General features: G+C 71.1%; 36 protein-coding genes. 23 read left to right on the top strand and 13 right to left on the bottom strand.

Going from position 1 to position 41,838, the window contains the following annotated elements; all coding sequences use genetic code 11:
• Positions 1-132: 132 nt before the first annotated feature.
• Positions 133-1,182 (bottom strand): LacI family DNA-binding transcriptional regulator, encoded by a 1,050-nt coding sequence (locus tag PIJ49_RS13840; protein WP_066655657.1) that lies wholly within the window; start codon positions 1,180-1,182, stop codon positions 133-135.
• A gap of 181 nt (positions 1,183-1,363) precedes the next feature.
• Between PIJ49_RS13840 and chvE the strand changes: the two genes are divergently transcribed.
• From chvE to mmsB, 3 genes are all read left to right on the top strand, one after another.
• Positions 1,364-2,497 carry a multiple monosaccharide ABC transporter substrate-binding protein gene (chvE, locus tag PIJ49_RS13835; RefSeq protein WP_066655659.1) on the top strand — a complete coding sequence of 378 codons (1,134 nt, stop codon included), beginning with the start codon at positions 1,364-1,366 and terminating at the stop codon, positions 2,495-2,497.
• Positions 2,498-2,599: 102 nt separating this feature from the next.
• Positions 2,600-4,150 carry a multiple monosaccharide ABC transporter ATP-binding protein gene (gene mmsA / locus PIJ49_RS13830; RefSeq protein WP_066655660.1) on the top strand — a complete coding sequence of 517 codons (1,551 nt, stop codon included), beginning with the start codon at positions 2,600-2,602 and terminating at the stop codon, positions 4,148-4,150.
• Positions 4,137-5,318 carry a multiple monosaccharide ABC transporter permease gene (gene mmsB / locus PIJ49_RS13825; RefSeq protein WP_066655663.1) on the top strand — a complete coding sequence of 394 codons (1,182 nt, stop codon included), beginning with the start codon at positions 4,137-4,139 and terminating at the stop codon, positions 5,316-5,318. The genes mmsA and mmsB overlap by 14 nt, the downstream gene beginning before the upstream one ends.
• A gap of 103 nt (positions 5,319-5,421) precedes the next feature.
• On the opposite strand, the gene PIJ49_RS13820 is transcribed toward mmsB, so the two are convergent.
• Positions 5,422-6,702, bottom strand: coding sequence for an alpha-amylase family glycosyl hydrolase (locus tag PIJ49_RS13820; RefSeq protein WP_271826863.1), 1,281 nt, complete (start codon positions 6,700-6,702; stop codon positions 5,422-5,424).
• A gap of 124 nt (positions 6,703-6,826) precedes the next feature.
• Here PIJ49_RS13820 and PIJ49_RS13815 point away from each other — a divergent pair, with 124 nt between their 5' ends.
• The 3 genes from PIJ49_RS13815 to PIJ49_RS13805 all read left to right on the top strand — a co-directional run bounded on the left by PIJ49_RS13815 (position 6,827) and on the right by PIJ49_RS13805 (position 8,662).
• A complete protein-coding gene (locus PIJ49_RS13815) occupies positions 6,827-7,225 on the top strand; it encodes a DUF3253 domain-containing protein (protein WP_066658549.1) in 399 nt (132 codons plus the stop codon).
• A 35-nt stretch (positions 7,226-7,260) separates the two neighbouring features.
• On the top strand, positions 7,261-8,355 hold the full coding sequence (locus PIJ49_RS13810; protein ID WP_271826862.1) for an SDR family oxidoreductase: 1,095 nt from the start codon (positions 7,261-7,263) through the stop codon (positions 8,353-8,355).
• A gap of 130 nt (positions 8,356-8,485) precedes the next feature.
• Positions 8,486-8,662, top strand: coding sequence for a CsbD family protein (locus tag PIJ49_RS13805; RefSeq protein ID WP_126891475.1), 177 nt, complete (start codon positions 8,486-8,488; stop codon positions 8,660-8,662).
• A 65-nt stretch (positions 8,663-8,727) separates the two neighbouring features.
• Here the strand turns inward: PIJ49_RS13805 and PIJ49_RS13800 are convergent, their stop codons facing one another.
• Positions 8,728-9,801, bottom strand: coding sequence for a spore photoproduct lyase family protein (locus tag PIJ49_RS13800; RefSeq protein ID WP_271826861.1), 1,074 nt, complete (start codon positions 9,799-9,801; stop codon positions 8,728-8,730).
• A gap of 45 nt (positions 9,802-9,846) precedes the next feature.
• Between PIJ49_RS13800 and PIJ49_RS13795 the strand changes: the two genes are divergently transcribed.
• Complete coding sequence (locus PIJ49_RS13795; RefSeq protein ID WP_271826860.1) at positions 9,847-10,149, top strand: biopolymer transporter Tol; 303 nt, start codon at positions 9,847-9,849, stop codon at positions 10,147-10,149.
• A 9-nt stretch (positions 10,150-10,158) separates the two neighbouring features.
• Here PIJ49_RS13795 and PIJ49_RS13790 read toward each other — a convergent pair whose 3' ends face one another.
• The 4 genes from PIJ49_RS13790 to PIJ49_RS13775 form a co-directional block, all read right to left on the bottom strand.
• On the bottom strand, positions 10,159-11,985 hold the full coding sequence (locus tag PIJ49_RS13790) for a glycoside hydrolase family 35 protein (RefSeq protein WP_271826859.1): 1,827 nt from the start codon (positions 11,983-11,985) through the stop codon (positions 10,159-10,161).
• Positions 11,986-12,060: 75 nt separating this feature from the next.
• Positions 12,061-13,392, bottom strand: a complete 1,332-nt coding sequence (locus PIJ49_RS13785; protein WP_251154530.1) for an ABC transporter substrate-binding protein — start codon at positions 13,390-13,392, stop codon at positions 12,061-12,063.
• Between the two features lie 102 nt (positions 13,393-13,494).
• A complete protein-coding gene (locus tag PIJ49_RS13780; protein ID WP_066655680.1) occupies positions 13,495-14,478 on the bottom strand; it encodes a carbohydrate ABC transporter permease in 984 nt (327 codons plus the stop codon).
• Positions 14,475-15,410 carry a carbohydrate ABC transporter permease gene (locus PIJ49_RS13775; protein WP_066655681.1) on the bottom strand — a complete coding sequence of 312 codons (936 nt, stop codon included), beginning with the start codon at positions 15,408-15,410 and terminating at the stop codon, positions 14,475-14,477. The genes PIJ49_RS13780 and PIJ49_RS13775 overlap by 4 nt, the downstream gene beginning before the upstream one ends.
• 188 nt (positions 15,411-15,598) lie before the next feature.
• Between PIJ49_RS13775 and PIJ49_RS13770 the strand changes: the two genes are divergently transcribed.
• The 3 genes from PIJ49_RS13770 to PIJ49_RS13760 all read left to right on the top strand — a co-directional run bounded on the left by PIJ49_RS13770 (position 15,599) and on the right by PIJ49_RS13760 (position 19,142).
• Positions 15,599-16,627, top strand: a complete 1,029-nt coding sequence (locus tag PIJ49_RS13770; protein WP_271826858.1) for a LacI family DNA-binding transcriptional regulator — start codon at positions 15,599-15,601, stop codon at positions 16,625-16,627.
• Between the two features lie 63 nt (positions 16,628-16,690).
• The gene (locus PIJ49_RS13765; protein WP_271826857.1) at positions 16,691-17,548 is read left to right on the top strand and encodes a 3-hydroxyacyl-CoA dehydrogenase; all 858 of its coding nucleotides are present in this window, start codon (positions 16,691-16,693) and stop codon (positions 17,546-17,548) included.
• A gap of 85 nt (positions 17,549-17,633) precedes the next feature.
• On the top strand, positions 17,634-19,142 hold the full coding sequence (locus PIJ49_RS13760) for a GNAT family N-acetyltransferase (RefSeq protein ID WP_271826856.1): 1,509 nt from the start codon (positions 17,634-17,636) through the stop codon (positions 19,140-19,142).
• 259 nt (positions 19,143-19,401) lie between these two features.
• Here the strand turns inward: PIJ49_RS13760 and arfA are convergent, their stop codons facing one another.
• Positions 19,402-20,904 carry an arabinosylfuranosidase ArfA gene (gene arfA / locus PIJ49_RS13755; protein WP_271826855.1) on the bottom strand — a complete coding sequence of 501 codons (1,503 nt, stop codon included), beginning with the start codon at positions 20,902-20,904 and terminating at the stop codon, positions 19,402-19,404.
• Between the two features lie 231 nt (positions 20,905-21,135).
• Between arfA and PIJ49_RS13750 the strand changes: the two genes are divergently transcribed.
• The 3 genes from PIJ49_RS13750 to PIJ49_RS13740 all read left to right on the top strand — a co-directional run bounded on the left by PIJ49_RS13750 (position 21,136) and on the right by PIJ49_RS13740 (position 24,442).
• Positions 21,136-22,503 (top strand): extracellular solute-binding protein, encoded by a 1,368-nt coding sequence (locus PIJ49_RS13750; RefSeq protein ID WP_209685680.1) that lies wholly within the window; start codon positions 21,136-21,138, stop codon positions 22,501-22,503.
• A gap of 123 nt (positions 22,504-22,626) precedes the next feature.
• The gene (locus PIJ49_RS13745) at positions 22,627-23,523 is read left to right on the top strand and encodes a carbohydrate ABC transporter permease (protein WP_066655692.1); all 897 of its coding nucleotides are present in this window, start codon (positions 22,627-22,629) and stop codon (positions 23,521-23,523) included.
• 1 nt (position 23,524) lies between these two features.
• The gene (locus PIJ49_RS13740) at positions 23,525-24,442 is read left to right on the top strand and encodes a carbohydrate ABC transporter permease (RefSeq protein ID WP_066655694.1); all 918 of its coding nucleotides are present in this window, start codon (positions 23,525-23,527) and stop codon (positions 24,440-24,442) included.
• Positions 24,443-24,668: 226 nt separating this feature from the next.
• On the opposite strand, the gene PIJ49_RS13735 is transcribed toward PIJ49_RS13740, so the two are convergent.
• Together PIJ49_RS13735 and PIJ49_RS13730 are read right to left on the bottom strand one after the other, a co-directional pair.
• Positions 24,669-25,046, bottom strand: coding sequence for a VOC family protein (locus tag PIJ49_RS13735; protein WP_066655697.1), 378 nt, complete (start codon positions 25,044-25,046; stop codon positions 24,669-24,671).
• Between the two features lie 23 nt (positions 25,047-25,069).
• A complete protein-coding gene (locus tag PIJ49_RS13730) occupies positions 25,070-25,897 on the bottom strand; it encodes a siderophore-interacting protein (RefSeq protein WP_066655700.1) in 828 nt (275 codons plus the stop codon).
• Between the two features lie 29 nt (positions 25,898-25,926).
• Between PIJ49_RS13730 and PIJ49_RS13725 the strand changes: the two genes are divergently transcribed.
• The 4 genes from PIJ49_RS13725 (at position 25,927) to PIJ49_RS13710 (ending at position 30,140) form a co-directional block, all read left to right on the top strand.
• Positions 25,927-27,006, top strand: a complete 1,080-nt coding sequence (locus PIJ49_RS13725; protein WP_235426357.1) for a FecCD family ABC transporter permease — start codon at positions 25,927-25,929, stop codon at positions 27,004-27,006.
• On the top strand, positions 27,003-28,124 hold the full coding sequence (locus tag PIJ49_RS13720) for a FecCD family ABC transporter permease (protein ID WP_081985013.1): 1,122 nt from the start codon (positions 27,003-27,005) through the stop codon (positions 28,122-28,124). Before PIJ49_RS13725 ends, PIJ49_RS13720 begins: the two co-directional genes overlap by 4 nt.
• A complete protein-coding gene (locus PIJ49_RS13715) occupies positions 28,121-29,041 on the top strand; it encodes an ABC transporter ATP-binding protein (RefSeq protein WP_271826854.1) in 921 nt (306 codons plus the stop codon). Before PIJ49_RS13720 ends, PIJ49_RS13715 begins: the two co-directional genes overlap by 4 nt.
• Before the next feature lie 73 nt (positions 29,042-29,114).
• Positions 29,115-30,140, top strand: a complete 1,026-nt coding sequence (locus tag PIJ49_RS13710) for an ABC transporter substrate-binding protein (RefSeq protein WP_271826853.1) — start codon at positions 29,115-29,117, stop codon at positions 30,138-30,140.
• Between the two features lie 81 nt (positions 30,141-30,221).
• On the opposite strand, the gene PIJ49_RS13705 is transcribed toward PIJ49_RS13710, so the two are convergent.
• Positions 30,222-32,282 (bottom strand): transglycosylase domain-containing protein, encoded by a 2,061-nt coding sequence (locus PIJ49_RS13705; protein WP_271826852.1) that lies wholly within the window; start codon positions 32,280-32,282, stop codon positions 30,222-30,224.
• 219 nt (positions 32,283-32,501) lie between these two features.
• On the opposite strand from PIJ49_RS13705, the gene PIJ49_RS13700 reads away from it, so the two are divergent.
• Entirely contained in the window at positions 32,502-33,494 is a 993-nt protein-coding gene (locus PIJ49_RS13700; RefSeq protein WP_271826851.1) for an alpha/beta hydrolase, read from the top strand.
• A 21-nt stretch (positions 33,495-33,515) separates the two neighbouring features.
• On the opposite strand, the gene bla is transcribed toward PIJ49_RS13700, so the two are convergent.
• Together bla and PIJ49_RS13690 are read right to left on the bottom strand one after the other, a co-directional pair.
• Complete coding sequence (gene bla / locus PIJ49_RS13695; protein WP_442874646.1) at positions 33,516-34,475, bottom strand: class A beta-lactamase; 960 nt, start codon at positions 34,473-34,475, stop codon at positions 33,516-33,518.
• A 171-nt stretch (positions 34,476-34,646) separates the two neighbouring features.
• Entirely contained in the window at positions 34,647-36,128 is a 1,482-nt protein-coding gene (locus tag PIJ49_RS13690; protein WP_066655718.1) for a mannitol dehydrogenase family protein, read from the bottom strand.
• Between the two features lie 182 nt (positions 36,129-36,310).
• On the opposite strand from PIJ49_RS13690, the gene PIJ49_RS13685 reads away from it, so the two are divergent.
• The 5 genes from PIJ49_RS13685 to PIJ49_RS13665 all read left to right on the top strand — a co-directional run bounded on the left by PIJ49_RS13685 (position 36,311) and on the right by PIJ49_RS13665 (position 41,736).
• Positions 36,311-36,946 carry a TetR/AcrR family transcriptional regulator gene (locus PIJ49_RS13685; RefSeq protein WP_209685666.1) on the top strand — a complete coding sequence of 212 codons (636 nt, stop codon included), beginning with the start codon at positions 36,311-36,313 and terminating at the stop codon, positions 36,944-36,946.
• 72 nt (positions 36,947-37,018) lie between these two features.
• Positions 37,019-39,727 carry an MMPL family transporter gene (locus PIJ49_RS13680; protein WP_271826849.1) on the top strand — a complete coding sequence of 903 codons (2,709 nt, stop codon included), beginning with the start codon at positions 37,019-37,021 and terminating at the stop codon, positions 39,725-39,727.
• A 152-nt stretch (positions 39,728-39,879) separates the two neighbouring features.
• A complete protein-coding gene (locus PIJ49_RS13675; RefSeq protein ID WP_066658556.1) occupies positions 39,880-40,326 on the top strand; it encodes a MarR family winged helix-turn-helix transcriptional regulator in 447 nt (148 codons plus the stop codon).
• 49 nt (positions 40,327-40,375) lie between these two features.
• Positions 40,376-40,588 (top strand): hypothetical protein, encoded by a 213-nt coding sequence (locus tag PIJ49_RS13670; protein WP_251154519.1) that lies wholly within the window; start codon positions 40,376-40,378, stop codon positions 40,586-40,588.
• A 53-nt stretch (positions 40,589-40,641) separates the two neighbouring features.
• Positions 40,642-41,736, top strand: coding sequence for an alkene reductase (locus PIJ49_RS13665; RefSeq protein WP_271826848.1), 1,095 nt, complete (start codon positions 40,642-40,644; stop codon positions 41,734-41,736).
• The last annotated feature ends 102 nt before the right edge of the window (positions 41,737-41,838 follow it).

The raw sequence follows: 41,838 nt of genomic DNA, 5'->3' as shown, positions 1-41,838 counted from the left end.
CCCCCCCCCCCCCCCCCCCCCCCCCCCCCCCCCCCCCCCCCCCCCCCCCCGCCCCGCCCCGCCCCGCCCCGCCGCCCCCCCGGGACGACCGCTGGCGGCACGTCGTGCGACCGGGACGACCGGCGCCGCCGCTCAGGCGGAGCGCCGCACCACGAGCTCGGGCAGCAGCAGCGTCTCGTCGAGGGGCTCCCCCTCGACGACGGCCCGGACCGCCTCGAGCACCCGCTGCCCCATCGCCATGAAGTCCTGGCGCACGGTGGTGAGCGGCGGGGTGAAGTGCGCGGCCTCGGGGATGTCGTCGAACCCCACCACGGCGATGTCGTCCGGCACGCGGAGTCCCTCGTCGGCGAAGGCGTGCAGCACCCCGAGCGCCATCTGGTCGTTGCCGGCGAAGACCGCGTCGACCGCGTGCACGTCGATCGTCCGCGCCGCCGCGAAGCCGCTCGCCGGGGTCCAGTCGCCGTCGAGCACGACCGGTTCGAGTCCGGCGTCGCGCATGATCCGCCCGTAGGTCTCCCGGCGGACCTCGGACTCCTGGGACACCGCGGGTCCGGCGATGTGCACGACGCGGCGGTGCCCTCGGGCGAACAGGTGCTCCATCACGAGCGTGGTGCCCGCGGCCTGGTCGATCGCGACGGCGGCGACACTGCGTGCCGCCGGGGTCCGGACGGCGTCGCGCTGCACGGCGTTCGCGACGACGACCGGCACGGTGACCGGGATCGTCAGCGACGCGAGCGCGTCGAGCACGCGGTTGTCGGCAGCGACCAGCACGATCGCGGCGACGTCCTGCGCGAGCAGCGTGGTGAGCGCCCCGGACAGGTCCACGGGGCGCGGGTCGTCCGGCAGCGTCGAGAGCAGCACGTGGTACCCGGCCGACCGCGCGGCACGCTCGAAGCCGACCGCGGTGCTCGACGGTCCGTACAGCGCGTCGCCCGCGGTGATGATGCCGAGCGCGCGACTGCGTCCGCCGGCGAGGGCGCGGGCGGCGGCACGCGGCCGGTAGCCGAGCTCGGCGACGGCGTCGGTGACCTGCGACCGGTAGGCGTCGCGGACGGTCGGATCGCCGTTGATCACGCGGGAGACGGTCTGGTGGGAGACCCCGGCGCGCTCGGCGACGTCGAAGATCGTCGGGGCCTTCCGGCGTCTGCCGCCGGGACCCCCGAGCGCGGTCGTTGTCGTCACGTGGCCGAGCGTAGCGTCCGGTCCGCTCGGCGCAACAACATCTCGGAACGGTCACGACGAGTTGACACCCCGGTACGGAACCCTCAGTATGTGAGCGCTCACACGAGCACATCCCACGGGGCACAGCAGCCCCAGCACCCGAGCGCGTCGAGGACGACGCGAGAGGAACAGAGGTACTTCGATGATGAAGCGCAGGATCATCGCGGGGGTCGCGGCCCTCGGCATCGCGTTCTCCCTGGCAGCATGCTCGGCCGGCGGCCGTGCGTCCACCGAGGGCGGCGGCGACACCGCGGACGGCAACAAGGGCGCCCTCGTCGGCGTCGCGATGCCGACCAAGGTCTCCGAGCGGTGGATCAAGGACGGCAACGCCGTCAAGAGCGACCTCGAGAAGGCCGGCTACAAGGTCGACCTCGAGTACGGCGACAACAAGGTCCAGCAGCAGGCCCAGCAGGTCAGCAACATGATCACCAAGGGCGCGAAGGTCCTGATCATCGCGTCGATCGACGGTGGTGCACTCTCCGACCAGCTCGACGCCGCCGCCAAGGCCGGCATCAAGGTCATCTCGTACGACCGCCTGCTCACCGGCAACAAGAACGTCGACTACTACGTGTCGTTCGACAACTACAAGGTCGGCGTCGACCAGGCCACCTCGCTCCTCACGGGGCTCGGCGTGCTGGACGACAAGGGCGAGAAGACCGGCAAGAAGGGCCCCTTCAACATCGAGGTCTTCGCCGGCTCGCTCGACGACAACAACGCCGGGTTCTTCTTCAACGGCGCGATGGACACCCTCAAGCCGTACCTCGAGGACGGCACGCTGAAGATCGGCTCCGGCCAGGACCAGCTCTCGCAGGCCGCCACGCAGCAGTGGGACCCGGCGACCGCCAAGGCCCGCATGCAGAACCTCGTCGCGTCGACGTACTCCGGCGGCACGAAGCTCGACGGCGTGCTCTCGCCCTACGACGGCATGTCGATCGGCATCATCTCGGCCCTCCAGGGCGCCGGCTACGGCTCGGGTGACCGTCCGCTGCCGATCGTGACCGGCCAGGACGCCGAGGCCGCCTCGGTCAAGTCGATCATCGCGGGCCAGCAGTACTCCACCATCTACAAGGACACCCGCAAGCTCGCGAAGCAGTCCGTGACGATGGCCGAGGACCTGCTCTCCGGCAAGACCCCCGAGGTCAACGACACCAAGAGCTACGACAACAAGGTCAAGGTCGTCCCGACCTACCTGTTCCAGCCCACGGTGGTGACGAAGGCCAACTACAAGGAGGTCCTCGTCGACAGCGGGTACTACACCGAAGCCGACCTCAAGTAGGACGCAACCATCCACAGGACTGGAGGCGCGGTGCACCCCCGCACCGCGCCTCCAGTCCGTCTCCACCCGCGCCCAGGCGCGGACGACGGAAAGGCGGTCCACATGGCGGACACCATCCTCGAGATGCGGGACATCACCAAGACCTTCCCCGGTGTGAAGGCGCTCCAGGGCGTCTCGATCGAGGTCGAGCGCGGTCAGGTCCACGCGATCTGCGGCGAGAACGGCGCCGGCAAGTCGACCCTGATGAAGGTGCTGTCGGGCGTCTACCCGCACGGCTCCTTCGACGGCGAGATCCTGCTCGACGGCAAGCCGGTGCAGTTCGGTGACATCAACGGCTCCGAGAAGGCGGGCGTGGTGATCATCCACCAGGAGCTCGCCCTCAGCCCGTTCCTGTCGATCGCCGAGAACATCTTCCTCGGCAACGAGCGCGTCAAGGGCGGGCTCATCGACTGGAACCAGACGAACCTCGAGGCGGCGGCGCTGCTCAAGCGCGTCGGACTCAGGGACAACCCGGTCACCAAGGTCACGGACATCGGTGTCGGCAAGCAGCAGCTCGTCGAGATCGCGAAGGCGCTCTCGAAGGAGGTCCGGCTCCTCATCCTCGACGAGCCGACCGCCGCGCTGAACGACGACGACTCGGAGCACCTGCTCGAGCTCATCCGCTCACTGCAGGCCGAGGGCATGACGGCGATCATCATCAGCCACAAGCTCAACGAGATCAAGGCGATCGCGGACAAGGTCACGATCATCCGCGACGGCAAGACCATCGAGACGCTCGACATGCACGCCGACGACGTCTCCGAGGACCGGATCATCCGCGGCATGGTCGGTCGCGACCTGTCCAGCCGCTACCCGGAGCGCGAGCCGAAGATCGGCGAGGAGCTCCTGCGCATCGAGGACTGGACCGTCCACCACCCGCTCGACGGCTCCCGCGAGATCATCCACCAGGTGAACCTGAACGTCCGCGCGGGCGAGGTCGTCGGCATCGCCGGCCTCATGGGCGCCGGCCGCACCGAGCTCGCGATGAGCGTCTTCGGGCACTCGTACGGCACCGGCATCTCCGGCACCGTCTACAAGCGCGGGGTGCCGATCAAGACGAACACGGTGACCCGGGCGATCGACAACGGCATCGCCTACGCCACCGAGGACCGCAAGCGGTACGGCCTCAACCTCATCGACGACATCAAGCGGAACATCTCCGGCTCGGCACTGGGCAAGCTCGCCGACTGGGGTTTCGTGAACGCCTCGAAGGAGACCACCGTCGCCGGCGGCTTCCTGAAGAGCATGAACATCAAGGCGCCGAACGTCGACGCCGTGACGGGCAAGCTCTCCGGCGGCAACCAGCAGAAGGTCGTCCTGTCGAAGTGGATGTACGCCGACCCGGACGTGCTCATCCTCGACGAACCGACCCGCGGCATCGACGTCGGCGCGAAGTACGAGATCTACACGCTCATCAACGACCTGGCCGACCAGGGCAAGGGCGTCATCGTGATCTCGTCCGAGCTGCCCGAGCTGCTCGGGATCTGCGACCGCATCTACACACTCTCCGAGGGCACGATCACCGCTGACGTGCCCCGCTCCGAGGCCACGCCAGAGGTCCTCATGCAGTACATGACCCAGGAACGGGAGACCCCAGTCAATGAACGCGCTTAAGTCCGCCGCCGGCTACCTCACCGGGCAGCTCCGACAGATCGGCCTGTTCATCGCGCTGATCGTCATCGTCATCTTCTTCCAGGTGGCGACGAACGGCATCACGCTGGCCCCGATCAACGTCTCGAACATCATCGTCCAGAACAGCTACATCCTGATCCTGGCGATCGGCATGGTGATGGTGATCATCGCCGGCCACATCGACCTGTCCGTCGGGTCGGTCGTCGCCTTCAGCGGTGCGATGGCGGGCGTCATGATCACCCAGTGGGGCCTCCCCTGGCCGGTCGCGGCGCTCCTCTGCCTGGTCGTCGGCGCCCTCGTCGGTGCCTGGCAGGGCTTCTGGATCGCGTACTTCGGCATCCCGGCGTTCATCGTGACGCTCGCCGGCATGCTCGCGTTCCGTGGCGCCACCCAGATCGTGCTGCAGAACCAGCAGATCTCGCCGTTCCCGGAGGGCTTCCGCTCGCTCGGCTCCGGCTTCCTGCCGTCGTTCGGCACCACGGGCTACGAGCCGCTCACGATGATCCTCGGCATCGCGGCCGCCGCCGTCATGGTGATCTCGGCCTTCCGGGGCCGCATCACGCGTCGCAAGTACCAGCTCGAGAGCGAGCCGTTCGCCTGGTTCATCGTGAAGACGGCCTTCGGCGCCGCGCTCGTGATCTACGTGGCGCTGCTCCTCGCCAGCTACAACGGCACCCCGATCGTGCTCGTCGTCCTCGGTCTGCTCGTGGTCGTCTACTCGGTCGTCATGCGCAGCTCGGTGTTCGGTCGCCACGTGTACGCGATCGGTGGCAACGCCCTCGCCGCGCAGCTGTCCGGCGTCAAGACGAAGCGCGTCACGTTCCTGCTCTTCGTGAACATGGGCGTCATCGCGGCCCTGGCGGGCGTGGTCTTCACGGGCCAGCTCAACCTGGCCGCCCCGGGTGCCGGCAACGGCTTCGAGCTCGACGCCATCGCGGCCGTGTTCATCGGTGGCGCCGCCGTCACCGGCGGCATCGGCACGGTGCCGGGTGCGATCGTCGGTGGTCTCATCATCGGCATCCTGAACAACGGCATGTCGATCCTCGGTGTCGGCACCGAGTTCCAGTCGCTCATCAAGGGCCTGGTACTGCTCGCCGCCGTCGCGTTCGACGTGTTCAACAAGCGCCGGGCGGCGTCCGCGCGCAAGTAGCGGTCGATCCCCCTTCGCCGAGGCTCGGGTCGGCGGACAGTTCCGTGGTCGTGGGACCGCGGAACCGTCCGCCGGCCCGAGTCTCGTTCTGTACGCGGAAGCGTCAGGCGGTGAGGACGGCCCAGGCGGCGGCCGGGAGGCGCAGGGTGCCGTCCCGCAGGTCGCCACCGCCCGCCTCGACCCGTGTCGCGTCGGCCGCGGGCACCTCCACCGGCTCGTCGGCCAGGTTCAGGGCGGTCACCACCGCGGCGTCGGCCGTCGCGGTGCGCAGGACCACGGCCGTGTTGGTCAGGTGGACGACGTCGGTGTGCGCCCGGTGCAGCCAGGGGTTCCGCCGACGCAGGGCGACGAGGGCCTCGTGCGCGTGGGTCAGGTCGTCCGGCTCGGGCGGCGTCGCGGGCAGCTCCGGACGGACGGCGTCGTCGCCACCCTCGCGTTCCTCCTTGACCCCGGTCCAGCCGTACTCGTCCCCCGCGTAGACCACGGGGGTGCCGGCCACGGTGAACAGCACCGCGGCGGCGTGCCCGGCGAACCGCTCCCCCACCGCGCTCGCGATCCGCGTCACGTCGTGGTTGCCGACGAACGTGGTGGGGACGAACGTCGCGAGCAGGGCATCGTGCCGCTCCACGGCGTGTGCCAGCTCGAAGCAGTTCCGGTCGGCGATCCCGTGCCAGACCGCCTGCCACAGCTCGTACTGCGTGGTGGAGTCCATCGTCGACGCCGCGACGATCGCAGCTGCGTCACCGTGGATGACCTCGCCGCTGAACCAGGCGGCGGGGTACTGCTCGCGCACCCGCGGCAGCACCCGTGCCCAGAACGACGGCGGCACGGCGTACGCGGCGTCGAGCCGCCAACCGTCGACCCCGCGGGCGAGCCAGTAGGTCATCACCTCGACCACCAGGTCCTCGGCGGCGCGGCCCTCGTGGTCGAGCGCGACGAGGATGTCGTGCCCCTCGAAGTCGCGGACCGGCACGGGGTCCCCTGCCTGCCAACCGGACCGTTCGACCGCGAAGAGCTCCGCGGTCGGGGCGTCCGGGCCCTGTTCCTCGAGCGCACGGAAGGCGGGGTGCTCGCGCCCGACGTGGTTGAACACGCCGTCGAGCACGACCCGGACACCGCGCTCGTGGGCGGCCCCGACCAGCGCGACGAGGTCGGCCTCGTCGCCGAGTCGGGGGTCGACCCGGAAGTGGTCGACGGTGTCGTACCCGTGCGTCGAGCTCGCGAAGACCGGCCCGAGCAGCAGGCCGTTCAGCCCGAGGGCGACGACGTGGTCGAGCCAGGGCACGAGCCGCTGGAGCCGGTGCTCGACCGGTCGGTCGTCGACGGGTGTCGTCGGACGGACCTCGGCGCCGACCGCGCCGAGCGGGTAGACGTGCCACCACATCGCGTGCTCGACCCAGGCGGGTCCGTGCGGGCGGGGGTCGTTCGGTTCGGGCTCCACCGGTCCGATCGTGCCAGCCGAGCCTGTGCTGTGGGTCGTGTCGGACCGCAGGACCAGGATGGTGCGCATGGGACGAGCGATCAGGACCGCTGCGGACGCCTCGGCATCGCAGGAGGCGCACGCGGAACGGACCTGCGCGTCGTGCGGTCGGCGGATGCCGTCGTCCGCCTCCCCCGACGCGAAGTGGTGCTCGGCTGCGTGCCGGAAGCACGGCGTCGACGCCACCGACCGTGCCCTGGAGCAGCGGATCGACGAGCTGCTCGCCGCCCGTGCACGGACGTCGAGCATCTGCCCGTCCGAGGTCGCGCGGTCCCTCGAGCCCGACGACTGGCGACCCCTGATGGAGCCCGCTCGACGGGCAGCACGCCGCATGGTCGCGCGGGGTGAGGTCGAGATCACCCAGCACGGCAGCGTGGTCGACCCGTCCACGGCGAAGGGTCCGATCCGGATCCGACGCCCCCGGTAGGGAACACCTGTCGTCGGCGCGCGTTGCACCCGACGATGACGACCACCACAGAACCGACCCCCGCCCGCCCCGAAGCCCTCGTCGTGGGTGCCAGCGGCATCACCGGCTCCGCCCTCGTCGACCACCTGCTCGGTCTCGGGTGGGACGTGACCGCACTCTCCCGCCGCCCGCTCGCGCGCGACGGTGTCCGGACCGTCGCCGCCGACCTCCGCGACCCGGACTCGCTGACGGCAGCCCTCGCCGACGAGCGGCCCACGCACGTGTTCTTCACCGCGTGGCAGCGCCAGGAGACCGAGGCCGAGAACATCCGAGTGAACGGTGGCATGGTCCGCGACCTGCTCGCCGCGCTGTCCCACGCGCCGCTCGCCCACGTCGCCCTGGTGACCGGGCTGAAGCACTACCTCGGCCCGTTCGAGGCGTACGCGGCGGGCGAGATGCCGGACACGCCCTTCCACGAGGAGGAGCCGCGGCTCGACACCCCGAACTTCTACTACGCGCAGGAGGACGAGCTCTTCGCCGCAGCCGAGCGCCAGGGGTTCACGTGGTCGGTGCACCGCTCGCACACCGTCATCGGGTACGCCGTCGGCAACGCCATGAACATGGGCCTGACCATCGCCGTGCAGGCCACCCTCGCGAAGGAGCTCGGCCTGGACTTCGTGTTCCCGGGCAGCGAGGCGCAGTGGAACGGGCTGACCGACATGACCGACGCCGGCATCCTCGCCGAGCACATGGTCTGGGCAGCCACCAGCCCCGAGGGTGCGGACGAGCCGTTCAACGTCGTGAACGGTGACGTGTTCCGGTGGCGGTGGATGTGGCCGCGTCTCGCCGCACACCTCGGCGTCGACCCGGATCGGGTCGTCGGCTACCAGGACCGTCCTCGACCGCTCGAGGAACAGATGGCTCCGCACGAGGGTGCATGGGCCGGCATCGCCGAGCGGTACGGACTGGTCGAGTCGGACATCACCCGGCTGGCCTCGTGGTGGCACACCGACGCCGACCTCGGCCGGGCGATGGAGGCCGTGACCGACATGGGCAAGAGCCGCGAGGCGGGCTTCACCGCCTTCCGCCGGACCGAGCGGGCCTTCACCGACCTGTTCGACCGCTACCGCGCCGAGCGGCTCGTCCCGTAGGCGTACCCCGGCCGACCCGGTCGGGGTACACGAACCTCCGACCGGGCCGCGAGTCGGCGCCGACGCCCTGGTTGTCTCGGTTCCACAGACGCCGGGAGCCCTCGGCGGTTCCCGGAGGAAGGAAGACAACATGTCGCTCGGAGACAAGGCCAAGGACGTCACCCAGAAGGTCGCCGGCAAGGTCGAGGAGGCCGTCGGCAAGAAGACCGACGACGCCGAGCTCACGCACCAGGGCCAGAAGGACCAGGTCATGGGAGAGGGTCGCCTCGACAAGGAGAAGGCCAAGGACGCGTTCGACGGCAAGTGAGCCTCGCGCTCTGACGCCCGTACCGCTCGAGCGGTGCGGGCGTTCGTCGTTCCGGGGCGAGGTGCCTAGAAGGCGTACCGGATGCGGCAGGACGGCAGGTGTTCCGCCACCAGCTCACGGAAACGCTGGACGAGCTGCCCCTTCATGCCTGACCGGTAGCGCACGTTGACCGCACCGTTCTGCGACACCTTCTGCTCCTGCAGGTCGGGACGCCAGAGCAGGTCCTCGGCCTTCGGGTGCCACCCGAGGTTGACCTCGTGCAGGGGCTGGTTGTGCGTCAGGAAGATCACCTCGGCCGCGAGCTGCGCCTTGGCCGAGGGAGACAGCACGTCGTCGACCTGGCGCAGCAGCTCGGCCCAGTCCGACTCCCACGTCGGCGTCAGGATCACGGGCGAGAAGTTGAGGTGCACCTCGTACCCGGCGTCCACGAAGTCGTTGACCGCGGCGATCCGCTCGGCGATCGGGCTCGTGCGGATGTCGGTGACCTTCGCGGTCTCGTGCGGCATGAGCGAGAACCGGATGCGCGTGCGGCCCATCGGGTCCCAGTCGAGCAGCTCGCGGTTGACGTACTTCGTCGCGAAGGACGCCTTCGCGGTGGGCGTCATCCGGAAGAGGTCGCAGAGGTCGCGCACGTTGTCGCTGATCAGCGCGTCGACCGAGCAGTCGCTGTTCTCGCCGATGTCGTAGACCCACGCGTCCGGGTCGCACTGGTTCGGCTCGGTCTTCGGCCCCTGCTTCGCGATGTTGCGCGCCACGTGCTTCGTGATCTGCTCGATGTTCGCGAACACCGTCACCGGGTTCGAGTACCCCTTGCGCCGCGGCACGTAGCAGTAGGCGCACGCCATCGCGCACCCGTTCGCCGTCGACGGGGCGATGAAGTCGGCGGAGCGCCCGTTCGGCCGGGTGACGAGCGACTTCTTCACGCCGAGCACGAGCGCCTCGGTCTTGATCCGCACCCAGCGCTGCACGTTGCGCTCGTCGCCGTGGACCTCGGGGATGTTCCAGTGCGAGGCGACCGGCACGATCTCGGCGTCCGGCCAGCGCCCGAGGACCTCCTGCCCGCGCGGGAGCTCGAGGGCAGCATCCTCGGCGTAGATCCGCTTGACGTCGAGCATGGGTCGCACGCGTGGTTCCGTCATCGACACCTGTCTACCGCCGACCACCGACGGTGCAGACTCGGGAGCATGACCGCCGAGCCCGACGACCACTTCTTCGTCGTCGACGGCCGCCGGTGGCGTCGCACCGACCCCGCGTTGCCCGAGGAGGTCGCCGCGGCACTGCGCTCGCACCTCGGCCGCGGGCGCAATGCCGTGCGGCAGGCGAAGCGCGCCGGCGACGAGGACGCCCTCGCCGCAGCCCGGCAGCGGAACGGCCTGGCGAAGCACGGGCTCGGCGAGCGCGGCCCCGAGTGGTGGACGCGACCCGAAGCCGACCGGATCGCCGACGCCGAGCGCGCCCTGGCCGACCTCGAGGCCCTCGACGCCTGACCCTGCCCGCTACGCCTCGGTGTGTCCCAGGTCGGGCTCGAGCAGCATGCAGACCGTGCGGGACGCCGAGGCGTGCAGCTCGAACACGACGACCTCGTTCCGACCGGCACGGAGCACCGGCCCCGGCACGGCCAGCGTCTGCTGCGGCCCGCGCGACCAGTACCGCCCGAGGCAGAACCCGTTCACCCAAGCGACACCCTTGCGGAAGCCGTCGAGCGACAGGTAGCGGTCCTCGGTGGACGTCAGGTCGAACGACCCGGCGGCGAGCACGGGCCCGGCCAGCACGTCACCGTCGGTGGGTACCAGCGCCGCGAGCTGGTCGACGGCCGCCGGTGCGATCGGGTCGAGCGCGAGCGGTGACGCCGACCACCGGGCGAGCGGCACACCGTCGACGGCCACGCCGCCGATCAGGCCCTTCGGCTCGCCGATGCGGGGGCCGTAGTCGACGCGCCCCTGGTCCTCGACGAGGAGCTCGAGCGTACCGGTGACCGGCGGGAGCGCGATCGCCCGGTCGTGGTGCTCGCGCTCGAGGACGCCGACGACGACCCCGTCCACCGAGACGACCGCACGGTCGCGGACCTCGGTGCCGACGGTCAGGACGCCGCCGTCGGGCAGGTCGACCTCGGTGCGGTACAGCACGAAGCCGCTCGCGGCGCCGAGGGCGTCGAAGGTCGGCGGCTCGTCGTGCGTCGACCAGTCGGTGAGCGTGGGCAGCAGGGAGCGGAGCGACGCGACGCGGTCCAGGCGGACCGCGAGGTCCGTGGCGGGGGTGACCCGCGCCTCCCGGCCGCTCGAACGATCATACGATTCAAGGCGGCCCGACCCACCCTCCCGCATCGACTCGGGCAGCGGCGGGACGGGTGCGTAGCGCTCGATGACCGCGCGGAACGCGTGGAACTTCGCCGTCGGGCGACCGGCCTCGTCGAGCGGAGCGTCGTAGTCGTACGACGTCGCGATCGGCCGGTACACGCCCTTGTCGTTCGCGCCGTTGGTGAAGCCGAAGTTCGAGCCGCCGTGGAACATGTAGATGTTGACGGAGCCGCCGGCGGCGAGCAGGTCGTCGAGGTCCGCCGCCGACGCGGACGCCGGGGTGGTGTGGTGGTGCTCGCCCCAGCTGTCGAACCAGCCGTCCCAGAACTCGGAGCACATGAGCGGGCCGGTCGGCTGCGCCTGGCGGAGGCGCGCGAGACGCTCCGTGGAGCGGGACCCGAACGAGCCGGTCTTGTGCAGCGAGGGCAGCGAGCCGTCCTCGAGCATCGAGTCCATCGGCTGGTCGACGCTCGTGAACGGGACGGTCAGACCGATGGCCCGGTGCATCTCCTCGAGCGCCCGCAGGTAGGACGCGTCCGAGCCGTAGGCGCCGTACTCGTTCTCGACCTGCACGAGCACGATCGGGCCGCCCTGGTCGATCTGGCGCGGGACGAGCACCGGCGCGAGGTGCTCGAGGTACTCCCGCACGGCGGCGAGGAAGCCCGGCTCGTTCCGGCGGACGCCGACGGTGCCGTCGGCGAAGAGCCAGTAGGGCAGGCCGCCGTTCGACCACTCGGCGCAGATGTAGGGCCCGGGGCGGACGATGGCGTGCATGCCCTCGGCGGCGACCAGGTCGAGGAACCGGCCCAGGTCGAGGCCGCCGGTCAGGTCGAACACACCGGGACGCGGCGCGTGGGCGTTCCAGGCGACGTAGGTCTCGATGGTGTTGAGGCCCATCAGCTTCGCCTTGCGGATCCGGTCCTGCCAGAGGTCCGGGTGCACGCGGAAGTAGTGGATCGCGCCGGACAGGACCCGGTGCGGCTCGCCGTCGAGCAGGAAGTCTAAGTCGCCGATGGCGAAGCGCATGGTGTGTCTCTCTCGTACGACGGGGCCGTGCGGACGTGGTGTCCGCACGGCCCCGGGGTGTGGGGAACGCGGGTGTTACTTGCTCTCGACCGTGAAGCCCTGGTCCTTGCCGTACTTCACGAGCGCCTTCTGCCAGGCCTCCAGACCGCCCTCGAGCGAGGTGCCGTTCTGGTAGGACTGCCCGACGGTGTCGGCGTAGACGCTGTTCGCGTAGACCTGGTACGGCAGGTAGGTGAAGTCGTTCGCCGAGGACTTCGAGGCGTCGACGAGGACCTTGTTGATCTCCTGGCCACCGAAGTACTCCGGCTTCTCGTCCAGGAACGAGCTCGAGTTCAGGTCAGCGGTCGTCGACGGGAAGCCGCCGGACTGCATGAAGACCTTCGTGGACTCCTCCGACGAGTTCAGCCACTTCAGGAAGCCGGCGGCGAGGGCCGGGTTCTTCGACTGCTTCATGACGACCTGCGAGCTGCCGCCGTTGCTGGCGGTCTGGGCCTGGCCGCCGTCGTAGGTCGGCATCGGGGCGACGCGCCAGTCACCCTTTGCGTCCGGCACGCTGGCCATCAGGTTGCCGGGCATCCAGGCGCCGGTCACCATCGTGGCGATCTGGCCGTTGCCGAGCTGCTTGTACCAGTCGTCGGTCCAGCCGGTGGTCTTCGACAGCAGGCCCTGCTCGACGAGCTGGTCCCAGGTCTTCGCCCACTTCTGCGTGCCGGCGTCGTGCAGGTCGATGGTGATCTTGTCGCCGTCGGTCGTGAACGGGGTGCCACCGGCCTGGGCGATCATGCTCGTGGTGAAGCCGGCGTCGCCGGAGTCCGCCGCGATGTACTTCGACGAGTCCGCCTCGTGCAGCTTCTTGCCCGCGGCGATGTACTCGTCCCACGTCTTCGGCACCTCGATGCCGTACTCGTCGAAGACCTTCTTGTTGTAGAACAGCGCCATGGGGCCGGAGTCCTGGGGCAGGCCGTAGACCTTGCCGTCCATGGCGACGTTGCTCCAGGTGCCCTTCGAGAACTTGCTCTCGAGGTCGCCGAAGCCGTACGACGACAGGTCGACGAGCGAGTCGGACAGGGCGAACTGCGGCAGCGCGTAGTACTCGACCTGCGCGACGTCGGGAGCACCCGAGCCGGCCTTGATCGTGTTCTGCAGCTTGGTGTACTGGTCGGCACCGGTGCCGGCGTTGACCAGCTTGACCTTGACCTTCGGGTACTGCTTCTCGAACGCGGCGACCTGGTCCTTGGCCGAGGGGGTCCAGGACCAGTAGGTCAGCGTGCCGCCGTCCTTGAGGGCCTTGTCGATGTCGTCCGCCGAGCCGCCGGCGGAGCTGCCGGAGGCGCAGGCGGTCATCGCGATGGCGGCGGTGACGCCGATGGCGAGGGCGCTGAGCCCGCGCCGGAGACGCTTGTTCATGGGTTGCCTTCCACTTCTTCGTGATCTGGGGCTGGGGTGGTGCTGCTGTGTCCCGGTCGGGAGGCGCGTGGCGGGCTGCCGGCGCGCCTCCCGTCCGGTGGGTCAGGCCTTGACGGACCCGGCCGCGAGGCCGGACTGCCAGAAGCGCTGGAGGAAGAGGAACGCGACCACGATCGGGATGATCGTGAGGAGCGATCCGGTGACGACGAGGTTGTAGATCGGCTGCGCGCCGGAGCCGGTGGCCTGGGCGTTCCACTGGTTGAGGCCGACCGTGAGCGGGTACCACTTCGGGTCGCTCAGCATGATGAGCGGCAGGAAGTAGTTGTTCCAGGTGGCGACGACCGCGAAGAGCAGGACCGTGACGACACCGGGCGTGAGGAGCTTCAGCGCGATGGTGAAGAAGATCCGGAACTCGCCGGCGCCGTCCATGCGGGCGGCCTCGATGAGCTCGGTCGGGATCGCGTCGATCGCGTAGGTCCAGATGAGGTACATGCCGAACGGGCTGATGAGCGACGGCAGGATGATCGCCCAGGGGGTGTTCGTCAGGCCGAACTGCGAGAAGAGCAGGAAGGTCGGGACGGCGAGGGCGGTGCCCGGGACGGCGATCGCCCCGAGGACGACGGCGAAGACCGCGCGACGGCCGGGGAACTGGAACTTCGCCATGCCGTAGCCGGCGACCGTGGCGAGCAGGGTCGCGCCACCGGCACCGACGACCACGTACAGCAGCGTGTTGCCGAGCCACTGCAGGAAGATGCCGTCGTTGTAGGTCAGGGTGTCGACGATGTTCTGCCAGAGGTTGAAGTCGCCGCCGAACCACAGGCCGAACGTCGACAGCAGGGACGCCTGGGTCTTGGTGCTGTTCACCAGCAGGTAGAACAGCGGTGCGAACGAGTAGACGACGAAGACGACCATCACGGCGGTCAGGAGACCGGAGCGCTTCACCTTGCGTCCGTCGACCGGCTTGCCGGCGCGGCGCGACCGGGAGGCGCGGGTCGCCCGGTCCCCCGGGTCGCGCTGGGTGGTGGTCGCCTCGGTGACCGTGGCCGGGCTGGTCGCGCCGGCGGCGGGCTGCTGCAGGGTGCTCATCGGTTCTCCTGGCGGGTTCCGCGGACCTGGACGACGTAGGCGATCACGGCGGTGATGACACCCATGACGATGGCGACGGTGGCGGAGTAGTTGAACTGCTGGCCGCTGAAGGACAGCGAGTAGGCGTACATGTTCGGGGTGAAGGCGCTGCCGATGACGTTCGGCGCGAGCGTCTTCAGCAGGTTCGGCTCGTTGAAGAGCTGGAAGCTGCCGATGATCGAGAAGATCGTCGCGATGACCATCGGGCCGCGAAGGGCGGGCAGCTTGATCGAGAAGACGGTGCGCAGCGGGCCGGCGCCGTCGAGCTCGGCAGCCTCGTAGAGCTCACCGGGCACGACGCGCAGGGCGGCGTAGAAGATCAGCATGTTGTAGCCGAGGAACTCCCACGTGACCACGTTGCCGATCGACGTGAGGACCCAGGTCGGGCTGAACGGCTGGAGCAGGTCGATGCCGAGCGCGCTGTTCGCGGCGCCCGTGAGGCCGAACTGGTTGCCGTAGATGAAGCCCCAGATGAGGGCGGCGACCACGCCGGGCACGGCGTACGGCAGGAACACGGCGATGCGGAAGAACCCGGTGCCCCAGAGCCGTGCGCTGTCGAGCGCGAGGGCCGCCACGAGCGCGAGGCCGAGCATGATCGGGACCTGCACGACCAGGAAGAGTGCCACGCGACCGAGGCCCTCCCAGAACTGGGCGTCCTGGAACAGCTGCACGTAGTTGGCGAACCACACGAACTGGTTGCCGCCGATGAGCTGGTCGCGGAACAGGCTGAGCCAGAGCGCGTAGCCGATCGGCACGATGAGCATCGCCACGAGGACGACGACGAAGGGGCCGACGAACAGCCAGCCGGTGTACCGCCCCCGGACCTTCGGGCGGCGAGCGGTCGGCCGCGCCGGCGGTGCCGCCTCGGCCGGGCGCGCTGCGAGCGTGCTCATGTGACTCCCTTGTCTGCTGCGTTCGGGTTCCGGACCGGACACCTGACGGCGCCCACGGGTCGTGCCCTGCCTGCGCTGGCACGGATCCGGAGGACGTCGATGTTGACGTCAACATCGAACGACGTCACCGTAGCATGGCAACGTCAACATGCACTAGCGTTCGGGGAAGTCGAACGGAGGGAACAGCGTTGTCGACCGATCTGACCGCACCGCGCCGTGCGCCGTCGCTGGCCGCCGTGGCCGACGCCGCCGGCGTCTCGATGCAGACCGTGTCGCGCGTCGCCCGTGGCTTCGACAACGTCAGCCCGGACACCCGGGACCGGGTCCAGCGCGCCATGGACGACCTCGGCTACCGGCCGAACCGTGCGGCGCGTGCGCTGCGGTCCGGGCGCTTCCGGACCATCGGCGTGATCATGTTCACGCTCGCGTCGTTCGGCAACATGCGCACGCTCGAGGCCATCTCGGCCGCTGCGGCCGCCGCAGACTTCACCATCACCCTGCTGCCCATGGCGTCGCGCACCGGCGAGGGCGTCCGCACCGCGCTCTCCCGGCTGCACGAGCAGGCGGTCGACGGCGTCGTGATCGTCATCGAGTCGCACATCATCGACACCGCCGAGGTCGTGCTGCCGAGCGGTGTCCCGCTCGTGGTCGTCGACTCCGCGGGCACGACCGACCGGCCCTCCATCGACATCGACCAGGCCGAGGGCGCACGGCTCGCCACGCAGCACCTGCTCGACCTCGGGCACGAGACCGTCTGGCACGTCGCCGGACCCACCGCCTCGTACTCCGCGGAACGCCGCCTCGTCGCGTGGCGCGAGACGCTCGAGCACGCGGGCCGCAGGGTCCCCCGGGTCCTCCCCGCAGGGTGGTCGACGGCCGACGGGCACCGCGCCGGGCAGGAGATCGCTGCGCGGCCCGAGATCACCGCCGTCTTCGCGGTGAACGACCAGACCGCGCTCGGGGTCCTCCGGGCGGCGCACGAGGCCGGTCGGTCGGTGCCGGAGAGCCTCAGCGTGGTCGGCTTCGACGACTTCCCCGAGTCGGAGTCGTTCTGGCCGCCGTTGACCACCGTGCACCAGTCCTTCGACGAGGTCGGGCGGCGGGCGGTCGCGACGCTGCTGGCGCAGATCGAGGGCACCCCCGTCCGCACGTCGACCGACCTCGTGCCGGTGCGCCTGGTCGAACGGGCGAGCACGGCACCGCCGCCGCGGACCTAGGCGCCCGCGTCGGGTCAGGCGCGCGCCCGCGCACTCCCACGGGTCGGGAGCACACTGGGCAGCATGACCACCTTCAGCTCCGTCACCGTGCTCGGCGCCGGCGTCCTCGGCACCCAGATCGCCCTCCAGACCGCCCGACACGCCATCCCCGTCGTCGTGTACGACATCAGCGAGGACGCGGTCGCCGCCGGTCGTGAGCGACTCGCGGGCATCGTCGAGCAGTACCTCGGCGACGTCGGGCAGGACGCCCGACCGGACGCCGACGCCGCCGTCGCGCGGATCACCTTCGACACCGACCTCGCCCGGGCCGTCGGTGGGGCCGAGCTCGTCGTCGAGGCGGTCCCCGAGCGACTCGAGACCAAGCGCGAGGTCTACGGCCGGCTCGCCGAGGTGGCGCCGGCGGAGACCGTCTTCGCGACGAACTCGTCGACCCTGCTGCCGAGCGCGATCGCGGACGCGACCGGCCGCCCTGACCGCTTCCTCGCGCTGCACTTCGCCAACCACGTCTGGCGGCAGAACACCGCCGAGGTGATGGGGACCGAGCAGACCGACCCCGAGGTGTTCGAGCGCGTCGCGACGTTCGCCGAGGAGATCGGCATGGTCCCGATCCGCCTGCACAAGGAGCAGCCGGGCTACGTGCTCAACTCCCTGCTCGTGCCGCTCCTCGACGCCGCCGCGGGCCTGGTGCTCCGCGGGGTGGCCGACCCCGCCACGATCGACACCACGTGGCAGATCGGGACCGGCAGCCCGGTCGGGCCGTTCCGCATGTACGACGTCATCGGGCTCCGCACCGCGCACGCGGTCGCGAGCGCATCCCCCGAGCCCGGCGCGCAGGCCTGGGCGGCGTACCTGCAGTCGGAGTACCTCGACCAGGGCAAGTACGGCGTCGAGTCGGGTGAGGGGTTCTACCGCTACCGCTGACGCGAGCAGACCTGACGCCAGCAGGCCCGACGCGAGCAGGCCTGCCGTTGCGCACGCCGGACGTGAGCACCCCTAGGATCTCCGGATGGAACTCGTCGCCCCCTCCCCCGAGTACTACCCGTCCTTCCGCCGCGCCCTGCAGGAGTGGGACGGTGCCCACCAGGACGGCGCCGGGATCCGGGACGCCGCGGCGCTGCAGGACCGAGCGGGCTTCGAGCGCTGGGTCGACCAGCTCCTGGCCGAGGAGACGACCCCGGCCAGCCCCGACCACGTGACGTGCACCTACCGCTGGATGGTCCAGGGTGACGAGTACCTCGGCAGCATCGCGCTGCGGCACGAGCTCAACGACTTCCTCCGCTCGTACGGCGGGCACGTCGGGTACGGCGTCCGGCCCTCCGCCCGGGGCCGGGGCCTGGCGTCCGCGGCGCTCGCCGAGGTCGTCCGCGCGGCTGCCGAGCGCGGGCTGCCCGAGGTCATGCTGACGTGCGACGCGACGAACCCCGCGTCCCGCCGGGTCATCGAGCACGCCGGCGGCCGGTACGAGCGCAGCGTGGTCGACCCGGACGGGCACACCCTGCTCCACCACTGGATCCGCACGGGTGCGCACGCGCACCCCGACGTCACCGAGGTGGACATCGTCGGCGGCCCCGAGCCGCTGACCGTCGGGCTCCAGGACCACGATCCCGCCTGGTCCGCCCGCTACGAGGAGCACCGCGCACGGATCGCCCACGCCCTGGACGGCCAGCACGTCACGATCGAGCACATCGGCTCGACGTCCGTGCCGGGACTCGCCGCGAAGCCGATCGTCGACGTCGCGGTCGCCGTGCCGGACGTCACCGACGAGGCCGCGTACCTCACCCCGCTGCTCGCCGCCGGGTACGAGCTCCGGGTACGCGAGCCCGGGCACCGCCTCGTCCGCACGCCCGAGCGCGACGCGCACGTGCACGTGTACGAGCACGGCGCTGCCGAGCTCGACGACTACCTGCTGCTCCGCGACCAGCTCCGCCGCGACGACACCGACCGGCAGCGGTACGAGGACACCAAGCGTGCGCTGATGGAGCGGTCGTGGGACGACACGAACGCCTACGCCGACGCGAAGACCGCCGTGATCACGGACATCCGGTCCCGAGCGCGCGCCGCGGTCGTGCGCATCCGTCCGGTGCGGTCGACGGACGCCGCTGCGTGGCAGGCCCTGTACGCCGGCTACCGCGCGTTCTACCGGCTGCCGGAGGACACCGAGGCCGTCCGGACCACCTGGCAGTGGGTGTCGACGGGTGCACACGGGCTGACCGGCCTGGTCGCCGAGGACGCCGACGGCCACCTGCTCGGGTTCGCCGACCTCCGACGGTTCGCCCGCCCGTCGTCGGCGACGACCGGCCTGTACCTCGACGACCTGTTCACGGCTCCCGACGCCAGGGGGCGCGGCGTCGCGACGGCACTGCTGCACGAGGCGGCGGCCACCGCCGCTGCCGAGGGCGCGAGCGTCGTCCGCTGGATCACCGCCGAGGACAACGCGACCGCGCGGGCGGTCTACGACCGCGTCGCCGCGGCGACCCCGTGGGTCACCTACGACATGCGGCCGTCCGCGGACTGACCGAGCGGCGGACGGGAGGCTCACGGCCGGACCGCGCCGCGCCTGACGTCCGGCACGTCCCGGGTCGGGAGGTCCGTGGCGGTACCGCACCGCGCCTCCCGTCCGGCCCGCTCCAGCCCGCTCCAGCCCGCTCCGGCACGCTCCGGCACGAGCGAAGGGCACCGGTCCGCTCGCGCGGGCCGGTGCCCTCCGTGCTCACTCGACGCTCACCGGAGCGCTCGCCGAGGCGTTCGTGCGCCGACCGTGGTCGGCGGTCGGGTCAGCCGATCGACACCGCGGTCCAGGAGACCGGGGGCAGCTCGATCGTGATCGTGTCGCCCTCGCGACGGACGGTCTCGTTCGTGCGGAGTCCGACGCGCTCGCGGCCCTCGAGGTCGTTGACGGCGTGCACGTCGTCGTCCCAGATGCCCTCCGCGCGGACGTCACCGTCGGCGCCGATGCCGGCCAGGTCGATCGTGACGGTCGTCGACTCGGTCTGGTGACGGTTCACCAGGAAGACCGCTGCCCTGCCGTCCTCGACCGTCGCGGCGGAGTCGACCACGGGGACCTCGCCGTACTTGCCGCCGTCGACCGTGTCACCCGAGGCCTTGACCTGCAGCGACGTGCCGTTCGCGAGCTTCGAGGTGAGCGAGAACGGGAAGAACGTCGTCTGGCGCCAGGCCGGGCCGCCGGGCTCGGTCATGATCGGGCCGATGACGTTGACGAGCTGCGCGAGGCTCGCCGACGCGACGCGGTCGGCGTGCCGGAGCAGCGAGATGAGGAGCCCACCGACGACGACGGCGTCCGCGACGGTGTAGACGTCCTCGAGCAGGCGCGGCGCGACCGGCCAGTCCTGCAGCTCGAAGGTCTTCTGCTGCTCGTTCCACTTGCTGATCGACCAGACGTTCCACTCGTCGAACGAGATGTCGATGCGCTTGTCCGACTTCTTGTGCGCCTTGACGTGGTCCGCCGCGGTGGTGACGGTGTCGATGAAGTGGTCCATGTTGACGCCCGAGGCGAGGAACGTCGACATGTCGCCGTCCTCCTCGTAGTAGGCGTGCGCCGAGATGTAGTCGACGTCGTCGTAGGTGTGCTCGAGGACCGTGCGCTCCCACTCGCCGAACGTCGGCATCGAGGCGCCGGACGAACCGCAGGCGACCAGCTCGAGGTCGGGCTGGATCTGTCGCATGGCCTTCGCGGTCATGGCGGCGAGCTTGCCGTAGTCCTCGGCGTTCTTGTGGCCGAGCTGCCACGGGCCGTCCATCTCGTTGCCGAGGCACCACATCGTGATGGCGAAGGGCTCCTGGCGGCCGTTCGAGCGGCGGTACTCGCTGAGCGCGGTGCCGGCGTCGATGTTCGCGTACTCGAGGAGCTCGATGGCCTCCTGCGTGCCGCGGGTGCCGAGGTTCACGGCGAGCATGAGCTCGGAGTCGACCGCGTCGAGCCAGTGCTGGAACTCGTGCAGGCCGACCTCGTTGGTCTCGGTCGAGTGCCAGGCGAGGTCGAGGCGACGGGGGCGCTGCTCGACGGGCCCGACGCCGTCCTCCCACTTGTAGCCGGAGACGAAGTTGCCACCGGGGTAGCGGATCGCGGAGACGTTCAGCTCCTTGACGAGGTCGATGACGTCCTTGCGGAAGCCGTGCTCGTCGGCGGTCTCGTGTGCCGGCTCGTGGATGCCGTCGTAGACGTGGCGCCCGAGGTGCTCGACGAACCCACCGAACAGGCGACGGCGCACCGGCCCCACGGTGAACGCGGCGTCGAGGACGAGGTGTGTGCGAGGCATGGATCTCCTTTGATCAGCGTGGGGGCTCGTGGTGCGACGTGATCGGCCCGGAACGAAAGTGAGCGCTCACGTCCCCATGAACGCTAGCGGGTTCCGGGCGGATGGGGAAGCGGGGACGCGCCCCGGTCGTGACCTTCACGAAAGGGGTGGCGCACCCCCGGACCTGCCGCTACTGTGAGCGCTCACGGAGCAACGACCGCTCCGCTCGGCCCGTCCCGATGGAGTGATGCCATGCCGATCCGACCAGCCGTACCCACCCCGCAGTCCCGCGGCGGTGCCTTCACCCGCAGGACCCTGCTCGCCGGTGCAGCCGCCGGCGCCGCGGTCCTCCCCCTCGCCGCGTGCTCGAGCCCGCTCGCCGCCGGCGTCGCCGGTGCCCCGCTGAACCCCGAGACCCTCGTCTTCTGGAACCTCTTCGGCGGTGGCGACGGTGTCCGTATGCAGACGATGGAGGCCGGCTACGCGAAGCAGCACGGCGGGCCGTCCTCGCTGCAGGCGACGACGTTCGCCTGGGGCAACCCGTACTACTCGAAGGTCACACTGGCCACCGTCGGGAACAAGCCGCCGGACGTCGCGATCGCCCACCTGACCCGTGCGAAGCCGCTCTGGGACGGCGGGCTGCTCGACCCGATCACCGAGGACGACCTGGCGAGCGTCGGCCTGAGCGCCAGCGACTTCAACCAGAAGGCCTGGACCGCGCAGAAGACCGACGGCAAGAACATCTGCGTGCCGCTCGACACGCACCCCTTCGTGCTCTTCTACAACGTTGACGTGTGCCAGAAGGCCGGGCTCATCGACTCCGACGGCAACCTGAAGGACCTCAACGGGCTCGAGAACTTCGAGGCCGCGCTGGCCGCCGTCGCGAAGGTCACCGGCGGCACCGCGCTCAACGTCGCGAACGTCAGCGAGGTCGCGACCCCGTGGCGCTTCTTCTGGTCGATGTACAACCAGATCGACGGCGCGACGCCGTTCATCAGCGACGGGGGCGCGAAGCTCACCGTCAACGAGGACGCGTACACGAAGGTCACCGACATGACCCAGAAGTGGGTGAAGGAGGGCTGGCTGAACAAGGGGCTCGACTACGCCACCGCCCAGACGCTGATGTTCACCGGCAAGGCGGGCTTCTTCATGCAGGGCGAGTGGGAGATCAGCACCGCGCAGTCCATCAAGGGGCTGAAGTTCGGCATGGTCCCCGTCCCGCAGCTGTTCGACAAGCCGGCGACGCAGGCCGACTCGCACACGTTCATCCTGCCGCGGAAGGACCGGACGCCCGAGCAGCGCAAGGCGCACATGCTCTTCATCAAGCAGATGCTCGAGCAGAGCCTGACCTGGGCCGAGGGCGGGCACGTCCCCGCGTACATGCCCACGTTCGACAGCACCGCGTTCAAGGACCTGAAGCCGCAGTCCAACTACGCCTCGGCAGCCGAGTCCGCCGTCTTCGACGACCCCGCCTGGTACGGCGGATCGGGCTCGACCTTCGAGAACACCGTCGGCGCCCAGCTCGCACTGGTGCAGCAGGGCAGCAGCTCCCCCGCCCAGGCGCTCGCGGCCATCAAGGACCAGCTCGCCACCTACCTCAACACCCCGAGCCCGCTGTGACCGGGCACGCCTCCCCGACGACCGACGTGAACACCGCGCGAAAGGCACGATGACGTGACCGCTGCACCAGTTCTCACCCGACCCACGGACGCCGCCGCGGTCACCCGTGGCACGCGCCCCCGCGTGAACTCCACCAACCGGGGACAGGGCCGCACCGGCTGGCTCTTCCTCGCGCCCTTCGGCCTGTTCTACCTGGCCTTCCTGCTCGGTCCGACGGTCTGGATGATCGTCACGAGCTTCTTCAACACCTCGACCGTCCGCACCGGGCTCGGCAGCTTCGCGGGCTTCGCGAACTACGCCGAGATGCTCGGTCGCGCCGACTTCTGGTCGTCGCTCTGGCACACCCTGCAGTTCACGCTCTACACGACGCCGCCGCTGGTGATCCTGGCCTTCGTCTTCGCCGTGCTGACGAACCGGATGAACCGCGGGCAGTGGTTCTTCCGCCTGGCGTTCTTCCTGCCGTTCATCCTGCCGTCGGCGACGATCTCGCTCATCTGGGTGTTCATCTTCACCCCGGCGACGGGCCTCTTCGCCTCGATCCAGCAGGCGATCGGCCTGACCCCGGGTGCGGGTGTGCTCGCGAGCCCGAACACGGCCATGATCGGCGTCGCGATCGCCACCGTGTGGTGGACCCTCGGCTTCAACTTCGTGCTGTACCTGGCCGGCCTGCAGGAGATCCCCCGCGAGCTGTACGAGGCCGCCGCGGTCGACGGTGCGTCCAGCTGGCAGCAGATCAAGTCGATCACGCTGCCGCTGCTCGGCCGCACGACGACGCTGGTCATCCTGCTGCAGATCATCGCGAGCCTGAAGATCTTCGACCAGGTGTACCTGATGACGAACGGCGGCCCGGGCATCTCGACCCAGGTCTCGCTGCAGCTCATCACCGGCGTCGGCTTCACCGACAACCGTCTCGGCGCCGCGTCCGCCGCGTCGGTGCTCCTGTTCATCGTGATCGTCGCGATCGCGGTCATCCGGCAGCTCGTCGAGCGCGCTGCCGCCAAGCGAGAGATCGGGGCCTGACATGACCGCCACCGAGAGCATCACCACGTCGCGTCCGCGGAAGCTGCGCTCCGGCGTCTCGGCAGCCGCTCCCGCGAACGCGGCGAAGATCGGCGTCTCCGGCAAGGGCTTCAACACCGCCGCCGCGATCATCCTGACGGTGTTCGCGATCATCTGGCTCATCCCGAGCCTGTTCGCCCTGAAGACGTCACTGTCCGACAACGGGGTCGCGGCCCTGGGCGCGAACGCGATCCTGTCGAACTGGAACCCGACGCTGCACTCCTACGCGTCGCTGTTCCGGTCCGGCGACATCTGGAACTGGTACCTCGCCAGCGGCGTGACGAGCCTCGTCACCACGGCACTGACGGTGCTGTTCGCCTCGATGGCGGCCTTCGCGCTGTCCCGTCTGGCGTTCCGCGGCCGGAACGTCGCGTTCCTGCTCATCATCCTGGGCATCATGATCCCGACGCAGGTCCTGATCATCCCGATCTTCCAGGAGCTCAACGCGGTCAACCTGCTCAACACGTACTGGTCGGTGATCTTCCCGCAGGTGCCGGCCGTGATCGCGGTCTTCATCTTCAAGCAGTTCTTCGACGGCATCCCGAAGGAGCTCGAGGAGGCGGCGCGCATCGACGGTGCGGGCATGTGGAAGATCTACTGGTCGGTGATCATGCCGCTGTCCCGTCCGGTGATCGCCGCGGTCGCGATCCTGACCTTCGTCGGGGTGTGGAACAACCTGCTCCTGCCGCTGTTCGTCCTGTCGAACCCGGACCTCATGACGATCCCGGTCGGGCTCGCCACGGTGCAGGGCAGCTTCGGGCAGCGCTACGCCGACATCCAGGCCGGCGCGATCCTCGCGGCACTGCCGCTGATCATCCTCTACCTGGTCTTCCAGCGGCAGATCGTGGAGGGCGTGACGGGCTCGGGCCTCAAGGGCTAGACGCTCCGCGTCGACGGACGGGAGGCACGGTGCCAGCTGGCACCGTGCCTCCCGTCCGTCGTGCGCCTGGTCGGACCGTGCGTCCCTGGTGGACGCGGGCGTGCCTGGTCGAAGCGGGCGTCCCTGGTCGAAGCGGGCGTGCCTGGTGCTCCTGAACGACCAGGTACGCCCGAGATCGCATTGCATCGCGCCTGTCTTGGGAAGGAACGGGCGGCGCGAGGGCAGGTCAGAGCGGGTCGAGCCGCGTCCGCAGCAGGCAGAACTCGTTCCCCTCGGGGTCCTGCAGCACGTGCCAGGACTCCTCGCCGGTCTGTCCGACGTCTGCGGGTCGGGCACCGAGCGCGAGCAGCCGCTCGAGTTCGGCCTCCTGGTCGCGATCGACCGGCGAGAGGTCGAGGTGGAGCCGCAGGGTCTGGGTCGGCGCGTGCTCGACCCGGTTGAGGATGATCGTCGGGGTCGCGCCGCCGAAGCCCGATGCGGGCCCGATCTCGATGCCGTCGTCGTCCTTCCCGAGTTCGACGTAGTCCAGGACCGCGCACCAGAAGCGCGACAACGCCTCGGGGTCGCGGCAGTTCAGCACGAGTTCGCTCAGTCGACTGCTCATGCCCGCACGCTACGCGGGGACGGTCAGGCGGGGACGACCTGGCGCGCGTCGTGCTTCCAGAACCCGGAGAAGGTGATCCGGGTCTTCGGCAGACCGGCACGGTGCAGGTGTCGCCGGCCCTCGGTCGCGAGCCGCGACTCCCCGACCACGAAGGCGTACCCACGGTCGTCGGCGGGCACGTACCGCTGCAGTTCGGCGAGCGCCGCGCGTCCGGGGACGTCGTGCTCGGTGTCCGCCCGGACGATCCACGTCACCGTGACACCGACCGGGGCGTCGAGCACGCGGACGTCGGCGGCGGTCGGGACCTCCTGGATGATGCGGCCGACGGCGTCGCGCGGCAGCGACGCCGCGATGCCGACGACGGCGGGCAGGCCGGTCTCCTCGGCGGCGACGACGACCTCGCCGGCGTCGTCCGGGCAGTCGAAGATGCAGCCCTGGTCGAGCATCGCGAGCTCGTCGCCGGGACGGGCACCGCAGGCCCAGATCGCCGCGCGGCCCTCGGGCTCGCCGTCGGCGTCGCAGTGCACGACGAAGTCGACGTCGAGCTCGCCGACCTCGGGACGGAAGGCCGCGACCGTGTAGTTCGCGCAGTGGGGACGGACGTCCTCGGGGATGGCGAGGAACGACGGCCACCAGCGGCGACCGTCCAGGTCGGGCATCCGGAAGGCGTCCTGGTCGGGGCGCGGCACGAACAGGCGGAACCAGTGGTCGAACCCGAGGAACGGGAACTCGTGCAGGTCGTCGCCCGTCACGGTGACCCGCTGCACCGACGGGGTGTGCCGGACGGAGCGGAGCACCCGAGCACGGAAGAGCCGGGGTGCCTCGGGCATGAGCCGCGGGATCTTCGCCATGAAGGGAAGGCTACCCTAAGCTGGCCTGCGTGCCATCCCCCGAAACCGTCCTGACGCCCGACCGGGCTGCCCGGAGCGAGGCCCCGCCGCGTGCCGACGGCGTGCACCGCCGGGCCGTCCGTCGTCGGCTGCTGGTGGTCGTGGCCCTGGTCGTCGCGCTCGTCGTCGCCGCGGTCGCGAGCATGCTCCTCGGGAGCAACCGGCTCGGCGTCGACCAGGTGCTCGCGGGGCTGACGCGCAGCGGGTCGAGCACCGCCGAGGCCGTCGTCTGGGGTTCCCGCATCCCGCGCACCCTGATCGGGGCCGCCGTCGGCGCAGCGCTCGGCATCGCCGGGCTCCTCATGCAGGGCCACACCCGGAACCCGCTCGCCGACCCCGGGCTGTTCGGCGTCTCCTCCGGCGCCGGGCTCGCGGTCGTGCTCGGCGTGTACGTCTTCGGGGTGACGAGCACCGGGGCCACCGTCTGGTTCGCCCTCGTCGGGGCCGTCGTCGCGAGCGTCGTCGTGTTCTCGGTGACCGTCGCCGGCAGCGGCACCGCGAGCCCCGTGCCCCTCGCCCTGGCCGGGGCCGCCGTCTCCGCCCTGCTCGGGGCGATCACGTCGTTCATCGTCCTGACCGACCAGGACTCCCTCGACGCCTACCGCCTGTGGGTGGTCGGGTCGCTCGCCTCCCGGCAGCTCGACGTACTCGTGGCCGCGGCACCGTTCCTGCTCGTCGGCGCCGTGCTCGCGGTCTGGAACACCCGCGCCCTCGACGCCCTGGGGCTCGGCGCCGAGCTGGCGAAGGGCCTCGGCGAGAACGTGCTCGTCGCCCGGCTCGTCGGGCTCGGCGGCATCACGCTCCTGGCGGCCGGTGCCACCGCCGCCGCCGGACCGATCGGCTTCGTCGGCCTCACGGTGCCGCACGTCGCCCGCGCCCTGGTCGGGACCGGGCACCGCTGGACGCTCCCCGTGTCGGCACTCGTCGGCGCTGCACTCGTGCTCGTCGCCGACGTGGTGGGCCGACTGGTCGGCGGGTTCTCCGAGGTCGAGGTCGGCATCGTGCTCGCCGTGCTCGGCGGTCCGGTCTTCGTCGCCGTCGCCCGTCGCCGATCGCTGGTGTCCCTGTGAGCGCCGCCACGGACGGACGGCTCGAGGCCGAGCGCGCGGTACCGTCCGGCACGGGCCGTCCGCCCGCCGGTCGCCGTGGTGTCCGGATCGGCCCGGTCGGACTCGCCTGGCGTCCGCGGGTGCTCGGCTGGACGGTCGGTTCGCTCGCCGTCGCCCTGGCCCTGGTGGTGCTCGGCGTCGCGGTCGGCAGCACGTTCATCGCGCCGGGCACCGTCGTCCGCGCACTGCTCGGCGCCGAGGACGGCCCCGAGGGCTTCATCGTCACCACGCTCCGGCTCCCCCGCGTGCTCACCGGCGCCCTGGTCGGCCTGGTGCTCGGGACGGCCGGCGCGCTGACCCAGACGGTGACCCGGAACCCGCTCGGCACGCCGGACATCATCGGCGTGACCTCGGGAGCGAGCGTCGGCGCGGTCGCCGCGATCGTGCTCGGTGGTGGCACCTACTCGGTGTCGGCGGTCGTCCTGAGCGGCGGCATCCCGGTGGCGGCGACGATCGGGGCGCTCGTCGCCGCGGCCGCCGTGTACGGCCTCGGCTGGCGGGGCGGCGTGCAGAGCTACCGGTTGGTGCTCGTCGGCATCGGGGTGAGCGCGACGCTCGACGCCGTGACCAGCTACCTGCTCGTCCGCGCGAAGATCACCGTCGCCACGGCGGCGTCGCAGTGGCTCGTCGGCAGCCTGTCGAGCACCTCGTGGACGACGGTCTGGCCGCTCCTGCTCGTCGCAGCGGTCTGCGTCCCGATCGCCCTCGCCACCAGCGCCGCGCTCGGCATCGGGCAGCTCGGCGACGAGGTCGCGACCGGCGTCGGACTCGGCGTGCAGCGCCACCGGCTGCTCGTCCTCGCCCTCGCGGTCGTCCTCACCGCCGCCGCCGTCGCCGCCGCCGGACCGATCGGCTTCGTCGCGTTCGTCGTCCCCCAGGTGGCCCTGCGGCTGGCCGGGACGAACCGTCCGCCACTGCTGCTCGCGGGGGCGCTCGGGACGGTCCTCGTCCTCGGCGCCGACCTGCTCGCGCGCTCCGCCTTCCCGTGGCAGGTGCCCGTCGGCATCGTGACCACCGTCGTCGGGGCCCCGTACCTGATCTGGCTCCTCGTCCGCCACCGCAAGGAGATGTCCCGATGACCGCCACCACGACCGACGGCAGGACCGCGGGCGCACCGGACGCGACCACCGACCGGAGCGCGGGCGGCGCCTCGACCGGCACCGTACCTCCCGTCCTCGAGGCCCGCGGACTGTCCGTCGGCTACGACCGCGACCCCGTCCTCCGCGACCTGGACCTGCGGATCGAGCGCGGGACGGTGACGACGTTCCTCGGCGCGAACGGGTGCGGGAAGTCGACGCTCCTCAAGGCGTTCGGCCGCGTGCTGAAGCCACGGTCGGGCGAGGTGCTGCTGGACGGCTCCCCCATCCGCCGGGAGCCGAACCGCGCCGTCGCCCGGCGGCTCGCGATCCTGCCGCAGACGCCGGTGGCTCCCGCCGGCACGAGTGTCCTCGACCTCGTGATGCGCGGACGGAACCCGCACCAGTCGTGGGCGAAGCCGTGGACGGCCGACGACGCCGACGTCGCCGAGCAGGCCATCGCGGCGACCGGGCTGACCGAGGTCGCGCACCGCGACGTCGCGAGCCTGTCCGGCGGCCAGCGGCAGCGCGCCTGGATCGCGCTCGTGGTGGCGCAGCAGGCGGAGACCCTGCTGCTCGACGAACCGACGACGTACCTCGACCTCGCGCACCAGCTCGACGTGCTCCGGCTCGTGCGGCGCCTGAACCGCGAGCAGGGGTCGACCGTCGTGATGGTGCTGCACGACCTGACGCTCGCGGCGCGGTACTCGGACCGGCTCGTCGTGCTGCACGACGGCGGTGTCGTCGCCGACGGCACGCCGCAGGACGTCCTGACACCCGCCGTGCTGCAGACCGCCTTCGGGCTGCACGCCCGCGTCGTGCCGGACCCGGTCACCGGCGCGCCGATGATCGTGCCCGAAGCGGACGAGCACGAAGCGGACGAGCACGAGGCGGACGAGCACGAGGCACCACGCGCCTGACCGCCGCCGGTCCGGGTCCGTGTTCGCGTCCGATGCTGGCGGGTCTCTCAGAGTTAGGTTAGGCTCTCCTAACGTGAAGATCCCCCGCCGCGGCTCCCTGCGCGCCGCCCTCGTGACCTCCGTGGCCGTCTCGGCCCTCCTCCTCACCGGCTGCTCCGGTGCGAACGACGAAGCCGGCTCCGGCGACACCGCCGGCACAGGTTCGGCCGCCTCGGGCCCCTGGTCGTACGAGGACGCCACCGGCACGACCGTCAAGACCGACAGCACGCCGAAGCGCGTCGTCGTCCTCAACGACGTCGCCATCTCGTTCATCGAGTACGGGCTGCGCCCGGTCGGCACCTTCGGCCAGCTGACGATGGCGAAGGACAAGCGGTTCGCCGACCTCGACACCGACGGCATCACCCAGCTCGGCGAGGCGTACGGCGACATCGACCTCGAGGAGCTCGCGGCCCTGAAGCCCGATCTCGTCGTCACGTCGGTGTACCCGAAGGACGAGCAGGGCACGCTCGACACGACCCAGCCCGGCTACGGCTTCAAGGACAAGGAGCAGCAGCAGCAGGTCGAGGCGATCGCACCCGTCGTCCAGGTGAAGTGGGGCGGCAAGGGCGAGGACGTCATCGAGACCATCGCCGACCTGGCCGAGTCGCTCGGCGCCCCCGAGGCGAAGGTCCAGGCCGCCGAGGACCGCTTCGACGCGGCCGAGGACGAGCTCGAGCAGGCCGCGAAGTCGAGCGACGTCTCCGTGGTGTCGATGTTCGCCGACGGCTCCGGCGCGTACGTCACCCGCCCGAGCGACGAGCCGAGCCTGCAGATGTACTCGTCGTTCGGTGTCGACTTCGTGGACCCGAAGCCGAAGGGCTTCTACTGGGGCGTCTACTCGTGGGAGAACGCGGGGCAGATCACCGGTGACGTGCTCCTGCTGTCGCAGCAGGGCTACCAGGTCGCGGACCTCGAGAAGCAGCCGACCTTCGCCGTCAACGCCGCGCTCGAGGCGGGCCAGGTCCACAGCTGGACCTTCCCGGCGCTCGACTACGCGTCGCAGGCGGACTACATGACGAAGCTCGCGGGCTGGCTCGAGGACAGCAAGAAGGTCTCGTAGCGACCCGCGTGCGGACGGAAGGCGCGGTGCCGGCTGGCACCGCGCCTTCCGTCCGTCACGGGGTCGCTCCGCAGCGGACGATCAGCCGGCGGGCAGCGCCGCGTTCACCGCCGTCTGTGCCTGCCGCCACACGTCCGCCCGGGACCCGGCGTAGGTGCCGCCCTGGCCGCTCCCCACGTACCGCAGGTTCGTCTTCCCGCCGTCGGTGTTGCCCTGCCAGTACGCGGTCACCGCCCGCGAGGTCCCGCCGACGAGCCAGATCTGGTCCGCCGCGTCGGTCGTGCCCGTCTTGCCGAACAGCGTCGCCCCGTCGAGGGTCTGCCCACCCGACGCCGTGCCGCCGCGGAACGCACCCTGCATCACCGCGAACGCCTCGGCCGCGACCGACGCCGACACCGCCTGCGTGCAGGACCGCGGCTGCCCGCCGAGGGCCGTCCCGTCCGGCCCGGTGACCTGGTCGACGACGACCGGGGCGCAGTACACGCCGCCGTTCGCGATCCCGGCGTAGGCGGCCGCCATCGTCAGCGGGGCGATGCTCGTCGTCCCGAGGATCGCCGCCGGGTTCGCCGGTAGCTCCCCACCCGTCGCCGGGTGGACGCCCAGTCGCGCGGCGGTGTCGCGGATGTCGCAGAGATCGAGCTGCGACGCCATGTCCGCGTAGGCCGCGTTCACCGACTGGGCCGTCGCCGCGCGGACCGAGTACGGCCCGGTCTGCCCCGGCGAGTCGTTCTTCGGGTCGTACGGGGTGTCCAGCGTGACCCGCTGCCCGCACTGCGTCCACGTGGCCCGGGCCTTCCGCGTCCCGTCCACCACCGTGTCGGGGCTCCGGCCGGACTCGAGCCACTGCAGCAGCGTGAACATCTTGTAGGTCGAGCCGACCTGGAACCCCTTCGAGCCGCCGTTCGACTCGTCGGTGGCGTAGTTGAGCGAGGTCGCCGTCGCCGGTGCGTCGGCCGACCGGTCGAAGTCCTTGTTCTGCGCCATCGTCAGCACGCGACCGGTGCCCGCCTCGACGGTGTCGAGCGTCGCACCGAGGGCGAGCCGGCTCTCGGTCGCCGGGTCGTGCAGGGCGAGCAGGTCCTTCTGCTGGGTGTTGAGGTCGAGGTCGAGGGTGGTCTGCACCCGGTACCCGCCCGTGCGCCACGCGGCGGCGCGGGCACCGGGGTCGGCGCCGAGCTGCGGCAGCTCCTTCGCCACCTGTTCGGCGTACGCGCAGAAGAACTCCGCGCCGCGCACCGCCGACTCGCACCCCTGCTGCGGCGCCGTGAGGCGGACGTAGTCGGCCGGACGGGACGCGAGCGCCGTCGCGAGGTCCGCGTCGCCCAGGTGCCCCTGCTCGTGCATCGAGCGGAGGATGACGTCCCGCCGCGCCTGGTTGTCGGCGTGGTGCTCGGGCGTCGACAGGTCGCGGCGCTCGGGCCACTGCACGATGGCGATCAGCGACGCGGCCTCGGCCGGGGTCAGGTCGGAGGCGTCCTTGCCGTAGTACCGCTGCGCGGCTGCCTGCACACCGTAGGTCTGGTCGCCGAAGTACGCGATGTTCAGGTAGGCGGCGAGGATCTCGTCCTTCGAGTACTCCTTCGCGAGTCCGATCGCCAGCTTCACCTCGGCGAGCTTGCGCTCCGGGCTCTTCTTCGTCGCGTCGCGGTAGCCGGCCTCGCGCTCCTCGGCGGTCGGCAGTTCGCTCGCCTGCTGGATCTTGATGTTCCGCACGAGCTGCATCGTGATGGTCGAGCCACCGGACCCGCCCTGCCCGCCGGAGGCGATGACGCTCGCGACCGACCGCACCAGGCTCGTCGGGTCGACGCCGCCCGTCTCGCGGAAGCGCTTGTCCTCGCCGTCGATCGCGGCGTGCTCGAGGGTGTCGCTGATCTGGTCGAGCGACAGCTCCTGGCGGTTCTGGTCCCACACGTCGACCAGGTGCACGGGCTGTCCGCCCTGGTACGCCCAGATCTCGTTGCGCTCGGGCAGGTCACCGATCTCGATGTACTCCGGCATCGAGTCGAACAGGTCGATCGCCGAGGTCGTCCCCACGCCGGCCACCGCGAGCACCGGTGTCACCCCGACCCCGACCAGCAGCCCCGCCAGCACGCTGCCGCCGACGAAGCCCAGGGCTGCCCCGGTCGCACGTCGCATCGTCATGTCTCCCCCTCGTCGTCCCGCCCCCGTCGTCCGGAGGCGTCGGGTGACCCTCCCAACGCTGTTCGGACGTCTGCCCGGGGTTCCCCGGGCAGAACCGGCACGACCGCTGGGAAAGGACCGAGTCGGTACGGATCGTTACCGCAGGGGCTCCCGCCGTCACCGTCCCGTGACCCGACCGTGACCGCGTCGTGACCGTGCGCTCGTCGGTACGCTCGGGGGATGGGGACCGGACGGTGGCACGAGGACGTGCTGGGGGCCTCCTTCGAGCGCCTCGAGCTCCCGCTCGGCGAGGACGGTGAGGGACCGGTCGTCGCGACCCTGGTGCGGCGCCGGCGGTCACCGAACGACCTGCTGCTGCACGCCCGCGGCCCCCTGCACGGCGTGGACGTGCTGTACGTGCACGGCTGGTCCGACTACTTCTTCCAGGTGGAGCTGGCGGAGCACCTCGAGCGGCTCGGAGCGCGCTTCCACGCCCTCGACCTGCGGAAGTACGGCCGGAGCCTCCGCCCACACCAGACGCCCGGGTTCGTCGACGACCTGGCCGTGTACGACGAGGACATCGGTGCCGCCCTCGACGCGATCGCCGCCGAGCACCACGGCGGTCCGCGCCGACGACTCGTCCCGATGGGGCACTCCACCGGCGGGCTGACCCTGGCGCTCTGGGCCGCGCGGCACCCCGACCTCGTCGACGGCCTGGTGCTGAACAGCCCGTGGCTCGAGTTCCAGGCGAGTGCACTCGGCCGGGCGCTCGTCACGCCGGTGATCAAGCTCGGAGCGAAGCGGAACCCGCTCGCGCCGATGCCCGCGGTCGACCCGGGCTTCGCGACGCGGACGGTGTCCGCCACGGGCGAGGGGTCGTGGACCTACGACCAGCGCTGGCGGCCCGAACGGGGCTTCGCCCTGCACCCCGGGTGGCTCGCCGCGGTGTTCGCCGGGCAGGAACGGGTCGCGCAGGGGCTCGGCATCGCGGTGCCGACCCTCGTGCTGCTCAGCGACAAGAGCATGCTGCAGCCGCGGTGGGACGACGCGATGACGCGCGCCGACGTCGCGCTCAACGTGGACGTGGTCGCGCACCGGGCCCTGTCGCTCGGCGCCGAGGTGACCGTCCGGCGCCTGCACGGGGCCCTGCACGACGTGGTGCTCTCCGCGCCCGAGGTCCGCGACCAGGTGTGGGACGTGCTCGGGCGCTGGGCCACGACGCTCCCGCGCTGAGCAACGCCCTGCGGGTGTCCGTCAGACGATCCGCTGCACCGCCAGTCGGGTCGCCGCGGCCACCAGGGCGTCGGACGGCTCCGCGTCCGCCCGCTCGTGCGCCGTGAACACGACGAGCACGACGGGATCCCGGCCCGGCGGCCGGACGACGGCGATGTCGTTGCGCACCCCGTACGAGGCGGTCCCGGTCTTGTCCGCGACCGACCAGCCCCCGGGGACGCCCGCCCGGATCGTGCCGTCACCGGTGGTCGTCCCCGACATCGACGACCGCAGCAGCTCGCGGTCCCCGGCGTCCAGCGCGTCGCCCACGAGCACCGCCCGCAGGTCGCTCGCCGACTGCGCCGGGGTCGTCGTGTCCCGCGGGTCACCCGGGACCGCCGTGTTGAGGTCGGGCTCGACGCGGTCCACCCGGGTCACGTCGTCCCCGATCCCCCGCAGCCACCGCGACACACCGCCCACCCCGCCGAGCCGCTCCACGAGCAGGTTCGCAGCCGTGTTGTCACTCTCGCGCACCGCCGCGTCGACGAGCGCCCGGACCGTCATGCCCTCGTCGACGTGCCGGCTCGTGACGGGTGCGTACTCGAGCAGGTCGCCCCGTCCGTAGTGCACGACCTCGTCGAGGTCCTCGCCGCTCGACGCGTCGAGGACCGCCGCGGCGATGAACGCCTTGTTCGTCGAGGCGAAGGCGAACCGCTCGTCCGCCCGGTACCCGACGCTGCTGCCGTCCGCCGTGTCGATCGCGACGACGCCGATCCGGGCGTCGTCCCGCTCCTCGAGCGCGGCGAACGCGCGGGACGTCGCCGCGTCCGCGGTCGCGGTCGGTGTCGGTGTCGGTACCGGCGTCGTGGTCGCCGTCGGAGCGCCGCCCGCCGTGCCCGAGGGGTCGCCACCACCACTGCCGCTGCACCCGGCGAGCGTCAGCGCGGCCACCGCCGCGATCGTGGCCAGGGTCGTCCTCGTCGTCCGCACGCTGACGAGCATGCCGACCCCGCCCGCGATCCACCTGCACGTCGCGTCCCGCCGTGCGAGCGACGCGGCCACGGTCGGACGGGAGGCACGTGGCGGTGCCACCACGCGCCTCCCGTCCGGTGGTGGCGGAGCCGGGACGCATGGTCGGGGTCCGCACGCGCCTCCCGTCCGGCGGGCGACGTGTCAGGAGCGCGACAGGCGCGTGACCGTCGCGTGTGCGCCGTCCTGCAGGAGCCCGTCGAGCGCGTCGCGGTACGCCGCGACGAACCGGTCGTCGTCGACCAGGTCGCCGAACACCTGGCGGTCCTGCAGGAAGGCGAGCCGGTCCTCGTCCTGCCGCCGCGCGGCCGCCGTCAGCCGGTCGGCGAGACGGTCCACGACCTGGATCGGCTGCCCGTCCTCGTCGGTGCCCTCCGCGTAACGCGCCCACGAGGCGACGATGCCGGCCGAGAGCGCGACGGGACCTCCGGATGCGAGGTTCTCGCGGACCACCGGGAGCAGCCACTTCGGGATGCGGTCGCTCGACTCGGCGCAGAGCCGGGCGAGGGTGTCGCGGACCTCGGGGTTCCGGAAGCGCTCGATGAGCGTCGCCGTGTAGTCGTCGAGGTCGATCCCGGGGACCGCGTGGAGCGTCGGGGTCGCCTCCTCGGCCATGTAGCGGCGGAGGAAGGTGGCGATCGCCTCGTCCTGCGTGGCCTCGTGGGCGTAGCGGTACCCGGACAGGTACCCGAAGTAGCAGAGCCCCTGGTGGCTGGCGTTGAGGAGCCGGAGCTTCATCAGTTCGTACGGCTCGACGTCGTCGACGAGCTGCACGTCGGCGTCCTCGTACCGGGGGCGGCCGGCGGGGTGGTCGTCCTCGAGCACCCACTGGAAGAACGGCTCGGCGACGACCGGCCAGGCGTCCTCGATGCCGAGCTCGTCACGGACCCACGCCCGGTCCTCGTCGGTCGTGACCGGGGTGATCCGGTCGACCATCGAGTTCGGGAACGACACGTGCTCGCCCATCCACGCCGCGAAGGCCGGGTCCTGCAGGCGGGCGTAGGCGGTGAACATCTGCCGAGCGACGTGCCCGTTGCCCTGGATGTTGTCGCACGACATCACCGTGAACGGCTCGAGACCCCGGTCGCGACGACGCCGGAGCGCCTCGACCACGAGGCCGAAGACCGTCCGCGGCGGGGCGTCCCCGCGCAGGTCCGCTGCGACACCCGGTTCGTCCGCGACGAACTCCCCCGTGACGTGGTCGAAGTTGTAGCCGCCCTCGGTGATGGTCAGGCTGACGATCCTGGTGTCCGGGTGCGCCATCTTCTCGACGACCGCGTCCGGGTCGTCCACCGCGAGCAGGTACTCGACGATGCTGCCCACGACCCGCGACTCCCGCGTGCCGTCCGGGTGCTTGAGCACGAGCGTGTAGAGGCCGCCCTGCTCCGCCATCGCGGCGGCCATGCGACGGTCCTGCTCGAGCACACCGACACCGCAGATGCCGTACTCGCGGGCCTCGCCCTGCTGCAGGAGCCGGTCCACCACCATCGCCTGGTGCGCACGGTGGAAGCCGCCGACGCCGAAGTGCACGATCCCCGGGGTGATCCCGTCGCGGTCGTAGCTCGGCACGGCGACGCCGCTCGCGGCGATCCGGTCCAGGGTCTCCGGGCTCAGGCGGACGGTCATGGGTACTCCTTCGTACGGCGGTCGCGAGCCCCCAGTCTGGCAGCCGGAACCGGTGTGCGGAACCGGTGTTCCGACCCGACGCATCCGGATCGACCCGCGACCCTCCGTGCCCGGGGGACGAACCTGAGGGAGCGCTCGGAGAAGGTGCACCGAGTGCATCGATGCACCTAGTGTTGGCACACGTGACCACCACCGACCGTCGTGCCGCGCTCAAGGCGAAGCACCGTGCCGCGATCCTGCAGGCAGCGCGGGACCTGGTCGACGAACGCGGCGGACGCGGTTTCGGCGTCGACGACCTGGCATCGCGTGCCGACATCGCGCGACGGACCGTCTTCAACCACTTCGCGTCGCTCGACGAGGTCCTGCTCGCGGTGTGCGAGCAGGAGCTCTCGGTGATCATCGACCGGTTCCTGGCCGACATGGCCCGGACCCCGATCGGTGACGGCAGCCGCGCGTCGATGTTCGAGGAGCTCGAGTCGGCCGCACGCGGGGCCGACCTGGCGCCGGCGATCTCCGGGATGTACCGGATCATCGGTGAACCGGGGAAGGAGGACCCGAAGGCCGCGGTCCTCACCCAGACCGCGTTCTCGCGGGTCACCGACCGGCTGCGCGACGAGGTCGCCCGGCGACACCCGGGTGCCGACCCGCTCGACACCGCACTGCTCGTCGACTCGCTCATGAGCGGGATCGTCGTCATCGCCGACCACTGGCTCACCCACGACGGCCCCGAGCTCACCCCGGCGTCACTGACCGCGTGGGACGCCCTGCTGAGCAGACTCGTGCACAGCGTCCGCTCCGGCTACATGCCGGCCTCCTGACCACTCCCCCCGGGGTCCACCGGCGCACCCCGCACCACCACAGCACCTGACACGAAAGGACGGGGCAACCGCATGGCCGGTCTCCTCTACCGTCTCGGACGGTTCTCCGCACGACGCCACTGGCTGGTGATCATCGCCTGGATCGTCATCATGGGCATCGCGGGGCTCACCTACAGCCTGTTCGCGGGCACGATCTCCTCGTCCATCACGATCCCGAACACCAAGACGAGCCAGGTGCAGGACGAGCTGGCGGACAAGTTCCCGTCGGCGAACGGTGGCAACGGCACGCTGGTCTTCGAGACGACCGACGGGAAGGCGTTCACCGCGACGCAGCAGGCCGACGTCAAGGACTTCCTGGACGGGATCGCCGACCTCGACGGGGTGAAGGAGGTCCGTGACGGCTTCACCACGCAGGACCAGCTCGACGAGCAGCGGCAGAAGATCGTCGACGGGCGCCAGCAGATCGAGGACGGTCGCAAGCAGATCGAGGACGGCCAGGCCCAGCTCGACCAGCAGAAGGACCAGCTGGAGTCGGGCAAGCAGCAGATCGAGCAGGCGCAGGCGCAGCTCGACCAGCAGAAGGCCCAGGCCGAGGCGCAGGCCCAGGCCGCCGGGGCCGCCGCCGCGAACAGTGCGGCCGCGCAGGCCGGTCAGCAGCAGCTCGAGCAGGCCCAGGCGCAGATCGACGCCCAGCAGCAGCAGATCACCGCGGGCGAGGAGCAGATCGCCGACGCCCAGCAGGAGATCGACGACAACACGAAGAAGCTCGAGGACAACGAGCGCGAGCTCGAGCAGGGGTCCGACCTGCTCGACCTGTCGAAGGACATCCGCTTCGTGTCGTCGAACGGCGCTGCCTCGATCGGCACCGTGCAGTTCACGAAGTCGACCTTCGAGGTGCCGCAGGAGACCAAGCAGGAGATCTCCGACCGGGCCGAGAGCGCGAAGATCGACGGCGTCGAGGTGTACGTCTCGAACGACATCGCGCAGGGTGTCCCGTCGATCCTCGGCCCCGGCGAGATCGTCGGTGTCATCATCGCCGCGCTCGTGCTCTTCCTGATGCTCCGCACGGTCATCGGCGCCGCCATCCCGCTGCTGTCCGCCGTGCTCGGCGTCGGCGTCGCCACCCTCGCGTCGCTCTCGTTCTCGAGCCTGGTCGAGTTCATCTCGGTCACGCCGGTGCTGGGGGTGATGCTCGGCCTGGCGGTCGGCATCGACTACTCGCTGTTCATCCTCAACCGACACCGGACGCAGCTGAAGGCCGGCATGGGCGTCCACGAGTCCATCGGTCTCGCCAACGGCACCTCCGGCAACGCGGTGGTCTTCGCGGGCACGACCGTCATCGTGGCCCTGCTCGCGCTCAACATCACCGGGATCCCGTTCCTCGGCCTGATGGGCACCGTCGGCGCCGTCGCCGTGCTGTTCGCGATCCTCATCGCGACGTCGTTCACCCCGGCGCTGCTGTCCCTGCTCGGCATGCGCATCCTCCGGAAGAAGGAGCGGCAGCAGATCGGGCACACCGGGTCCGTCCGGGTGCCGAACAAGCCGATGTCGACCTGGCGCGCGGTCGTCACGCTCGTCGCCGGCATCGCGGTGCTCGGCACGATCGCCCTCCCCGCCACGCAGATGCGCCTCGGCCTGCCGACCGGTGCCTCCGAGGCCACCGACTCGTCGCAGTACAAGGCGTACAAGGCGCTCGAGGACGAGTTCGGCGCCGGCCAGAACGGTCCGCTGCTCGTCGTGGCCGACCTGCCGGAGGCGATCGCGAAGGACGACGTCACCGCGACCGAGGTCACCATCGGCCAGGCGCTCGCGAAGAACGACGACGTCGAGGCCGTCCTGCCGATCGGCGCGTCGTCCGACCGCGACATCATCGCCTTCCAGGTCAAGCCCGCGGGCGGCCCGGACAGCGTCTCGACCGAGACCCTGGTCAAGGACCTGCGCGAGCAGACCGTGCAGACCGACGACGGCACGGTGACGCTCGGGGTCGCGGGCAACGCCAGCGCGAACATCGACGTGTCGGAGAAGCTCGCGAACGTGCTGCCGCTCTACCTCGTCGTGGTCGTCGGCCTGTCGCTGATCATCCTCATCGTCGTGTTCCGGTCGTTCCTCGTGCCGATCACCGCGACGGCCGGGTTCATCCTGTCCGTGCTCGCGTCCTTCGGTGGTCTGACGGCCATCTACCAGTTCGGCTGGCTGGGCTCCGTGTTCGGCGTGCACGACCCTGCGCCGATCCTGAGCTTCCTGCCCATCATCGAGATCGGCATCCTGTTCGGGCTCGCGATGGACTACCAGCTCTTCCTGGTGTCCGGCATGCGTGAGGCGTACGCGCACGGCGCCTCGGCCAAGGTCGCGGTGCAACGCGGTCTGCACGCCGGTCGCGCGGTCGTCACGGCAGCTGCGATCATCATGATCTCGGTGTTCGCGGGCTTCATCTTCTCGGAGTCCTCGACCATCAAGCCGATCGGCTTCGGCCTGGCGTTCGGCGTGCTGGTCGACGCCTTCGTCGTCCGGATGCTGCTCATCCCGGCGGTCATGCACCTGCTCGGGAAGAGCGCCTGGTGGATCCCGAAGTGGCTCGACCGGATCCTGCCGGACGTCGACGTCGAGGGCGCCAAGCTCGAGCGCTCGCACCCCGGTGACGACCGCGGCCACGGCGCCGAGCCCGCCGTCGCCGGTGCCACCGCCGGGGCCGGAGTCGGAGCGCACCGCGGGTCGCACGCCGCCGACGTGGAGCCCGATGCGAACCCGCACGAGGGGCACACGCCGACGCACCGCGCCTAGGCGTCGAGCGTCCGCGGGGGCGCCAGCCCCACTGCACCGCCGGGAGGCCCGGTGCCGGTCCACGAGACCGGCACCGGGCCTCCCGTCCGTGTGCCGTGCACGACCGCGGCACCGGGCGCCCGATCCGTTCGTGGACGAAGTACCGTGGAGGCATGACCGCGACCGACGTCGACCCCCTCGCCCTCGACCGGCAGCTCTGCTTCGCCCTGGCCGCCACGAGCCGCAGCGTCATCGGCCTGTACCGCGACCTGCTCGACCCGCTGGGCCTGACGCACCCGCAGTACCTCGTCATGCTCGCCCTGTGGGAGCACGACCCGCGCTCGGTGCGCGAGATCGCCGCGGAGCTCCGCCTCGACTCCGCCACACTGAGCCCGCTGCTCAAGCGCCTCGAGGCATCCGGCTACGTCCGGCGGCAGCGCAGCGCGGCCGACGAACGCCAGCTCGAGGTGTCGCTCACCACGGCCGGTCGAGCACTCCGCGAGCGGGCGAGCACCGTCCCGGTCGCGGTGGCCGACCGGCTCGGCTGGCCGCTCGACCGGCTCGAGCGACTGAAGGACGACCTGACGGAGCTGCTCGGACGCGTCGACGCACTCGACTGAGCAGGTACTTCGTGGCAGAATGATTCGTGTACGAACGAAAGGACGGAGCATGGGTCGCTTCGGCAGCTGGTACGACCGCTGGAACCGCACGCTCATCGAGAAGATGGGTCCGTCGCAGATCGGTGCCGGACGCGTCGAGGGCGTCGACGACCGTACTGTCGACCGTCCCTGCCCGATCTGCCACCAGCCACTCTCGCAGCACACCGTGATCCGCCCCGAGGGCCAGGTCCGCTCGAGCACGCTGGTGTGCCCCGGTCGCTGAGGATCCGCCGTGCCGGGGGAATTGCCCCGCGCAACACGTGGTTGAACGGACACGTGAAGCTCTTCGAAGCCGCCGACCTCGGCGCACTCCACCTCCGCAACCGCATCGTCATGGCACCCCTCACCCGGACGCGCGCCGGTGAGCAGGGCATCCCCAACGACCTCCTCGTCGAGCACTACGCGCAGCGCGCCGGCCTCGGCATGATCATCACCGAGGGCACCTGGCCCGTGCAGGAGGGCCGCTCCTACCCCGGGCAGCCCGGCATCGAGACCGACGAGCAGGTCGCCGGGTGGCGCCGCGTGACGGACGCCGTGCACGAGCGCGGCGGCACGATCGTCATGCAGCTCATGCACGGCGGTCGCGTGTCGCACACCGACATCTCGCAGACCCCGCGCATCGTCGGCCCCTCGGCGATCGCCGCTCCGGGGCAGACGCACCTGGCCGACGGCTCGAAGGCCGACATGCCCGTGCCGCACGAGCTCACCACCGACGAGGTCCGTGAGGCTGTCCAGGGCTTCGTCCGCGCCGCTCGCAACGCGATCGCGGCCGGGCTCGACGGCGTCGAGGTGCACGGCGCGAACGGGTACCTCGTGCACGAGTTCCTCTCCCCCGTGTCGAACACCCGCACCGACGAGTACGGCGGGTCCCCCGAGAACCGCGCGCGCTTCGCCGTCGAGGTCACCACGGCGATCGCGGAGGCCGTCGGCGCCGACCGCGTGGGCATCCGTCTGTCGCCGCAGCACAACATCCAGGGCGTGCTCGAGGAGGACGACGCCGACGTCCGTGCGACCTACACCGCCGTCGCCGAGGGCCTCGCGCCGCTCGGGCTGGCCTTCGTGGACGTCCTGCACGCCGAGCCGGCCAGCGAGCTCGTGCAGCACGTGCGCCGCACCGCAGGTGTACCGTTCATCGCGAACTCGGGCTTCTCCTCGATGACCACCCGCGACGAGGCGATCACGCTGCTCGACGGTGACCTCGCCGACGCCGTCGCGGTGGGCCGGGCCGCCATCGCGAACCCGGACCTCGCCGAGCGCTGGGAGCAGGACGCGCCGCTCAACGAGCCGCGTCCCGAGCTCTTCTACGGTGCGAGCGCCGAGGGCTACACCGACTACCCGACGCTCGACCAGGTGCGCGAGCCCGTCGCGTAGTCGACGCGACCAGGGACGGACGGGGGGGGGGGGGGGGGGGGGGGGGGGGGGGGGGGGGGGGGGCGGGCGGGGCGGGGGGGGGGGGGGGGGGGGGGGGGGGGG

It is taken from the genome of Curtobacterium uvaldense (assembly GCF_028307415.1).
GTDB lineage: Bacteria > Actinomycetota > Actinomycetes > Actinomycetales > Microbacteriaceae > Curtobacterium.
This window is presented reverse-complemented; position numbering and strand designations above follow the sequence as displayed.

Bases quoted from the DNA above. Each gene is read 5' to 3' on its own strand.
- PIJ49_RS13705 (WP_271826852.1), bottom strand. From the start codon at position 32,282: ATGACGATGCGACGTGCGACCGGGGCAGCCCTGGGCTTCGTCGGCGGC.
- PIJ49_RS13680 (WP_271826849.1), top strand. From the start codon at position 37,019: ATGGCCGGTCTCCTCTACCGTCTCGGACGGTTCTCCGCACGACGCCAC.
- PIJ49_RS13740 (WP_066655694.1), top strand. From the start codon at position 23,525: ATGACCGCCACCGAGAGCATCACCACGTCGCGTCCGCGGAAGCTGCGC.
- PIJ49_RS13795 (WP_271826860.1), top strand. From the start codon at position 9,847: ATGACCGCCGAGCCCGACGACCACTTCTTCGTCGTCGACGGCCGCCGG.
- PIJ49_RS13820 (WP_271826863.1), bottom strand. From the start codon at position 6,702: ATGTGGTGGCACGTCTACCCGCTCGGCGCGGTCGGCGCCGAGGTCCGT.
- PIJ49_RS13670 (WP_251154519.1), top strand. From the start codon at position 40,376: ATGGGTCGCTTCGGCAGCTGGTACGACCGCTGGAACCGCACGCTCATC.
- PIJ49_RS13780 (WP_066655680.1), bottom strand. From the start codon at position 14,478: ATGAGCACCCTGCAGCAGCCCGCCGCCGGCGCGACCAGCCCGGCCACG.
- PIJ49_RS13810 (WP_271826862.1), top strand. From the start codon at position 7,261: ATGACGACCACCACAGAACCGACCCCCGCCCGCCCCGAAGCCCTCGTC.
- PIJ49_RS13800 (WP_271826861.1), bottom strand. From the start codon at position 9,801: ATGACGGAACCACGCGTGCGACCCATGCTCGACGTCAAGCGGATCTAC.
- mmsA (WP_066655660.1), top strand. From the start codon at position 2,600: ATGGCGGACACCATCCTCGAGATGCGGGACATCACCAAGACCTTCCCC.
- PIJ49_RS13700 (WP_271826851.1), top strand. From the start codon at position 32,502: ATGGGGACCGGACGGTGGCACGAGGACGTGCTGGGGGCCTCCTTCGAG.
- PIJ49_RS13730 (WP_066655700.1), bottom strand. From the start codon at position 25,897: ATGGCGAAGATCCCGCGGCTCATGCCCGAGGCACCCCGGCTCTTCCGT.
- chvE (WP_066655659.1), top strand. From the start codon at position 1,364: ATGATGAAGCGCAGGATCATCGCGGGGGTCGCGGCCCTCGGCATCGCG.
- PIJ49_RS13750 (WP_209685680.1), top strand. From the start codon at position 21,136: ATGCCGATCCGACCAGCCGTACCCACCCCGCAGTCCCGCGGCGGTGCC.
- PIJ49_RS13715 (WP_271826854.1), top strand. From the start codon at position 28,121: ATGACCGCCACCACGACCGACGGCAGGACCGCGGGCGCACCGGACGCG.
- PIJ49_RS13815 (WP_066658549.1), top strand. From the start codon at position 6,827: ATGGGACGAGCGATCAGGACCGCTGCGGACGCCTCGGCATCGCAGGAG.
- bla (WP_442874646.1), bottom strand. From the start codon at position 34,475: ATGCTCGTCAGCGTGCGGACGACGAGGACGACCCTGGCCACGATCGCG.
- PIJ49_RS13690 (WP_066655718.1), bottom strand. From the start codon at position 36,128: ATGACCGTCCGCCTGAGCCCGGAGACCCTGGACCGGATCGCCGCGAGC.
- PIJ49_RS13735 (WP_066655697.1), bottom strand. From the start codon at position 25,046: ATGAGCAGTCGACTGAGCGAACTCGTGCTGAACTGCCGCGACCCCGAG.
- arfA (WP_271826855.1), bottom strand. From the start codon at position 20,904: ATGCCTCGCACACACCTCGTCCTCGACGCCGCGTTCACCGTGGGGCCG.
- PIJ49_RS13785 (WP_251154530.1), bottom strand. From the start codon at position 13,392: ATGAACAAGCGTCTCCGGCGCGGGCTCAGCGCCCTCGCCATCGGCGTC.
- PIJ49_RS13805 (WP_126891475.1), top strand. From the start codon at position 8,486: ATGTCGCTCGGAGACAAGGCCAAGGACGTCACCCAGAAGGTCGCCGGC.
- PIJ49_RS13675 (WP_066658556.1), top strand. From the start codon at position 39,880: ATGACCGCGACCGACGTCGACCCCCTCGCCCTCGACCGGCAGCTCTGC.
- mmsB (WP_066655663.1), top strand. From the start codon at position 4,137: ATGAACGCGCTTAAGTCCGCCGCCGGCTACCTCACCGGGCAGCTCCGA.
- PIJ49_RS13775 (WP_066655681.1), bottom strand. From the start codon at position 15,410: ATGAGCACGCTCGCAGCGCGCCCGGCCGAGGCGGCACCGCCGGCGCGG.
- PIJ49_RS13760 (WP_271826856.1), top strand. From the start codon at position 17,634: ATGGAACTCGTCGCCCCCTCCCCCGAGTACTACCCGTCCTTCCGCCGC.
- PIJ49_RS13790 (WP_271826859.1), bottom strand. From the start codon at position 11,985: ATGCGCTTCGCCATCGGCGACTTAGACTTCCTGCTCGACGGCGAGCCG.
- PIJ49_RS13765 (WP_271826857.1), top strand. From the start codon at position 16,691: ATGACCACCTTCAGCTCCGTCACCGTGCTCGGCGCCGGCGTCCTCGGC.